The organism is Faunimonas sp. B44, from assembly GCF_052655945.1.
In genome coordinates this window covers 1-57376 of the sequence record NZ_JBQYEX010000006.1, presented here as the reverse complement: position 1 = coordinate 57376, position 57376 = coordinate 1, and the positions used below count along the sequence as shown (strand labels likewise).

Annotated in this window: 50 protein-coding genes; 16 read left to right on the top strand and 34 right to left on the bottom strand. The window is 69.7% G+C overall.

The genetic code is table 11. The features are described 5' to 3' along the window. Nucleotides 1-22: 22 nt before the first annotated feature. The gene (locus ACUN0C_RS12765) at nt 23-1012 is read right to left on the bottom strand and encodes a TRAP transporter substrate-binding protein (RefSeq protein WP_445466759.1); all 990 of its coding nucleotides are present in this window, start codon (nt 1010-1012) and stop codon (nt 23-25) included. Nucleotides 1013-1130: 118 nt separating this feature from the next. On the opposite strand from ACUN0C_RS12765, the gene ACUN0C_RS12760 reads away from it, so the two are divergent. After that, a complete protein-coding gene (locus tag ACUN0C_RS12760) occupies nt 1131-1850 on the top strand; it encodes a GntR family transcriptional regulator (protein WP_445466758.1) in 720 nt (239 codons plus the stop codon). Here ACUN0C_RS12760 and ACUN0C_RS12755 read toward each other — a convergent pair. Continuing rightward, nucleotides 1823-2578, bottom strand: coding sequence for an SDR family NAD(P)-dependent oxidoreductase (locus ACUN0C_RS12755; protein ID WP_445466757.1), 756 nt, complete (start codon nt 2576-2578; stop codon nt 1823-1825). The two genes, ACUN0C_RS12760 and ACUN0C_RS12755, sit on opposite strands and share 28 nt — an antisense overlap. Before the next feature lie 207 nt (nt 2579-2785). On the opposite strand from ACUN0C_RS12755, the gene cysG reads away from it, so the two are divergent. The 7 genes from cysG (at nt 2786) to ACUN0C_RS12720 (ending at nt 8153) form a co-directional block, all read left to right on the top strand. Next, nucleotides 2786-4204 carry a siroheme synthase CysG gene (gene cysG, locus ACUN0C_RS12750; protein ID WP_445466756.1) on the top strand — a complete coding sequence of 473 codons (1419 nt, stop codon included), beginning with the start codon at nt 2786-2788 and terminating at the stop codon, nt 4202-4204. 11 nt (nt 4205-4215) lie between these two features. Beyond that, nucleotides 4216-4524 (top strand): DUF2849 domain-containing protein, encoded by a 309-nt coding sequence (locus tag ACUN0C_RS12745; RefSeq protein WP_445466755.1) that lies wholly within the window; start codon nt 4216-4218, stop codon nt 4522-4524. A 14-nt stretch (nt 4525-4538) separates the two neighbouring features. Next, the gene (locus ACUN0C_RS12740; RefSeq protein WP_445466754.1) at nt 4539-6197 is read left to right on the top strand and encodes a nitrite/sulfite reductase; all 1659 of its coding nucleotides are present in this window, start codon (nt 4539-4541) and stop codon (nt 6195-6197) included. Beyond that, the gene (locus tag ACUN0C_RS12735) at nt 6184-6936 is read left to right on the top strand and encodes a phosphoadenylyl-sulfate reductase (protein WP_445466753.1); all 753 of its coding nucleotides are present in this window, start codon (nt 6184-6186) and stop codon (nt 6934-6936) included. Before ACUN0C_RS12740 ends, ACUN0C_RS12735 begins: the two co-directional genes overlap by 14 nt. Beyond that, nucleotides 6936-7481, top strand: coding sequence for a DUF934 domain-containing protein (locus ACUN0C_RS12730; RefSeq protein ID WP_445466752.1), 546 nt, complete (start codon nt 6936-6938; stop codon nt 7479-7481). Before ACUN0C_RS12735 ends, ACUN0C_RS12730 begins: the two co-directional genes overlap by 1 nt. Beyond that, nucleotides 7478-7846, top strand: coding sequence for a 2Fe-2S iron-sulfur cluster-binding protein (locus ACUN0C_RS12725; RefSeq protein ID WP_445466751.1), 369 nt, complete (start codon nt 7478-7480; stop codon nt 7844-7846). Before ACUN0C_RS12730 ends, ACUN0C_RS12725 begins: the two co-directional genes overlap by 4 nt. A gap of 85 nt (nt 7847-7931) precedes the next feature. After that, on the top strand, nt 7932-8153 hold the full coding sequence (locus ACUN0C_RS12720) for a dodecin (protein ID WP_445466750.1): 222 nt from the start codon (nt 7932-7934) through the stop codon (nt 8151-8153). A gap of 42 nt (nt 8154-8195) precedes the next feature. Here ACUN0C_RS12720 and ACUN0C_RS12715 read toward each other — a convergent pair whose 3' ends face one another. The 6 genes from ACUN0C_RS12715 to ACUN0C_RS12690 are packed head-to-tail and all read right to left on the bottom strand — an operon-like array spanning nt 8196 to nt 14975. After that, nucleotides 8196-9296 carry a CgeB family protein gene (locus ACUN0C_RS12715; protein ID WP_445466749.1) on the bottom strand — a complete coding sequence of 367 codons (1101 nt, stop codon included), beginning with the start codon at nt 9294-9296 and terminating at the stop codon, nt 8196-8198. Continuing rightward, nucleotides 9296-10381, bottom strand: a complete 1086-nt coding sequence (locus ACUN0C_RS12710; RefSeq protein ID WP_445466748.1) for a CgeB family protein — start codon at nt 10379-10381, stop codon at nt 9296-9298. The genes ACUN0C_RS12715 and ACUN0C_RS12710 overlap by 1 nt, the downstream gene beginning before the upstream one ends. Beyond that, nucleotides 10381-11496 (bottom strand): CgeB family protein, encoded by a 1116-nt coding sequence (locus tag ACUN0C_RS12705; RefSeq protein WP_445466747.1) that lies wholly within the window; start codon nt 11494-11496, stop codon nt 10381-10383. The genes ACUN0C_RS12710 and ACUN0C_RS12705 overlap by 1 nt, the downstream gene beginning before the upstream one ends. Continuing rightward, the gene (locus tag ACUN0C_RS12700) at nt 11493-12620 is read right to left on the bottom strand and encodes a glycosyltransferase family 4 protein (RefSeq protein WP_445466746.1); all 1128 of its coding nucleotides are present in this window, start codon (nt 12618-12620) and stop codon (nt 11493-11495) included. Before ACUN0C_RS12700 ends, ACUN0C_RS12705 begins: the two co-directional genes overlap by 4 nt. A 28-nt stretch (nt 12621-12648) precedes the next feature. Next, the gene (locus ACUN0C_RS12695; RefSeq protein WP_445466745.1) at nt 12649-13860 is read right to left on the bottom strand and encodes an SDR family NAD(P)-dependent oxidoreductase; all 1212 of its coding nucleotides are present in this window, start codon (nt 13858-13860) and stop codon (nt 12649-12651) included. A gap of 2 nt (nt 13861-13862) precedes the next feature. Further along, complete coding sequence (locus ACUN0C_RS12690) at nt 13863-14975, bottom strand: NAD-dependent epimerase/dehydratase family protein (RefSeq protein WP_445466744.1); 1113 nt, start codon at nt 14973-14975, stop codon at nt 13863-13865. A 189-nt stretch (nt 14976-15164) separates the two neighbouring features. On the opposite strand from ACUN0C_RS12690, the gene ACUN0C_RS12685 reads away from it, so the two are divergent. Next, nucleotides 15165-15479 (top strand): c-type cytochrome, encoded by a 315-nt coding sequence (locus ACUN0C_RS12685; protein ID WP_445466743.1) that lies wholly within the window; start codon nt 15165-15167, stop codon nt 15477-15479. Between the two features lie 2 nt (nt 15480-15481). Here ACUN0C_RS12685 and ACUN0C_RS12680 read toward each other — a convergent pair whose 3' ends face one another. The 9 genes from ACUN0C_RS12680 to ubiE form a co-directional block, all read right to left on the bottom strand. Next, complete coding sequence (locus ACUN0C_RS12680) at nt 15482-18943, bottom strand: error-prone DNA polymerase (RefSeq protein WP_445466742.1); 3462 nt, start codon at nt 18941-18943, stop codon at nt 15482-15484. Between the two features lie 223 nt (nt 18944-19166). Further along, a complete protein-coding gene (locus tag ACUN0C_RS12675) occupies nt 19167-21719 on the bottom strand; it encodes an arsenate reductase (azurin) large subunit (RefSeq protein WP_445466741.1) in 2553 nt (850 codons plus the stop codon). A gap of 11 nt (nt 21720-21730) precedes the next feature. Continuing rightward, nucleotides 21731-22246, bottom strand: coding sequence for an arsenate reductase (azurin) small subunit (locus tag ACUN0C_RS12670; protein WP_445466740.1), 516 nt, complete (start codon nt 22244-22246; stop codon nt 21731-21733). Between the two features lie 415 nt (nt 22247-22661). Beyond that, complete coding sequence (locus ACUN0C_RS12665) at nt 22662-22805, bottom strand: hypothetical protein (protein ID WP_445466739.1); 144 nt, start codon at nt 22803-22805, stop codon at nt 22662-22664. 91 nt (nt 22806-22896) lie between these two features. Continuing rightward, nucleotides 22897-23892: a cysteine synthase A gene (gene cysK, locus ACUN0C_RS12660; protein WP_445466738.1), complete on the bottom strand. Its 996-nt coding sequence runs from the start codon at nt 23890-23892 to the stop codon at nt 22897-22899. Between the two features lie 135 nt (nt 23893-24027). After that, nucleotides 24028-24480, bottom strand: coding sequence for a dUTP diphosphatase (gene dut, locus ACUN0C_RS12655; protein WP_445466858.1), 453 nt, complete (start codon nt 24478-24480; stop codon nt 24028-24030). Between the two features lie 2 nt (nt 24481-24482). Then, the gene (coaBC, locus tag ACUN0C_RS12650) at nt 24483-25715 is read right to left on the bottom strand and encodes a bifunctional phosphopantothenoylcysteine decarboxylase/phosphopantothenate--cysteine ligase CoaBC (protein WP_445466737.1); all 1233 of its coding nucleotides are present in this window, start codon (nt 25713-25715) and stop codon (nt 24483-24485) included. A 60-nt stretch (nt 25716-25775) separates the two neighbouring features. Beyond that, nucleotides 25776-27350 (bottom strand): 2-polyprenylphenol 6-hydroxylase, encoded by a 1575-nt coding sequence (gene ubiB / locus ACUN0C_RS12645; RefSeq protein WP_445466736.1) that lies wholly within the window; start codon nt 27348-27350, stop codon nt 25776-25778. An 11-nt stretch (nt 27351-27361) separates the two neighbouring features. Then, a complete protein-coding gene (gene ubiE, locus ACUN0C_RS12640) occupies nt 27362-28171 on the bottom strand; it encodes a bifunctional demethylmenaquinone methyltransferase/2-methoxy-6-polyprenyl-1,4-benzoquinol methylase UbiE (protein WP_445466735.1) in 810 nt (269 codons plus the stop codon). Between the two features lie 27 nt (nt 28172-28198). Here ubiE and mutM point away from each other — a divergent pair, with 27 nt between their 5' ends. Together mutM and ACUN0C_RS12630 are read left to right on the top strand one after the other, a co-directional pair. Beyond that, the gene (gene mutM / locus ACUN0C_RS12635; RefSeq protein ID WP_445466734.1) at nt 28199-29074 is read left to right on the top strand and encodes a bifunctional DNA-formamidopyrimidine glycosylase/DNA-(apurinic or apyrimidinic site) lyase; all 876 of its coding nucleotides are present in this window, start codon (nt 28199-28201) and stop codon (nt 29072-29074) included. Nucleotides 29075-29339: 265 nt separating this feature from the next. Next, the gene (locus ACUN0C_RS12630) at nt 29340-31172 is read left to right on the top strand and encodes a glycosyltransferase (protein ID WP_445466733.1); all 1833 of its coding nucleotides are present in this window, start codon (nt 29340-29342) and stop codon (nt 31170-31172) included. Between the two features lie 16 nt (nt 31173-31188). On the opposite strand, the gene ACUN0C_RS12625 is transcribed toward ACUN0C_RS12630, so the two are convergent. The 17 genes from ACUN0C_RS12625 to miaB all read right to left on the bottom strand — a co-directional run bounded on the left by ACUN0C_RS12625 (nt 31189) and on the right by miaB (nt 50265). Next, entirely contained in the window at nt 31189-32778 is a 1590-nt protein-coding gene (locus ACUN0C_RS12625; RefSeq protein WP_445466732.1) for a gamma-glutamyltransferase family protein, read from the bottom strand. Between the two features lie 109 nt (nt 32779-32887). Then, nucleotides 32888-35326 carry a DNA topoisomerase (ATP-hydrolyzing) subunit B gene (gyrB, locus tag ACUN0C_RS12620; RefSeq protein ID WP_445466731.1) on the bottom strand — a complete coding sequence of 813 codons (2439 nt, stop codon included), beginning with the start codon at nt 35324-35326 and terminating at the stop codon, nt 32888-32890. Nucleotides 35327-35411: 85 nt separating this feature from the next. Then, the gene (gene recF, locus ACUN0C_RS12615) at nt 35412-36599 is read right to left on the bottom strand and encodes a DNA replication/repair protein RecF (RefSeq protein ID WP_445466730.1); all 1188 of its coding nucleotides are present in this window, start codon (nt 36597-36599) and stop codon (nt 35412-35414) included. After that, nucleotides 36592-37707, bottom strand: coding sequence for a DNA polymerase III subunit beta (gene dnaN, locus ACUN0C_RS12610; RefSeq protein ID WP_445466729.1), 1116 nt, complete (start codon nt 37705-37707; stop codon nt 36592-36594). Before dnaN ends, recF begins: the two co-directional genes overlap by 8 nt. Before the next feature lie 179 nt (nt 37708-37886). Further along, a complete protein-coding gene (gene dnaA / locus ACUN0C_RS12605; protein ID WP_445466728.1) occupies nt 37887-39356 on the bottom strand; it encodes a chromosomal replication initiator protein DnaA in 1470 nt (489 codons plus the stop codon). A 47-nt stretch (nt 39357-39403) separates the two neighbouring features. Next, nucleotides 39404-39841 (bottom strand): rhodanese-like domain-containing protein, encoded by a 438-nt coding sequence (locus ACUN0C_RS12600; RefSeq protein WP_445466727.1) that lies wholly within the window; start codon nt 39839-39841, stop codon nt 39404-39406. A gap of 679 nt (nt 39842-40520) precedes the next feature. Further along, complete coding sequence (gene rpsT / locus ACUN0C_RS12595; protein WP_445466726.1) at nt 40521-40784, bottom strand: 30S ribosomal protein S20; 264 nt, start codon at nt 40782-40784, stop codon at nt 40521-40523. Nucleotides 40785-40936: 152 nt separating this feature from the next. After that, the gene (locus ACUN0C_RS12590; RefSeq protein ID WP_445466725.1) at nt 40937-41710 is read right to left on the bottom strand and encodes an enoyl-CoA hydratase; all 774 of its coding nucleotides are present in this window, start codon (nt 41708-41710) and stop codon (nt 40937-40939) included. 1 nt (nt 41711) lies between these two features. Further along, nucleotides 41712-42110 (bottom strand): nuclear transport factor 2 family protein, encoded by a 399-nt coding sequence (locus tag ACUN0C_RS12585; RefSeq protein WP_445466724.1) that lies wholly within the window; start codon nt 42108-42110, stop codon nt 41712-41714. 37 nt (nt 42111-42147) lie between these two features. Further along, nucleotides 42148-42681: a tRNA (guanine(46)-N(7))-methyltransferase TrmB gene (trmB, locus tag ACUN0C_RS12580; RefSeq protein WP_445466723.1), complete on the bottom strand. Its 534-nt coding sequence runs from the start codon at nt 42679-42681 to the stop codon at nt 42148-42150. 158 nt (nt 42682-42839) lie between these two features. Continuing rightward, a complete protein-coding gene (gene metK, locus ACUN0C_RS12575; protein WP_445466722.1) occupies nt 42840-44009 on the bottom strand; it encodes a methionine adenosyltransferase in 1170 nt (389 codons plus the stop codon). Between the two features lie 128 nt (nt 44010-44137). After that, nucleotides 44138-44560 (bottom strand): helix-turn-helix domain-containing protein, encoded by a 423-nt coding sequence (locus ACUN0C_RS12570; protein WP_445466721.1) that lies wholly within the window; start codon nt 44558-44560, stop codon nt 44138-44140. 120 nt (nt 44561-44680) lie between these two features. After that, nucleotides 44681-46261, bottom strand: coding sequence for an apolipoprotein N-acyltransferase (lnt, locus tag ACUN0C_RS12565; RefSeq protein WP_445466720.1), 1581 nt, complete (start codon nt 46259-46261; stop codon nt 44681-44683). A gap of 55 nt (nt 46262-46316) precedes the next feature. Continuing rightward, the gene (locus tag ACUN0C_RS12560; RefSeq protein WP_445466719.1) at nt 46317-47381 is read right to left on the bottom strand and encodes a hemolysin family protein; all 1065 of its coding nucleotides are present in this window, start codon (nt 47379-47381) and stop codon (nt 46317-46319) included. Next, nucleotides 47378-47863, bottom strand: coding sequence for an rRNA maturation RNase YbeY (ybeY, locus tag ACUN0C_RS12555; RefSeq protein WP_445466718.1), 486 nt, complete (start codon nt 47861-47863; stop codon nt 47378-47380). The genes ACUN0C_RS12560 and ybeY overlap by 4 nt, the downstream gene beginning before the upstream one ends. Then, on the bottom strand, nt 47864-48895 hold the full coding sequence (locus ACUN0C_RS12550; RefSeq protein WP_445466717.1) for a PhoH family protein: 1032 nt from the start codon (nt 48893-48895) through the stop codon (nt 47864-47866). Further along, nucleotides 48895-50265 (bottom strand): tRNA (N6-isopentenyl adenosine(37)-C2)-methylthiotransferase MiaB, encoded by a 1371-nt coding sequence (gene miaB / locus ACUN0C_RS12545; protein WP_445466716.1) that lies wholly within the window; start codon nt 50263-50265, stop codon nt 48895-48897. The genes ACUN0C_RS12550 and miaB overlap by 1 nt, the downstream gene beginning before the upstream one ends. A gap of 237 nt (nt 50266-50502) precedes the next feature. On the opposite strand from miaB, the gene ACUN0C_RS12540 reads away from it, so the two are divergent. The 5 genes from ACUN0C_RS12540 to ACUN0C_RS12520 all read left to right on the top strand — a co-directional run bounded on the left by ACUN0C_RS12540 (nt 50503) and on the right by ACUN0C_RS12520 (nt 57314). After that, complete coding sequence (locus ACUN0C_RS12540; protein WP_445466715.1) at nt 50503-51528, top strand: ABC transporter substrate-binding protein; 1026 nt, start codon at nt 50503-50505, stop codon at nt 51526-51528. Next, a complete protein-coding gene (locus tag ACUN0C_RS12535) occupies nt 51528-52343 on the top strand; it encodes an ABC transporter ATP-binding protein (protein ID WP_445466714.1) in 816 nt (271 codons plus the stop codon). Before ACUN0C_RS12540 ends, ACUN0C_RS12535 begins: the two co-directional genes overlap by 1 nt. Then, entirely contained in the window at nt 52340-53206 is an 867-nt protein-coding gene (locus tag ACUN0C_RS12530) for an ABC transporter permease (RefSeq protein ID WP_445466713.1), read from the top strand. Before ACUN0C_RS12535 ends, ACUN0C_RS12530 begins: the two co-directional genes overlap by 4 nt. A 139-nt stretch (nt 53207-53345) precedes the next feature. After that, nucleotides 53346-55754, top strand: coding sequence for a phosphoenolpyruvate synthase (ppsA, locus tag ACUN0C_RS12525; RefSeq protein ID WP_445466712.1), 2409 nt, complete (start codon nt 53346-53348; stop codon nt 55752-55754). A 114-nt stretch (nt 55755-55868) separates the two neighbouring features. After that, entirely contained in the window at nt 55869-57314 is a 1446-nt protein-coding gene (locus tag ACUN0C_RS12520; RefSeq protein WP_445466711.1) for a TrkH family potassium uptake protein, read from the top strand. The last annotated feature ends 62 nt before the right edge of the window (nt 57315-57376 follow it).

The following is a 57376-nucleotide window of genomic DNA, read 5'->3' as shown; positions in this document are numbered from 1 at the left end:
CAGCCGGGCGGCCCCCCTTCGCTCACTCGACGGCGAGCGCCTTCTCGATCAGCTCCTTGCCGCCGGGGACGTTCTCCGAGAAGTGCTTGTAGGAGCTTTCCTGAGCCACCTTCAGCCAGGCGTCGTAGTCCTCCTTCGACATCTCGACCACCTCGACGTTGTTCTGCTTGAACACGTCGATCATCTCCTGGTCGATCTTCTGGGCCTCCTCGACGAAGAAGTCCTCCGCCACCTGCCCGGCGTCCATGAGCGCCTTCTGCTGCTCGGGCGTCAGCTTGTCGAAGCTCGACTTGGCCATCAGGATCGGCTCGTACATGAACCAGATCGCGTTCTCGCCGGGCGCGGTCAGGCACTTCACCTGCTCGTAGAGGCGGTAGGAGACGAACGAGCCGGACGAGGTGTTGGTGGCGTCGAGCACGCCGGTCTGCATGCCGGTGTAGATTTCCGACGACGGCATCGAGGAAATCGACGCGCCGGCCGCTGCCAGCATCTGCTCGAAGGCCGGACCCGCCGCGCGCGTGACCTGGCCCTTGATCGTGTCCGGCGACGTGATGCAGCCCTTCTTGGAGGCGAAGGCGCCCGCGAGCCAGGCATCGGAGACGACGATGACGCCCTCGTCCTCGATCAGCTTCTTGATGTCCTGCATGAAATCGGAATCGTTCATGCGCTGCGCACGCTCGTGATTGCGCACGAGGCCCGGCATCAGGGTCGCCGAGAATTGCGGAATGCGGCCGGAGGCGTAGTCGAGCGGGAAGGCCGACATGTCGAGCTGGCCCCGGGTCAGCGCGCCCCATTGGTCGTTCGGCTTGAAGAGCGAGGCATTGCCGAAGACCTGGATCGCGAGGCCGACATTCGCCTTCTCGACCTCGCGGGCGATGATCTGCACCATCTCGTCGCGCACGTCGCCCTTGCCCGTCGGCCACTGGTGCGACGCCCTGAGCGTGGTCTGCGCCTCGGCCACCCCGACGAATGCGGTCGCGGCGATCAGGCCGTACAGAATTCCGCGTCTCATCATTGATCCTCCCGTGATCTTGTTTGCAGCTTCAGCGGCGGAGCTTGCACGGACAGCGCGGAGCGGTCAAGTTTGCATACAATCGCCGAGGCCCTGTATGCTTCCGGCGGGAGGAGCCATGGCCCGCAACCGCCGCACGATCGATCTCAGCGACGCCATCGAACAGGACATCGTGACGGGACGGTACCCGCCCGGGACCCATCTCGACGAGATCACGCTCGCCCGACGGTTCTCGGTCTCGCGGACGCCGATCCGCGAGGCGCTGCGCCGGCTCGGGGCAGCCGGATTCGTGACCATCCAGCCCAACCGCGGCGCCTTCGTCGCGGAGATCGGCCCGGCCGCGCTCCTCGAGATGCTCGAGGTGATGGCGGAGTTCGAGAGCCTGTGCGCCCGGCTTGCGGCGCGGCGCATCAACGACCAGCAGCGCGGGCTGTTGCTGGAGGCCCATCGCGCCTGCGAAAGCGCGCTGAAATCCGGCGACGCCGACGCGTATTATTACGAGAACGAGCGCTTTCACCGGGCGATCTACGCGGCGAGCGGCAACGCCTTCCTCGCCGACCAGGCGCGTGCGCTCCATACGCGGCTGAAGCCTTACCGGCGCCTGCAGCTTCGCGTCACGGGTCGGCTGCGCTCCTCCTTCGACGAGCATGAAGGCGTGGTGGAGGCGATTCTGGCCGGCGATGCGGCGACCGCTTCGGAGCGGCTCCGCGCGCATGTCCTCATCCAGGGCGAGCGGTTCAGCGATTTCCTGGCGGCGGTCGCGGCGGCGACGGAGGAAAGCCGCCGGAGCTCCTGGCGGACGGAGCCCGCTCAGACCCAGCCGCCGTCCACGACATAGCTCTGGCTGGTGATGCCGGCGGAATCGTCGGCGGCCAGGAAGAGGACGAGGCGGGCCACGTCGTCGGGCTGCAGCTTCCGCTGCAGGCACTGACGCGCGTAGATCTCCGCCTCGCCTTCGGGCGTCAGCCATTTCTCGATCTGCCGTCTGGTCATGATCCAGCCGGGGACCACCGAGTTCACGCGGATGTTCAGGGGGCCGAAGTCGCGGGCGAGCGAACGCGTCAGGCCTACGACCGCCGACTTCGCGGTGGTGTAGCACGGCATGCCGCCGCGGCCGATCATCCACGAGGCGGAGCCCATGTTCACGATGGCGCCGCCGCCCGCCTTTTCCATGTCGCCATGAACCGCCTGCGAGGCGAAGAACTGGTGCTTCAGGTTGGTGGCGAAGCGCTCGTCCCAATATTCGGGCGTGACCGCATCGATCGCGTGGCGGTCGTCCCGGGCGGCATTGTTGACGAGCACGGTGATGGGCCCGAGGCGGGTGCGGACGGCGTCGATCGCCTTGCGGAGCGCCGCGATGTCCCGCACGTCGCAGGGTTCGAAGCAGAGCGTCGCCTTCGGCAGCGCCGCATGCAGCACCTCGGCCGCGCCGGCATCGATGTCGAGGAACCCGATCTTCGCCTGCTGGTCGGCAAAGTGCCGGACGATGGAGGCGCCGATCCCGGTGGCGCCGCCCGTGACCAGCACGGTTCGGCCGGCGAGGCTCGGATATCTCGCGGTCTGCATCGTGCCCTCCACGGCTCAAGCTAGCATGGAGTGTTCGGCACAGGGCAAGCGCCGGTGCCGAGCGGCGCCGCGCTGCAGTTCCCGCCGGCGGCCGGCGGAAGGAACACAATTCTACTTAGCGCCGCCTAAATGGTCAACCGTTCTGCGACACGGGAGGACAGGCGGGCAAAATAGAACGGAATGCTCAAGCGAGGCTCGGCACTCTTCATGCAAGCAGACCGGCTCACCGTGTTTCCGGCCTTCCACAAGGTGACGGAGGGCGTCGTCCTCGTCGTCGGCGATGGTGCCGAGACGGCAGCCAAGGTCCGCCTGCTCTCCGAGACCACCGCTCGGATCAGGGTCGTCGCGCCTGCGCCCGAAGCCGACCTGGCGGTCCTGCTCGGGGCGGACCAGATCGAGCACCGCGCCCGCGGTTTCGACGCCGCCGACCTGGAGGGCGCCGTCCTCGCCTTTGCCGCGAGCGGCGATGCGGCGTGCGACCGCGCCGTCGTGGCGGCGGCGCGGGCGAGCCGGGTCCCGGTGAACGCCGTCGACCAGCCGGATCTCTGCGACTTTTTCACGCCGGCGCTCGTCAACCGCGCGCCCGTCGCCGTTGCGATCACCTCCACCGGCGCCGGCCCCGTGCTCGCCCAGAAGATCCGCGCCCGCATCGAGGCCATGCTGCCGCTTCGCCTTGGCGCCCTCGCCGCACTCGCCGAGAGCTTCAGGCCGGCGGCGGAGCGTGTGCTGCCGAAGGGACAGGTGCGGCGCCGGTTCTGGGCAGAATTCTTCGACGGAATCGTCTCAGAAGCGACGCTGGCCGGGCGGGCGGACGAGGCGCGGCGGTTCGCATCGAAGCTTCTCAACCAGCCGGATTCCGAGCCCGAGGGCTTCGTCTGGCTCGTCGGCGCCGGCCCGGGCGCAGCCGACCTCCTCACGCTGCGCGCCCAGCGCATCCTCGGCGAGGCCGACGTGATCGTGCACGACGCGCTCGTGCCGGACGCCGTCATCGCCATGGGCCGGCGCGACGCGCGCCGCATTCCCGTCGGCAAGCGCAAGGGCGCGCACAGCGCGTCCCACGCGGAGATCGAGGCGGTTCTGGTCCGGGAGGCGAAGGCCGGCCGCCGTGTCGTGCGCCTGAAGGGCGGCGACCCCCTCGTCTTCGGCCGCGCGGGGGAGGAGATCGCGGCGCTGCGCGAGGCCGGGGTGCCGTTCGCGATCATCCCCGGCGTGACGTCCGCTCTCGCGGCGGCGGCGGAAGCGGCGATCCCGCTGACGCTGCGCGGCACCGCCTCGGCGCTGGTCCTTGCCATCGGTCACGATTCCGGCGGCGCAACGCCGCCCGACTGGGCGGAAAGCGCGCGATCGGGCGCGACGCTCGCGATCTACATGGGCCGGAGCGTCGCCGGCGACGTCGCCGCGCGCCTCCTGGAAGCCGGCCTGTCCCGTGCGACCCCCGTCGCCGTGGTGGAGAACGCCAGCCTGCCCGCGCAGCGCCTCCTCGCCGGCACGCTCGCCGAGCTTCCCCGCCTCGCCGAGCGGGACGACCTCACCGGGCCGACCCTCATCTTCGTCGGGGACGCGGTGGCGGCTGCCGGCCTCGCCGGCGCGGAACCGCTGTCCGCACCCTCCGTCCTCGCCGCCTGAGGGAAGCCGCCATGCCCAAGCCCATCCTCCAGATCGTCACCGCCAACCGGCTGGCCGACGGCCGCGTCGTCTTCCTCGCGCCGTCCGGCTGGTCCCGGGCCATCCACGCTGTGCTGGTCCTGGAGAGCACGGCAGCCGTCGAGGCCGCGCTTGCCCGCGCCGAGCGCGACGCGGCGGCGAACCACGTCGTCGACGTCTACGCCGTCGACGTCCGGCGGGACGGACCCCGCATCGTGCCGGCCCGCCTGCGGGAGCGCATCCGCGTCACCGGGCCGACGGCCGGGAATTCGATAAGTGCGCCGCGCAACCAGGCCGCCTGAGGAGCTTCACCCCCGTGTACCGCTACGATGAATTCGACCATGCCTTCGTGCACGAGCGGGTCGCCCAGTTCCGCGACCAGGTCGGCCGGCGCCTCGCCGGCGACATTTCGGAGGAGCAGTTCAAGCCGCTCCGGCTGCAGAACGGTGTCTACCTGCAGCTCCATTCCTACATGCTGCGGATCGCGGTTCCCTACGGCACGCTGTCGACGCGGCAGATGCGGCGGCTCGCCGAGATCGGCCGGCGCTGGGACAAGGGCTACGGCCATTTCACCACGCGCCAGAACCTGCAGTACCATTGGCCGCGGCTCGAGGACGTGCCGGACATCCTCGCAGCCCTCGCCGAAGTGGAGATGCACTGCATCCAGACCTCCGGCAACTGCATCCGCAACGTCACCGCCGACCACTTCGCCGGCGTGGCGGCCGACGAGATCGCCGATCCGCGGCCCTATGCCGAGATCCTCCGGCAATGGTCGTCGATCCACCCGGAATTCCTGTTCCTGCCCCGCAAGTTCAAGGTCGCGGTGACGGGCGCGCCGGCCGACCGCGCCGCCATCCAGTTCCACGACATCGGATACGAGTTGAAGCGGGATGCGTCCGGCGCGCTGGGCTTCGCGGTGTGGGTCGGCGGCGGCATGGGGCGCACGCCGATGATCGCGCACGAGGTGCGCGACTTCCTGCCGGAGGCGGACCTCCTCGCCTATACGGAGGCGATCCTGCGCGTCTACAACCTGCACGGCCGGCGCGACAACAAGTTCAAGGCGCGGCTCAAGATCCTCGTTCACGAAGCCGGCGCGGAGACGATCCGCGAAGAGATCGAGCACGAGTTCGCCGCCATCCGCGGCGGCGTGCTCCGGCTGCCCGACGAGGAGGTCCGCCGCATCGCCGCCTATTTCGCGCCCCCCAGCTATGCGTCCCGTGCCCCCCGGTCGGCGGCGACGGAGCAGGCCCGCGCCGCAAATGCCGGGTTCGACCGCTGGGTCAGGAACAACGTCGCGGCGCACAAGGTGCCGGGCTACGCCATCGCGACCATCGCGCTGAAGGCGATCGGGGCCGTGCCGGGTGACGCCACGTCCGAGCAGATGGACGCGGTCGCCGATCTCGCCGACCGATATTCCTGCGGCGAGATCCGGGTCAGCCACGAGCAGAACCTCGTGCTCCCGCATGTCGCGCTCGACGACCTCAAGCCGCTCTACGATGGGCTCGCGGCGGCCGGGCTCGCGAGCGCCAATGCGGGCCTCGTCAGCGACATCATCGCCTGCCCCGGCCTCGACTATTGCGCGCTCGCCAACGCGCGGTCGATCCCGATAGCACAGCGCATCGCCGAACGGCTGGCGGACGAGAGGCGGCAGGAGGCGGTCGGGCCGCTGAAGATCAAGATCTCCGGCTGCATCAACGCCTGCGGCCATCACCATGCCGGCCACATCGGCATCCTCGGCGTCGACCGGAAGGGAGAGGAGTTCTACCAGATCACGCTCGGCGGCTCCGGCGCGGAGGACGCCTCGATCGGCGAGATCGTGGGCCGGGGCTTTTCGACCGAGGAGATCGTCGACGCTGTCGAGACGATCGTCGACACCTATGTCGCGCACCGGGCGGATGCTGCGGAGCCTTTCCTCGACGCCTACCGCCGCCTCGGGCCGGCGCCGTTCAAGGAGGCGCTCTATGGCAGCGCGTGATGCGGTCGCCCGCTTCGTCGACCCGACGGAAGCCGCGGCGGACGCGCTCGCGGAGCGCTACCTGCCCTGGCGCACCCGCGACGTTCTCGCCGACTTCCTGCAGGTCCGGCTTCCCGGCAACGCCGCCCTCGTCTCGAGCTTCGGCGCGGATTCCGCGGTTCTCCTGCACCTCGTGGCTTCCATCGACCATGCCGTCCCGGTGATCTTCATCGACACCGGCAAGCTGTTCGCGTCCACGAAGGAATACCGGGACGCGCTCGTCGCACGTCTCGGCCTCAGCGACGTGCGCGTGGCGCGGCCGAGCCCGATCGCGCTGGCCGAGGCGGACCGCTCGTCGGACCTCTGGCTGCGCGATCCCGACAGCTGCTGCGGGATCCGGAAGGTCGCGCCGCTCGCCCGCGCGCTCGCCCCGTTCGAGGGCTGGGTTTCGGGCCGGAAGCGCCATCAGGGCGGGCTCCGGCAGGCGCTCCCCCTCGTCGAAGCGGACGGCCGCAGGCTGAAGCTCAATCCGCTCGCGGCGTGGTCGGCCGACGACGTCGCGACCTACCGCCGCCTGCACGATCTGCCGGAGCACCCGCTCGTGGCTGACGGCTACCGGTCGATCGGCTGCATGCCTTGCACCGAGAGGGTCGCGTCCGGCGAAGGCGACCGCAACGGGCGCTGGCGCGGCACCGGCAAGACGGAGTGCGGCATCCATCTCGGGCTCGCCGCCTGGCAGAACGACGGGAGCGGAATCTGATGAGCGAAACGGCGGGGCCGGTCTGGAGGAGCGGGGCGTTTCACGATGACGAGTGGCTCGCCGTGGGGCCCGAGGAGGCGCTTCCCGGCGACGGCCGCGCGATCCTCGTTCCGCTCGCCCGATTCCTGGCCGAGCCCGGGCCGTGCCTGCAGCCCGAGGCGGCGGTGGGCGTCGTCGTCGCGCCCGGCGAGGACGTCCGGCCGCTCGCCCCCCATCTCGGCGGCCTCGCGCTCATCGCGCTCGCCTTCCCGAAGTTTTCCGACGGCCGCAACTATTCGGCCGCCCGGCTGCTGCGCGAGCGGTACGGCTATGCGGGCGAACTGCGCGCCGTCGGCGAGATCCTGCTCGACCAGATCCCGCTCATGCGGCGCTGCGGGATCGACAGCTACGCGGTCGCACACGGGCCGACCCGCCGTGCGCTCGCCGCCGGCCATTCCGCCGAGGTCCGCCGCTACTACCAGCCCGCCGGCGACGCGGAGGTGCCGGCCGGCACGCGCCCCTGGGCGAGGCTCCCCGCCGCCCGGCATCCGGAGACGACGCGATGAGCAGAGTCCGGACCGCGGCAATCGCCGACGATGCGTACGAGGACGCCCCCGTCCTCCTCGTGACGGGGCGCGACGGCATCGAGCACAGGCTTCCGGCGGTCGAGGGCTGGCGCGTCATGGAGGTGATCCGGGAGTGGGGCCTCGACATCAAGGCGGAATGCGGCGGGGCCTGCGCCTGCGCCACCTGTCACGTCCACGTCGATCCGCAATGGGCCGACCGGCTGCCGCCGCCGAGCGAGGAGGAGATCGACCGGCTCGACGAGGCCTTCGACGTGCGGGAGGAATCCCGGCTCGCCTGCCAGCTGCTCGTCACGGCCGAGATCGACGGGCTGCGGCTCCGCCTCGCCCCCGGCACCGAGCGCTAGCCGTCCGGCGGCGCGGGCGACCGATTCCTGAACCACCCGGCCCCTTTCGCGTTATCCTGATCCGGCTGAAGACATGGAGGGCGGCGTGACGGAACACATCTACAAGGTGGTGGAACTGGTCGGCTCGTCGGAGACGAGCATCGAGGATGCCATCCAGTCGGCGGTTGGCCGCGCTTCGGCCACCCTCCGGCACCTCCGCTGGTTCGAGGTCGTGGAGACGCGCGGCCACATCGAGGACGGGCGCGTCAGCCATTACCAGGTGCACCTGAAGGTCGGCTTCACGCTGGAGGAATCCGACCAAGTTTGACGCGGCGGGCCGGGTTTTTCCGCGGCCGCGCCTTCGGGCGGCTCAGGACGCCAGGGCTCTCCGGCTCGACCCGGCGCGGGCGTTGCCGCCCGCCAGCCGAAGCAGGTCTTCGAGCTCGCGCGCGCGGTGAAGCGCGGTGTGCGCGGCCATGACGCGGCTGCGCGCGGCGCGCGCGATCCGCATCCGGTCCGTCTCGGACGTCCTGGCGAGGATGCCGGCCATGTCCGCCGTTCCCTCGGCGACCAGGATCTCACTGCCGATCGCGAAGAAGGCGTCGAGGCCTTCCCACCAATCGCTGACGATCGGCACCCCGCAGGCGGCGGCCTCGAACAGGCGCACGCTCGGCGAATAGCCGGCCGCGCGCATGTCGGCACGGGTCACGTTCAGCGTGAAGTCCTGGCCGCAATAGAAGCGGGCGTGCTCGGTCGGCGGCAGATGCGGCACGTGCTCGACGTTTGCCGGCCAGCCGAGCCCATCCGGATATTGCGGCCCCGCGATCACGAAGGCGTCGCGCGGCATCAGGCGCGCAGGCTCCACGAGGAGAGCGTCGAGCGTCGGCTGGCGGTCGACGGAATAGGTGCCGAGATAGCCGAGGCGCCAGCGGCGCGGCACCGGCACCGGCGCGTGAACGTCCGGGTCGACCGCGCAATAGAGCGGCGCCGCCCGCGGGCTGCCCATCGCCTCCAGCCGCTCCAGCGTGGGGCCGCCCGTAAAGGACAGATAGAGGTCGTAGCGGCGGACGAGTTCGGGCGTCAGGTACTCCTCGTCGCCCCGGGCGAGCTTGGCGAGCGTCACCGGCGTGTCGATGTCGTAGAACGCAACCGGCCCCTCGGCGGTCGCGATCGCCCAGTCGCCGACCTGCACGCCGTCCGGGACGTATGAGCCCACGATCACGGCGTCCGCCTCTCGCACCGCGGCATGGCCGGCCTGCTGCAGGTCATCGAAATCGCGATAGAGGACGGTCCGGCAGTAGAGCGGGTCGGGCAGGTCGCGGTTGCCGGCGTACCAGGGCACGTCGCGCTCGAAGAACGTCACGCGGTGCCCGCGCCGGGCGAGGTTCTTGACGAGCCCGCGATAGGTGGTCGCGTGGCCGTTGCCCCAGGAGGAGGTGATCGAGAGCCCGAGGACGACGATGTCGGCCATCACACCGCCTCGCGCAGGAAGTCGCGGCCCTCGAGCGCCGCCTCGACCTCCGCCGCCCGGTGCGCGTAGGTGTGGCTGGCGAGCACGCGGCGGCGCGCGGCGTCGCCGATCGAGCGCGCCCGCTCCGGGTCGAGGGCGCGCAGATGGCCGGCCACCTCCGCCCCGTCGGAGGCGAGCAGGATCTCGGCACCCGGCTCCAGGAACGCCTCGATGCCGTCCCAACGGTCGGACAGGATGCAGGCGCCCGCGCCGGCCGCCTCGAAAATGCGGGTCGGCGGCGACGCGCCGTAGCGCGCCATGCTCTCGCGGTTGATGTTGAGGACCGCGAGCGCGGACGCGTTCAGCGCGTTGTGGTCGCGCGTGTAGACGTGGCCGACATAGTCGATGTTCGCGCTCATCGGCTTGTCCGCCCAGCCGCTGCCGCCTAGCAGGAACCGGCGGTCCGGCAGCGCCGCGGCGGGGGCGAGGAAGAATTCCTCAACGCGCGCCTCGCGATCGGGCAGGCGGTTTCCGAGGAAGGCGAGGTCGACGGCGAAGCGCTCCACCTTCTCCACGGGATGGTGCGTCTCGGGGTCGAGGGCGTTGTAGACCGGCATGCAGAGCCGCGCACCGAGCTTGCGGTAGGCGTTCACCACGGCGTCCCCGCCGCCATAGGTGAAGACGGCGTCATAGCCCGGCACCTGGCGGCGCAGCGGATCGGAGGGGTCGGCGGCGATCGAATCGAGGGTCGCCGGGGCGTCGACGTCCCAGAGGATGGCGATCCGGTCGGGCCGGCGCATCTGGAGGACGGCCTCCTCCAACTCGCGGTCCAGCACGCCGACGCCGGAGAACTTCACGATCACGTCGGCACCGGCCGCGCCCGCGAGCGCACCGGCCAGTCCCGCCTCGTCGGGCTGGAACACCGTCACCTTCGCCCAGTCGGGATCGTCCATGTCGCGGTGGGCCTGGCGCTCGAAGGCGTCGGGCTCGAAGAACGCGATCGCGTGCCCGCGCGCTGCGAGCGCCTTCAGGAGCCCGCGATAATAGGTGGCGGCGCCGTTCCAGTAGGCGGAGACGAGGCTGGAACCGAAGAAGGCGAAGCGCATCAGGCGGATTCCCGCATTGACGTTGTCTGGGATGTGAGGAGGCCGTGTATCGCGAGGAGGTCGCGGGCGCGGTGGTCGCAGGTATGGCGCGCCAGGACGGCGGCGAGGCCGGTCCGGCGGAGGCTCGCCGCCAAGTCGCGATCCTCCAGCACCGCGCGCATGTGCGCCGTCATCTCCGCGCCGTTCCGCGCCATCAGGAAGGCGCCCTCCGGGAAAAGCCCCTCGCTGTCCCGCCAAGGCGCGCTGACGAGCGGGATGCCGCAGGCGAGCGCCTCGAAGACGCGGATGGTGGGAATTCCGGGAAGCGCCTCGGCATAAGGCCGGCGCGGCACGTGGACGGTCAGCCGGTGGCGGGCGAACACCTCCGGCACGGCATGGTTGGCGAGCCAGCCGCGATAGGCGATACCGCGCGCCGCGAGCTCCGCTCTTGCCGTTTTCGGGTAGCGCACGCCGTAGACGTTCGTCTCAAGCCCGAGCGCCTCGACCGGATCGAGCAGGTAGGTTCGGATCTCGTCGCTGCGCTCCTCGTCGCCCCAATTGCCGACCCAGACGACGTCGCCGTCGCGGGAGCCGGCCGGCATCGGCCGGAAGAGCCGCGTATCGGCGGCCTCGTGCCAGGTCCAGACGCGGTCGGCCCAGCCGCGCTGCCTGTAGATCTCGCCGATCGCCTCGCCGAAGGCGAGCACGCCGTCATAGCCGGAGAGATCGAACCGGCTCATCTCATCCGGCTTGGTTACGGCGCGATGATGCGTGTCGTGGAAGAGCAGCACGAAGCCCGCCCCGCGGGCACGCAGGCGGCCGAGCCCGTTCACCAGGCCGGGATCGTTCCACTCGTGGACGATCACGAGGTCCGCGCCATCGACGAGCGCGCCCAGGTCCGCCTCCGCCGGGTCGTAGAGCACCGGGCGAAGCCGCGGGAACGCCGCCTCGAAGCCGCGGAGCGCTTCGGGGCCGTGATCGGCCAGGAGGTTCGCCCGGCTCCAACCGTCGGCCGGCTCAAGGACCGTCACCCGATGCCCCAGCCCCTGCAGCGCCGTCACGACCCCGCGCAGGAAATGGGCGTTGCCGTTGTTCCAGCACGAGGCGAGCGCGTTGACGAAGAAGACGACCTTCATGCGATCGCCTGCACGGGCACGGCCTGCACCGCCGGGCCGGTCCGCGCATCCAGGAGCTCGCGATAGACAGCAAAATAGGCCCGCCCCATGCGATCGGCCGTATAGCGCTCGGCGCGCAGGCGGGCTGCGCGCCCCAGCGCGGCCGCCGTAGTGGGATCCTCGAAGAGCGCCTCGAGTTCACGGCGGAGGCGCACCGGATCGTCCGGCGGGACGAAACGCGCGGCGCCGTCCCAAAGCTCGCGGAAGGTGGAAATTCCGGACAGGACGAGCGCGCAGCCGGACAAGGCGGCTTCGAGGACGGCGAGGCCGAACGGCTCGTAGCGCGCGGGCGAGACGAAGATCGCCGCCTCCGACATGCGTGCGGCGAGGTCGCCGGGCGCGAGCCGCCCGAGATCGATCAGCGGTGCGCATTCGATGGCGCCGCCCTCCGGGCCGGCCGCCGCGCCGGCGACTGCCACGGGATAGGGAAGGTCGCGGGCGGCATCGCGCAGGAGCGCGATGTTCTTCGCCTCGTCCCAGAGGCGGCCGGCGGCGAGCGCGATCGAGCGCTTCTCCGCGGCCCGGTAGAGGGCCGGGTCGCGCCCGTTCCAGATGACGCGGCTGCGCCGCGGCGCGCCATGCCGCGCCTCGACGTCGGCGAGGAAGCGGGCGGTCGGCGCCACGAGGACGTCGGCCGCCGCGATGCCGTCCGAAACCCGGCGTTCGTATGCCCGCCAGACCGGCGGGAGGTCGTCGCCGCGGCAGGCCTGCCACCAGGACGAGACGCAGGAATGCGCGACGCAAACGACCGGGGCGGAGAACGGCAGGGCGGCCTGCGCGAAGCCGTTGACGTGGACGAGGTCAGGATGCTGCTCCGACTCGATGTCCAGGAGGAGTTCGCCGGCGAGCTTCAGGTCCTCCTCGCAATCGTCCATCCATTCGAGGCGGAGATCCGTCCCGATCAGCGAAAGGTTCGGGATGAGCGACGCCTCGTGGGCCTGGTCGAGAGACGGCTTGCCGCCCATCACCACGAGCGTCACCTCGACGTTCCGGACGGCGAGCTGGCGCGTCAGCTCAAGCGCATAGGCCCAGACGCCGCCGACGCAATCGGCGGTCATGAGCACGCGCTTCGGGCGCGCCCTCACGGGGAGACGCCCGGCATCGGAGGCGGGCTCACGCGGAGAGCTCCCGCGCCACCTCGCGGGGGCGCGGCTCGGCCGCCCGCGCGGGGAAGGCGGCGGCAAGCCATCTCGCGAGCCTCCCGAGCCCCTCCCGCACGTCGATCTCCGCCCGCCAGCCGCAGGCCTTCGTCAGGGCGGAGGTGTCGGAGACGTACCAGGGCTGGTCCCCGGGACGCCACGCGTCGAAGCCCACTTCGGGCTCGAACCCGGTTTCCGCGGCGATGAGGGCGAGGAGCTCGCGCAGGCTCACCGTGTTGTCCGGGCCGCCGCCGAGGTTGAAGACCTGGCCCGCCACGGCATGGATGTCGGAGAGTGCGGCGAGGTAGGCGTTCACCGCATCGTCGACATAGAGGATGTCGCGCACCTGGTAGCCGTCGCCGAAGATGGTGATCGGGTGACCGCCCAACGCGGAAATGAGGAAGTGCGCGACCCAGCCCTGGTCCTCGGTCCCGAACTGGCGCGGGCCGTAGAGGCAGCTCATCCGGAACACCACGGTCTTCAGGCCGAAGACGCGCGCATAGTCGAGGACGTACTGGTCGGCGACCCCCTTGGAACAGCCATAGGGGCTGTGGAAGGAGAGCGGCGTGGCCTCGTCGAGCCCGGCGGGAAAGGACGGATCGGCCGGCACGTAGCGGTCGCCCCGCCGCACCATAGCGTCGAGGTCTATGAGCTTGCCGTAGACCTTGTTCGTGGAGGCGAAGAGGACCGGGGCCTCAGGAGCGCGCCGGCGGACCGCCTCCAGCACGTTCAGCGTGCCCCTCGCATTGGCTTCGAAATCGCCGACCGGATCGGCCACGCTGGTCGTGACGGCGACCTGGGCGGCGAGGTGGACCACCGCCTTCGCGCCGGCCACCGCTTCGTCGACGGCATCGGCGTCGCGCACGTCGGCCCGGATCGCGGCGACGTTCTTCGGGTGGCGCTGCCGCAGCCAGTCGAGGTTCTCGGCGACGCGGCCCCGGGACAGATTGTCGAAGACGACGACCTGTTCGCCGCGCCCGGCGAGACGGTCGACGAGGTTGCTGCCGAGGAACCCGGCTCCGCCCGTCACCAGGACCGGGGACGGCCCGACACGGATCGCAGGCTTCCCGAGCCGACCGAGATCGTCCGCGTGCCCGTTGCTGTTCGTCCTGCCATTGCGCGCCGGAGCCGAGCCCGGTTGTTCGGGACTTTGCATCGCTTCCTCGGTCGATCCGTTGGTCTTCATGCCTACGCCACGAGCCCGCGGCGGGAGAGCTCCTCCGTTGCCTGATCGATGCGGTCGACCGCCACCTGGCCGGCCAGCCATTCGGCGAGCTCGGCGATCCCCTGTTCGAACGCGATGCTTGGCTCGTAGCCGAGCAGGTCCCGCGCGAGCGATATGTCGGCGAAGCAATGGCGGATGTCGCCGGCCCGGTACTTGCCGACCACGTGCGGGCTGAGATGCATCTTGCCGGTGGCGCGCGCCAGTTCCTGCGCCACGTCGAGAACGGTGCGGCTCCGGCCGGAGCCGACGTTGATCGCCATGCCGTTCGCCTTCGGCGATTCGATCGCCAGGCGGCAGGCGCGTGCGACGTCGCGAACGTGGACGAAGTCCCGCTTTTGCCCCCCGTCCTCGAAGATCATCGGGGGCCGGTCGTTGAGGAAGCGGGAGCCGAAGATGGCGAGCACGCCCGTATAGGGGTTCGAAAGCGCCTGGTTCGGCCCGTAGACGTTGAAGAAGCGGAGCGCGACCGCCTCGCGATCGTAGGCGCGGCCGAAGATGAGTGTCATCCGCTCCTGGTCGAACTTGTTGAGGGCGTAGATCGAGCTGAGCGAGGGATGCTTGGTTTCCGGCGTCGGGACGGGCTCCAGGATCTCCCCCGCCTCGGTCCGCAGCTCCCACTGGCCGGCCCGGAGCTGCTCGAGCGGGCGCTCCTCGGGCTCCACCAGGCGATCGCCGGCGCGGGCGAGGCCCTCGCCGTAGATGCTCATGGACGAGGCGACCATCACCCTGCCGACTTCGCTTTCCGCCAGTGCTTCCAGGAGCACCGCGGTGCCGATGTCGTTGATGGCGGTGTAGCGTTCGATTTCGTACATGCTCTGCCCGACGCCGACGGCGGCGGCGAGGTGGCAGACCGTATCGACCCCCTTCAGGGCGCGGCTCACGCAGTCGCGGTCGCGGACATCGCCGACGATGAGCTCGGCATCGGCGGAGAGATAGGCGGGCGGGCGGCCGTCGGGATGGACCTGGGGCGTGAGGTTGTCGAGGATGCGGACCGTATAGCCGGTCTCGAGCAGTTCCTGGGCAAGATGCGCGCCTATGAACCCGGCGCCGCCGGTGACCAGTACCGTCTTCTTCACGTACACCCCCACTGACGTTCCGAAACGCTGCAGTGCAACGTAAGTTCCCGCTGATGTAGCATTTTCCAAGTTCCCGAACATTTCCCCGGCGAATTGGTTCCCCGGATCGCCGGGAGCGGGGCTGCCGGATCGCGTCTTCCATGACCGGCCCCGGACGGTCTATGGTCGCTCAGGAGAAGAGGAAGCCGCATGTTTCGCAAGTCCGTAGAGGTTGCCGCCATCGCTCTTCTCCTGTCCGCGACCGGCGGCGCGGAGGCCGCGGGGGATGCCGCCAGCGGCAAGGCGATCGCGGAACGCTGGTGTGCGAGCTGTCACGTCGTCGGCCCCGAGCAGGCGACCGCGATGGCCGACGTTCCGAGCTTCGGCGCGATCGTCGAACGCTCGAAGGGGGAACTCGGCTGGCTCGAGGGCTTCCTGGCCGATCCGCATCCGATGATGCCGGACATGAGCCTGACGCGGCAGGAGATCCGGGATCTCGCCGCCTATATCGGAAGCCTCGACTGACCTCACTGGAAGTTGCGGCCTTTCGGCATGCCGGAGGCCGCGGTGCGGGCGAGGTGCTCGGCGTCGGAGAGAAGCTCCGGAGCGTCGCGCAGCATGCGGGCGAGCCGGGAATGCGGCTTCGCCTTGTGCGCCATGTCGGCGATCGGGCGGCGCACCTCGTCGGCGTGCGCCATCCCGCCGGCCCCGATCGGGACGTCGGAAAGATGGGCGAGGAGCGGGGTCAGGTCCTCGACCTGCTCGGCGACGACGTGGATCACGCCCTGATCCGACTGCAGCCGGCCAGAGACCGCGAGAAAGCGGGCGCCGAGAACGAGCGCACGGTAGCGCTCGAACACTTTCGGCCAGACGATGACGTTGGCGACGCCGGTCTCGTCCTCGAGCGTGGCGAAGATCACGCCCTTGGCGGAGCCCGGGCGCTGCCGGACGAGGACGAGGCCGGCGACCGTCACGCGCCGCCCGCTCCGGAGGCTCGGTAGGCTCGCCGACGGCAGGATGCCCCCGGCCTGGAGGCGCTCCCGCAGGAAGCCGACCGGATGGGCCTTCAGGGACATACCGATCGCCCGGTAATCGTTCACGACATGCTCGCCAGCCGGCATCGCCGGCAAGGTCATTTCGGGCTCGGCGCCCGCCGCATCCGCCTCGCGCGCGAAGAGCGGCAGGTGCCCGGGCGCCGCGGCATCGAGCGCCTTCACCTGCCAGAGCGCGGCGCGGCGATCGAGGCCGATCGAGCGGAAGGCGTCCGCCTCCGCCAGCCGTTCGAGCGCCGCCCGGCCGATGCCGGCCCGCAGCCAGAGATCGCGGACGCTCAGGTAGCCCGCACCCCGCCCGGCAACGATCCGCGCGACGTCCGCCTCCCGGATGCCCTTGATCTGCCGGAACCCGAGCCGCACCGCGCAACGCGTCCGGATCGCGGCGGCCTGTTCGGCGTAGCGGGAATGGATGCGGCCGGAGCCCGGCGCGAGGGGGCCGGACGGCGGGGCCTCCTCACGCGCCGCCTCCAGCGTCGCGTCCCAGTGCGAGCGGTTCACGTCGACCTCCCGGACCGCCACGCCGTGCTCGCGTGCGTCGCGGACGATCTGGGCGGGGGCATAGAAGCCCATCGGCTGCGCGTTGAGGAGGGCGGCGCAGAAGACGTCCGGATAATGGCATTTCAGCCAGGCGGAGGTGTAGACGAGGAGCGCGAAGCTCGCCGCGTGGCTCTCCGGGAAGCCGTACTCGCCGAAGCCCTCGATCTGGTGGAAGCAGTGCTCGGCGAAGGCGCGGTCGTAGCCGCGCACGACCATGCCCTCCACCATCTTCTGCTGAAAGGTGTGGATCGTGCCGACGCGGCGGAAGGTCGCCATGGCGCGGCGGAGCTTGTCGGCCTCGCCCGGCGTGAACTTCGCGGCCTCGATGGCGATCCGCATCGCCTGCTCCTGAAAGAGCGGCACGCCGAGCGTCTTGCCGAGCACCTTCTCCAGCTCGTCCGGCGGACCGTGCTCCGGCGCGGGGCGCGGATAGGAGACCGCCTCCTGCCCCTGCCTGCGGCGGAGATAGGGATGCACCATGTCGCCCTGGATCGGGCCGGGCCGGACGATCGCCACCTCGATGACGAGATCGTAGAAGGTCCGCGGACGGAGCCGCGGCAGCATGGTCATCTGCGCCCGGCTCTCGATCTGGAAGACGCCGATCGTGTCGGCGCGGCAGATCATATCGTAGACGGCCGGGTCCTCGGAGGGAATCGCAGAAAGGCCCAGGCGCTCGCCGTAATGGTCCGCCAGGAGATCGAGGCCCTTGCGCATGCAGGTCAGCATGCCGAGCGCGAGCACGTCGACCTTGAGGATGCCGAGCGCGTCGAGATCGTCCTTGTCCCATTCGATGATCGTCCGCCCGTCCATCGCCGAGTTGAGCACCGGCACGACCTCGTCGACGCGGCCGCGCGTCATCACGAAGCCGCCGACATGCTGGGAGAGGTGGCGCGGGAAGCCGATGATCTGGCGGGACAAATCGAGGACCTGGGCGATGCGGCGGTCGGCCGGGTCGAGCCCGGCGCGCCTGGCGTCCTCGCCGTCGACGCCGGAAGCCGACCAGCCCCAGAGATTGCCCGCGAGCGCGCCGACGGCGTCGGCGGAGAGGCCGAAGGCCTTCCCGACCTCGCGCGCGGCGGACCGGCCGCGATAGGTGATGACGGTGGCGGCGATCGCGGCGCGGTCGCGGCCGTATTTCTCGTAGATGTACCGGATCACCTCCTCGCGCCGCTCGTGCTCGAAATCGACGTCGATGTCGGGCGGCTCGCGGCGCTCCGGCGAGATGAAGCGCTCGAACAGGAGGTCGCCGCGCTCGGGGTCGACCTCGGTGATGCCGAGCGCGAAGCAGACCGCGGAGTTGGCGGCCGAGCCGCGGCCCTGGCAGAGGATGCCTTGCGAGCGGGCGAAGCGGACGATGTCCCAGACCGTCAGGAAATAGGGCGCATATTCGAGGTCCCTGATGAGCGCGAATTCGTGCTCCATCGCGGCCTTCACCTTGTCCGGCACGCCGGCCGGATAGCGCTCGGCGGCGCCGAGCCAGGCGAGCCGGACGAGCTCGTCGAAGGGCGTCGCGCTCTCGCCCGCCGATTCCAGCGGGTATTCGTAGCGCAGCTCGTCGAGCGAGAAGGCGAGGCGTTCCAGGAGGCGGACGGATTCCGCGACCGCATCGGGAGCGTCGGCGAAGAGGCGGGCCATCGTCGCGCCGCCCTTCAGGTGCCGCTCGGCATTGGCCTCAAGCCGCCGGCCGGCATTCTCCAGCGTCACGTGCTCGCGGATGCAGGTCAGCACGTCCTGGAGCCGGCGCCGCTCCGGCGCATGGTAGAGCACGTCGCCGAGCGCCAGGAGCGGCACGCCGTAACGTCCGGCGAGCGCCGCCGCCTGCGCGATCCGCCGTCTGTCGTCGCCGCGATAGCGGCAGCTCGCCCCGAGCCGCACATGGCCGGGAAACGCCTCCGCGAGCGCGGCGAGCGTGGCTTCGAGCGGGCCGGCAAGGCCGCTCCTTCCTTCGGCCGCGCCGATCCGGCGCCCCGGCAGGACTGCCATCTCCAGGCCTTCGCCCCATTCCAGGAGATCGGGCAGATCGATGAGGCATTCGCCCTTCCTGCCCCTCAGATTGCCGGCGGAGAGAAGGCGGCAGAGGCGGCCGTAGGCGGCGCGGCCGGCCGGCCAGACAGCGATGTCGGGCGTGCCGTCGCGGAAGACGAGCCGGCAGCCGACGGCGAAGCGGATACCGGCGTCCCTGGCGGCGAGATGGCCGCGCACCACGCCGGCGAGCGTGTTGCGGTCGGCGATGGCGAAGCCCGCGAGACCGAGCGCCGCCGCGCCGGCGGCGATCTCCTCGGGATGGGAGGCGCCTTCCAGGAAGGAGAAGCTCGAAGCGGAAAGCAGCTCCGCATAGGCGGGCGCACCCCCCGGCCGCCGCCGGAATCCCGCCGCCTTCCCACCCGGGGAAGGCATGGGAAGGACGGGGCGATTGGACGGCGGCTTCTCGGGCATGGCACGATCCGGGAGAGGATCGTTCTCATTATGTTCCGACCGCCCGGCGAGTCAATCGGGGGCCGGCGGCTTCAGTCCCGCGCCTCATCGATGCCGCGCCCACCGGATCTGCGTCTGCGCGCGCATCGGCCATGGGCTCAGGAGCGGTCACGTGACCGCTCCTCCCGTCGCGCGCAGGGCTATTCTAGCTCGCGGTATATTCCTTCGACTTGAAAGACAGGTGCGCCACGGCGGCGGGCCTGTCGGCGAGCTTGCGAATGTTGCCCCAGGTATTCTTGTAGTTCGGGATGATCAGCTCGTTGACACCCGCGTTCACGACGTTTCCCTGCACGCCGGTCGGATAACCGAAGACCATGAAGGTTTCCCCCCGGCGAGCGGTCGGGGTCGGGTAAGCCATCGCCTGGGTCGAACCCGTGTCGTTCCAGACCTCCACAAGATCGCCTTCGGCCACTCGGATTTCGGCCATGTCGTCGGGGTGCATCTCGATGAACGGGTAGGGCCAGCGATCCATGACGAGATCGTTGTCCTTGTCGAGATAGGCCGACTGCCAGACCATGTTCGCCCGGCCGTTGTTGATGAGGTAGGGGTAGCTCGCCTGTTGCTCCTCCTTCCCCTCGGCCTGAAACCCCGTCCACTCCGCGATGCAGAAGAGCGCGCGCCCGTCCTCCGTGCCGAACCGCCCATCCTCGTAGAGGCGCTTCGTCCCGACGATCTGCCCGTCCTTGTAGTCGGTCGCCGGTTCCTGGAAGCCGTTGGTACCCATCGCGCGCAGGCGGTCGTAGGTGACGTGCTCGCCCCCCGCCGCGTGTTGATGGTAGCCGTCCATGAAGACGTCTTCCTCGGTTTGCCAGTCGAAGCCCTTGAACCGGTCGCCATAGGCGTCGTCGCCCATATCGCGCAGCACCCGCTCCATATTGTTGGCGATGCGGGCGGCGATGATGGCGTCGCCCATCGCCTGGCCGGGCGGATCCATGTACTTCTCGGTCAGCCGCATCCGCCGCTCGCCGTTCATCGACGTCAGGTCGATCTCGCCCGAGGTGGCCGCCGGCAGGATCACGTGCGCCGCCGCGGCGATCGAGGTTGGCACGATATCCACGTCCACGACGAACAGGCCGCCATCGTCGATGGCTGCGACGATGGCATCGACCAGCGCTTCGCGATCACCCCAAGGGACCGCGTTCATCGCATTCTTCACGCGGTCGCTGCGCTCCTTGTAGATGCGCTTGAACTCCATGGCATTGAGCGTCGTCTTGTAATTGTCGCAGCCCCAGATGTGGTGGACCGCCCCCTCGCCGTTGATGAGGAGCCGGTCGACATAGGGCGCGGGCCGGCCGATATGGCCGTCGCTGGGGCGGACATAGCCCTCCTGATGCCCGCCGAGGCGCACGACGCCGCCGCCTGGCCGCCCAACATTGCCGGTGGCCAGCGCGAGATTCACCAGCGCGCCGTTCGTGCGGTAGTTGTCGTTGCCCCAGATCAGGCCCTTCTCATAGGAGAACATGGTCCTCCGGCGGGAGCCGTCGCTCTTGGGCTCGGCGATCCAGCGCGCCGCCTTTTCGATGTCCTCGGCCGAGAGGCCGGTGATCTCGGCCGCCTCCTCGAGGCTCGTGCGGTTGCGAGAGACCGCATCGGCAAAGGTCGAGAGCGGCGCAGGCTGGCCGCGGGTCGACGGCTTGCGCGGCAGCATCTGCGACTGGTCCGCAGCCTCGCCCGCCGAAGGCGTCAGCGCCGTGTGCTCGTCGATGAACGCCTGGTCGACCCAGCCTTTCTCGACGATGTGGGTGAAGAGCGCGTTCAGCAGCACCATGTCGGTGCCGGGCTTCACCGCCAGGTGCAGGACGTTCTCCGCTCCGGCCTCGACCTCGCAGGCATTGACGCTGACGGTCCGGCGCGGGTCGACGAACACGATGCGGCCCGCCGCATGCTCCTCGCCGGGGAGTTCCCTTCGCTTGAGTGCCAGCGACGTCCCGCGCAGGTTCGGTATCCAGTGGTTGAGGAAGTAGTTGGTCTGGGCCTCGAGCGGGTTGGCGCCCACGACGAAGATCGTGTCGGCGAGCTGCGCGTCCTCGTAGCAATTGTTGAGCTCGCCAACGCCCATGTCGCGGCTCGCATGGACCTCGGAATTGTAGGCGGGGCGGTTGTGAATGCGGATATTCCGCACCTTCATCGCCTCGAAATAGAGCTTGCCGGTGCCCCAGGTGAACTCGTAGCCGCCGCCAGCGCCGCCGTGGTCGGCGCAGGAGACGACCAGCGCGTCCTCGCCGCGATCCTTGACGATCCGCGCCGTCACCCGCGCCACGAGGTCGAGCGCATCGTCCCAGCTCGTCGGCTGCAACTGGCCGTAGCGCCAGACGAGCGGGTCCGTGAGGCGCTGCTGCTGCGTCTGTCGCGCAGTCGAGTAGCTCATCTCCGCCATCCGTCCGCCGCGCGGCGAGGCGAGCCCGGAGTTCACGACGCAGTCGTAGTCCGGCTTGATGACAAGGTGGACGTCCTGCCCATCCTGCTTGACCAGATTGTACATGGACGGCGTGTACCACGCCTTGCTCTCGCCCGGCTGCTGCCGGGAAAGGTCGACCCCGAAGGCGTTCTCGCCGGGGGCGGTGCCACCCTGCCGGTTCGCCGGCCAGCTGTAGGCGTGATAGCCGCAGCCGACGATACAGTAGTGGCAGACCACGTTGTGGCGTGTCGCATCCGCAGGCGGGATCGGCAGGCGGTCAATCTGTCGCTTGTATGCCATTGTCCCCTCCCTCAGACCACGTTCGAGACGCGGCCGTAGAGCAACTCGTCGACACCTTCTCCGTAGATGTCGCCCTTGTCGTCGACGCGAAGCGCGAATTGCGGGAGGTTCTGCGTCGCCTGTCCCCAGACCTGCTGGCCGCCCTTCTCGACGTCGAAGCGCGAGTAATGGCCAGGGCAGTTCAGGGTCCGATCGCCGGCGTTGTACATCAAGCCGAAGCCCTTGTGCGGGCAGACGGTCGAGAACGCGACGATGTCGCCGTCGGGCCCGGCGCCACCCTCGACCCGCTGGCCGAGCTTGAGGAGAACACCGGGGCTGTCGGCGTCGGGATAGGAGATGTCGAAAGGCTCGTTCTCGCTGAGGTCGGCGACATTGGCGAGCCGGTTCGACGGGTATTCCACCCGAGCCAGCGAGGGCTGCGCCCGGGCGGGCGCAGCTGCGAAGGGTGCCGCCGCGGCGGCTCCGGCGACGAGACTCCCGCGCAGGAACTGGCGCCGGCCGACATCGACCAGTTTTCGACAATGCATCTTTCCCTCCCCGAGCCGGATCGCAGCCTTGCAGCGTTGGCAGACCGCCGCCTGACAGGCATTCCGCGACCCAGCACGAGAAGAGTACGCCCACAATGCAGCATGTCAACGAAGGCGATTCGATCCCAGCAGGGGCAGTGCCAAGTATCGACTGATCGCAAGAAGCTATCTTTTATAAGACATCTCTTATGTCTTGTGGTTCGCGAGATGCGAGAATGGGCGTCCAGTGCCATTGCGACGCCTGGAAGTTCTTCTTCCGTCGACCGCGACCGGACTTTCAGCCTTGCCTCGGCAGCCGCGTGCACAGGACGGTCGGCCGAGCCTCGCGCGCATCCGTCGCACCCGTAACGAAGGCCCTCCGAGCCAGGCACCGGGGTCGAGAACCGAGCGGGGCTCGACCGGGGCGGCCCCGGCTTCAGTCGCCGGCACCGCGGCGCTTCGTGGCGAGCCCCAGCGCGATCCCGAGCGCGATGCCGATGCCGATGCCGATCCCGATGCTGTCGAGCAGCAGCCCGATCGCCACGCCGATCGCGACGCCGATGCCCAGATTGAGCGGCATGCTTCCCCTCATCTGCCGAACGCGGCGCCGACCGGCCCTGCCGCCCCTTCCGAAAGACGCGGCGCAGCGACAGCCGGAAAGCGCCGCTCCATCAGCCCTCCAGCCCCTCGAAGAGCGCCGTGGAGAGATAGCGCTCGGCGAAGGAGGGGATGATGACGACGATGTTCTTGCCGGCGAATTCCGGCCGGCTCCCGACCTTCACGGCGGCCGCGATCGCCGCGCCGGAGGAGATGCCGACCGGAATGCCTTCCAGGCGCGCCGCAAGGCGGGCGAACTCGAAGGCCTCGTCGTTCGAGACCGTGACGACCTCGTCGTACACCGAGGTGTCGAGCACCTTCGGCGCGAAGCCGGCGCCGATACCCTGGATCTTGTGCGGCCCCGGATTGCCGCCGGAGAGCACCGGGCTGTCCGTCGGTTCGACAGCGACGACGTGCAGGCCGGGCCTGCGCGGCTTCAGCACCTGGCCGACGCCCGTGATCGTGCCGCCCGTTCCGATGCCGGAGACGAACACGTCGATCTCGCCGTCGGTGTCGTTCCAGATTTCCTCGGCGGTCGTCCGCCGATGGATCTCGGGGTTCGCAGGATTCTCGAACTGCTGCGGGATGACGGAATTCGGGATCTCGGCCTTGAGCTCCTCGGCCTTCGCGATCGCCCCCTTCATGCCCTTCGCGCCCTCGGTCAGGACGAGGTCGGCGCCGAACAGGCGCAGCATCTTGCGGCGCTCCACCGACATCGTCTCCGGCATGACGAGGATCAGCCGGTAGCCCTTGGCGGCGGCCGCGAAGGCGAGCGCGATGCCGGTATTGCCCGATGTCGGCTCGATCAGCGTCGTCTCGCCGGGTCGGATGCGGCCGTCGCGCTCGAGCGCCTCGATCATGGCGACGCCGATGCGGTCCTTGACGCTCGCGATCGGGTTGAAGAACTCGAGCTTGGCGAGGAGGTGCGCCTTCACCCCCTTGTCGCGCGCGATCTTGTCGAGACGGACGATGGGCGTGTCGCCGATCGTCTCGGTGATGGAATCGTAGATCCGGCCGCGCCCGGGCCGGTGCTCGGGCTGCGTCTCGATCCGACGGGCAGCTTCGCTCATGGGAGCCTCCTTGGGCCTGCGTTCGGGGAACATTAGGTCGGGACCCCGCCCGGGGCGAGCGCAGCCGTCACGGCGGGGGCGCGCAGAAGAGCATCCGATTTCCAATCGGCCCGTCCGAGTGGAACAGAATTGCGCCTAGCCGCCAAGACCCGTCGAGCCGAAGCCGCCGGCGCCGCGTTCCGTCGCATCGAGATCGAGAACCTCGACCAGCTCCGCGCGGGTGACCGGGGCGAAGACGAGCTGCGCGATCCGCATGCCGCGGGCGATCTCCACGGGCTCTTCGCCGAGATTGACGAGACCGACCATGACCTCGCCCCGATAGTCGCTGTCGATCGTACCTGGCGCGTTCACCACGGTGACGCCGTGGCGCACGGCGAGCCCCGAGCGGGGGCGCACCTGGCCTTCGTAGCCGTCCGGAATCGCCATCGCCAGCCCGGTCGGGACGAGGTGACGGGCACCCGGGGCAAGGCTGACCGGCGCCTCGGCGGGAACGGCGGCGCAGAGATCGAGCCCGGCCGCCCCGGCGCTCTGGTAGCGCGGGAGCCCGATCCCCTGCCCGTGCGGCAGGACGGCGATCGCGACCTTCAGGCTCAAGCCGCGCCTCCCGGCCCGCCGGCCTGCATGAAATGCGCGGCGATCCGCTCCACGAGCGCCCGGGCGACCCCGTCCTTCGGCATCTCGGGCCAGTCCTCGACGCCCGCTTTCGTCACGAGGTGCACCCGGTTCCGCTCGCCGCCCATGATCCCGGTCTCCGGCGACACGTCGTTCGCCACGATCCAGTCGCAGCCCTTGCGCTCGAGCTTGGACTGCGCGTTCGCCAGAAGGTCTTGCGTCTCCGCCGCGAAGCCGACCACGAGCGCGGGCCGGCGGGGGCCGCGGGAAATCGTGGCGAGGATGTCCGGGTTCTCCACCAGGTGGAGTGCGGGCGGCCCCTCGCCCGCCTTCTTGATCTTTTCGGCGCTCTCCCCGGCGGCGCGCCAGTCGGCGACCGCGGCCGCCATCACCGCGACATCGGCAGGCAGGGCCGCCTCGACGGCCGCCAGCATCTCGCGTGCGGTTTCCACGCCCACCACCGCGACCCCGGCCGGCGGAGCGATGCCGACCGGCCCGCTGACGAGCGTGACGTCCGCGCCTGCCTCTGCGAGCGCGGCGGCGATCGCGTGGCCCTGCCGCCCGGACGAGCGGTTTGCGATGTAGCGGACCGGGTCGATCGGCTCGTGCGTCGGCCCGGACGTGACGATCGCGCGGCGCCCGGAGAGCGGCCCCCTGCCTTCGGCGAAGAACGCCTCGGCGGCGGCGACGATCGCCAGCGGCTCGGCCATGCGCCCGAGCCCCGCTTCGTTGCGCTCCGCCATCTCGCCCGCCTCCGGCCCGACGAAGCGCACGCCGTCGGCCCGGAGCTGGCGCACGTTGCGGGCAGTCGCCGGATGACCCCACATGGCCGGGTTCATGGCGGGGGCGACCAGCACCGGACGCGTCGCCGCGAGGAGGACGGCGGAGGCGAGATCGTCGGCGAGGCCATGCGCCATCTTCGCCATCAGGTCGGCGGTCGCGGGGGCGACGACGATGAGGTCGGCCTCGCGCGACAGGCGGATGTGGCCGATGTCGTGCTCCGCCTCGCGGTCCCAGAGGTCGGTGAGCACCCGATCGTGGGCGAGCGCCTGCGCCGCCATCGGCGTGACGAAGCGCGTAGCCGCCTCGGTCATCACCACGCGCACCGTTGCGCCGCGCTCCTTCAGCCGGCGGATGAGGTCGAGTGCCTTGTAGGCGGCGATGCCGCCAGAGATCACGAGGAGGATTCGCTTTGACCGAAGGACGCTCAAGGCCCGCTCCCGAACTGCCGCGCCGGCACTATAGACATGCTGCAACCGCGCGCGAGGCCGTCAGCCGCGGATGAGGGCGGAAAGGCTCGCCACCAGCGCGATCACGGCGATCAGCCACAAGGCCATCCGGTTCCAGCGCGTGTTGCGGGCGACCTCCTTGCCGATGCCGCGGATCGTCTCGTCGTCGAGCTTCAGGCCGTTGCCGGTGGACGCCTCGAGGTTCTCGCTGATGCGGTCGAAGCGGCGCGCGAGCGCCGGCATCTGCCGCGCGATCCGCCCGACCGCCGAGAGCCCGTCCGCGAACTCCGTCACGACGCCGTGGGGGCCGACGAAGCGCTGCACCCATTCCGACACGACCGGCTCGGCCGCCGACCACATGTCGAATTCGGGATCGAGCCGGCGCGCCACGCCTTCCACGACGACCATCGTCTTCTGCAGCAGGATGAGCTCCGGCCGCGTCTGCATGTCGAAGATCTCGGTGATCTCGAAGAGGAGCGTGAGGAGCTTCGCCATCGAGATGTCGCTCGCCCGATGGCCGTGGATCGGCTCGCCGATGGCACGGAGCGCCTGCGCGAAGTCCTCGACCGAATGGATCGCCGGCACGTAGCCGGCCTCGAAATGGACCTCGGCGATCCGCAGGTAGTCGCGCCTGATGAAGCCGTAGAGGATTTCGGCGAGGAACTTCCGTTCCTTGTAGCCGATCCGCCCCATGATCCCGAGATCGACCGCGACGATCCGGCCGTCCGGGTCGACGAACAGGTTCCCCTCGTGCATGTCGGCGTGGAAGAAGCCGTCGCGGAGCGCGTGGCGCAGGAAGGACTGGATGACCGTGACGGCGAGCCGGCGCCGGTCGTGCCCCGCCGCCTCGATCCGCGCGACGTCGCGGAGCTTGATGCCGTCGATCCATTCGGTGACGAGGACGTCGCGGCCGGTCAGGTCCCAGGCGAGGGCCGGCAGGCGGAAATCCGTCTCCTCGCGCACGTTCTCCGCCATCTCGGAGATCGCGGCGGCCTCGAGGCGCAGGTCCATCTCCAGCACGACGCTTCGGTGCAGCGTCTCGACGACGGCCAGCGGCTTCAGCCGCCGGGTCTCCGGCGCATGCCGCTCGATGGCGCGCGCGGCCGAATAGAAGGCCGAGAGGTCGCGCGCGAAACGGCCCCGGACGTCGGGCCGCAGGACCTTGACGGCGACCGTCTCCTCGCCCTCCGGCCGCACCACCACCGCCTTGTGCACCTGCGCGATGGAGGCGGCGGCGACCGGCTCGGAGAAGGACAGGAAGACGGCGTCCACGGGCCGACCGAGATTGGCGGCGACGATCGCCCGCGCCTGCGCTGTCGGGAAGGGCGGCATCTCGTCCTTCAGGCCGGAGAGCGTGTCGGCGAGCTCGGCCCCGACGATGTCCGGCCGAGTGGCGAGGAACTGGCCGAGCTTCACATAGGACGGGCCCAACCGGTTGAGCGCTTCGGAGAGCTGCCGGCCGCGCGCGGCATCGTCGAGGCCGCGGCGCTCCAGCAACCGTGCAAGCCTCACCCCGCGCACGGCCGGGGGCGGCAGGTCCTCCTCGGCCATGAACGAGAACAGGCCCGCCCGGGCGAGGACGAAGCCGGCGCGGGCGAGCCGCAGGGCGTTCAGCACGCGCCGGGGCCTCAGAGCTTCCAGCCGGAATGCATCGCCGCGATGCCGCCGGAGAGGTTCCGGTACTGCACGCGCTCGAAACCGGCCCGCCTGAGCCTGTCGGCGAACTGCTCCTGGTTCGGGAAGGTCCGGATCGATTCCACCAGGTACTGGTAAGCCTCGCGGTCGCCGGTCACGACCTGCCCGATTGCCGGGATCACGTTGAAGGAATATGCGTCGTAGAGGCGGTCGAGCATGGGCACCGCCGCTGCCGAGAATTCCAGGCAGACGAAGCGGCCGCCATGCTTCAGCACCCTGAAGATTTCGCGGAGCGCGACGTCGATGCGCGGCACGTTGCGGATCCCGAAGGCGATGGTGCAGGCGTCGAAGCTGCCGTCGGCGAACGGAAGCGATTCCGCGTTCGCCTCCACGAACCGGATCTTCAGCTCGCGCTTCTCCGCGCGCTCCCGGCCGACGGCGAGCATGGAGCCGTTGATGTCGGCGACGGTCACGTCGGCGAGCCCGTGCGAGCGTTCGACGATACGGGTCGCGATGTCGCCGGTGCCGCCGGCAAGGTCGAGCACGGCCCACGGGCGCCCCCGGCGCGGCACGCCGAGCCAGGCGACCGCCGCGTCCTTCCAGACCCGGTGCATGCCGCCCGACATCAGGTCGTTCATCAGGTCGTAGCGGCGGGCGACGGTGTGGAAGACCTCGTCGACGAGGCCCTGCTTGTCGGTGAGCGGAACGCCCCGGAAGCCGAAATTCGTCGTGTCGGACATGCTCTCGTCGGTTTGCTGTAGGCGCGCGGCGGGACCATATCGGAACGGGCCGCGTTCCGCCACCGAAGGGCCCGCTGGAGATCGTCCCGGATGCCGGAACTGCCGGAAGTGGAAACCGTCCGCCGCGGGCTTGCGCCGGCCGTCGAGGGATCGACGATTGGGCGGGTCGAGCTTCGGCGCCCGGACCTGCGGTTCCCCTTCCCGCAGGGGTTCCGCGAAGGGCTGGAGGGGCGCACCGTGAGGGCCCTCGGGCGCCGGGCGAAATACCTTCTCGGGCATCTCGACGACGGGGCCACGCTCGTCATGCATCTCGGCATGTCGGGCTCGTTCCGCGTCGCGGACGGAACGACCGCGGCCGATGCGTTCCACTTTCCGAGGCGCAAGGACGAGCGCCACGACCACGTCCTCTTCCGTCTCTCGAGCGGCGACGCGATCATCTACAACGACCCGCGGCGCTTCGGCTTCATGACGCTGGTCGAACCGGGCGCCCTGGACCGGCACCCCCTTTTCGCGAGGCTCGGGCTCGAGCCGATGCCGGGCGTCCTCACGGGCGAGGCGCTCGCCGCGCGCTTCGCCGGCCGCACGACGTCCCTGAAGGCGGCGCTCCTCGACCAGAGCGTCGTCGCCGGGCTCGGCAACATCTACGTCTCGGAGGCGCTCTGGCGGGCGCGCCTTTCGCCGCGACGGAGCGCGGGGTCGCTCGTCCGCCGGGACGGCAGCCCTTCGGAACGGCTCGTCCGCCTGACGGAGGCGATCTGCGACGTGATCGCCGACGCGGTCGCCGCTGGCGGCTCGTCGCTGCGCGACTACGTCCGCGCCGACGGCTCGCTCGGCATGTTCCAGCACGCCTTCCGCGTCTACGACCGCGAGCACGAGGCCTGCCCGCGTCCGGGCTGCCGGGGCACCGTCAAGCGGCTCGTCCAGACCGGGCGATCCACCTTCTTCTGCCCCGTCTGCCAGGGCTGAGGCGCCTCCGCGCTGCGGGCCAGCTTTGGTTGAAATTCCGTGACGATTCGATTCGCAATTCGCATTGAAATCGGGGAACACTGCAGCTCTGGCGCGAACGGGTCCGCGAGCGGCCCGGCGCGATGGGGGGTGCATGCCGCACGAGCCGCACGGGCCGGCGCATGGCGGGCGCATGGCGCCGGCGGCCTTCGGGCCGGAGCGGCCCCCCATGCGCGCGCCTACTCCCGCGCTTGCCATTCCATCCGCGAACCGTGCCGTCGCGGCGATGCCGCGACGGTTCGCGCCGCCGCCCCTGCTCCGGATCTCGCCGCGCGCCGTCATACTCGCCGAACGGCTGGCATCGCTGCGGGGAACCTCCGCGGCAGACGAGTTGCTCTCCGCCCGCAGCTTCCGGCGCGACGCCTACTGGCGGGCGCTGGCCGGGCAGCTCGGCGTCGGCTTCATGGACAGCCTCGAGGGCGCGGCGCCCGATCCGGCGGCGGCGCCTCCGCCGTCGGAAGCCCTGCGCCGGGCGGAAGCGGCGATGATCCTCGCCGAGGGGATGCCGACGATGGTGCTCGCACCCGGCGGGGAGAGCCTGGCCGCGCTCGCCGGGCACCTCAACCTCCGCCCCGAGCTCCGCGCCCGCGTGCGGGTCGCCCCGCCCGAGGCGATCCGCGCCTTCCTGCTGCGGACGCACGCGCATCGGCTCCTGCACCTGGCGACCTACCGCCTGGCGCGCGCCATGCCGCTTTGCTCGGCAAGCCGCGTCCCGTCCGCCCAAGGCAGGCGCGACTGGCTCTGGGCCATCTTCGCCGGCGGGATGGCTGGCCTCGGCGCCTTTCCCGCAGAGACGGGCCTGGTCTTCTCGCTCCTCCTCTCGCTGGCCTTCCTGAACTCGGTGACATGGAAGCTCGCGGCCGCCTGCTGCCCGCCCGCCCCCGAAGGGCGCTCGCCGGTGCCGCTGAAGGATGCGGATCTGCCGTCCTATTCCGTCATGGTGCCTCTCTACCGGGAAAGCGCCGTCCTGCCCGCGCTGGTGCGGAACCTCGAGGCCCTCCGCTATCCGCGCTCCAAGCTGCAGGTCGTGCTGATCGTCGAGGCCGACGACATGGAGACAGCCGATGCCCTCGCCGCGCTCGTGCTGCCGCCGCACTTCGAGGTGGTGAAGGTGCCGCCGGCCGAGCCGCGCACCAAGCCGAAGGCGCTCGTCTTCGCCCTCCCGCTCGCCCGCGGCAATTGCGTTGCCGTATTCGACGCCGAGGACCGGCCGGAGCGCGACCAGCTCAGGACGGCGGCGGCGGCGCTGGCGGCTGATCCGCGCCTCGGCTGCGTTCAGGCGAGCCTCGTGCCCGAGAACCGGGACAGCTGGTTCGCCCGGATGTTCGCAATGGAGTATGCGGCGAACTTCGAGGTCCTGCTGCCCGCGCTCGCGCACTGGCGCGTGCCGCTTCCGCTCGGGGGCACGTCGAACCACTTCCCGCGCCACATTCTGCAGCGGGTCGGCGCGTGGGATCCGTTCAACGTGACGGAGGACGCCGATCTCGGGATCCGGCTCGCCCGGTTCGGCTATCGCACCGGCGTGATCCGCTCGCGCACCTTCGAGGAAGCGCCGGTCCGGTTCTCCCAATGGCTGCCGCAGCGGCGGCGCCGGATCAAGGGCTGGATCCAGACGGCGGTCGTCGCCATGGCGGAAGGCACGCCGAAGGCGCGGCGGCTGTCCTTCCGAGACGCGCTCGCGGTCCATGCCGTCGTGACCGGGGCCATTCTCGGGCTGCTGTTCTTCCCGCTGTCGTTCCTCGCCGCGGCCAACGCATCGTACTGGCTCCTGGTCATGGAGGACTCCCTCGGCCCGGTTGCCTGGATGCTGCTCGGGATCTCACTCTGGAACGGCTTCGCCCTGGCGGCGGGAAGCGCGGTGGGCGCAGCGCGCGGGCTGAAGCGGGCGGGCGCCTCCGGCCTCGTCCGACTCATCCCGACTCTGCCCGCCTATTGGATGCTGATGTCCTTCGCCGCCTGGCAGGCGCTCTGGCAGTACCTCACCAAGCCGTTCACCTGGGAGAAGACGCAGCACGGGGTCTCCACGTCCCGCAACGCGGGTTCACCGGGTGTCGCGTGACGGCCCAAGCGGCGCTTCAGAACGCGACCGCCTGGCCGTCCTTGCGCGGGTCCGAGCCGGCGACGTAGCCGCCCTCGATGCGCGCGACGAGCTGGGCGCCGCCGAAGCCGAAGGCGAGATCCGGCGTCTGCATCGCCACCCGATGCCCGCGCCGGCCGAGTTCCTCGAGCGTCCGCGGCTGGAGCCCCGGCTCCACAGCGACTTCGAGGCCGGCCATGTAGCGCCAGCGCGGGGCGTCCACCGCCGTTTGAGGGTCCTGGCCCCAGATCTGCGTCCTGAGCACCATCTGCAGATGGCCCTGCGCCTGCATCGCGCCGCCCATCACGCCGAAGCTCATCAGCGGCACGCTCTCCCGCATCAGGAAGCCCGGGATGATCGTGTGGAACGGCCGCTTGCGCGGGCCGACCTCGTTCGGGTGGCCGGGCTGGAGCGTGAAGCCGGAGCCGCGGTTCTGCAGGCTGATGCCGGTTCCCGGCACGACCACGCCTGAGCCGAAGCCGGCATAGTTCGACTGGATGTAGGAGACCATCATGCCCGCCTCGTCGGCGGCGGAGAGATAGACCGTACCGCCCCGCTTCGGGGCGCCGGGGCCGAAGACCTGCGCCCGCGCCGGGTCGATCAGCCGCGCGCGCTCGGCGAGATAGGCCGGGTCGAGGAGATGGCCCACCGTCACCTCGCGCATGAAGGCCAGGTCGGCCACGTGCGCGTGCACGTCGGCAAAGGCGAGCTTCATCGCCTCGATCTCGAGATGAAGCGCGTCTGCGGCGTCCGGATCGGGCCCGAGATCGAGACGGCCCAGGATGCCGAGCGCGATCAGCGCCGCGATGCCCTGGCCGTTCGGCGGGATCTCGTGGAGCGCTGGCCCGCGGAAATCCTGCGCGATCGTCCCGCACCAGTCCGCTTCGTGCGCGGCGAGGTCCTCGGCGGAGAGCGCGGCGCCGTGCGCGGCAGCGAACGCCGCGACCGCCTCGCCGAGAGGTCCGCGATAGAACGCCTCGCCCTCGCTCTCCGCGATGAGGCGCAGCGACCGCGCCAGCGCATCGCAGCGGAAGAGCTCGCCGGCGGCCGGGGCGCGGCCCTCCGGCATGAAGGCCTCGGCGAAGCCCGGCTGCCGCCCGAGCAGGGCCGCGCCGCGCCGCCAGACCTCGGCGAGGATGGGGGTGACGTGGAAGCCGCGCTCGGCATAGGCGACGGCCGGCTCGAAGAGCGCCGCGAAGGGCAGCCGCCCGAAGCGGCGGGAGAGCGCGACCCAAGCCGACACAGCGCCGGGCACGGTCACGGTCTCCCAGCCCGCCTCCGGCATCGCCTGCCGCCCGGTGAAACGCTCGGGCGTCCAGCCGGCGGGCGAACGGCCCGAGGCGTTCAGGCCGTGCAGGTCCTGCCCGTCCCACAGGATGCAGAAGGCGTCCGATCCGAGCCCGTTGCCGGTCGGCTCGACGACGACGAGCGCGATCGCCGCCGCGAGCGCGGCATCGACCGCATTGCCGCCGCGCTCCAGCATGCGAAGCCCCGCCTGCGCCGCGAGCGGATGCGAGGTGGCGACGACGTTCCGGCCGAAGACCGGGGAGCGCCGCGAGGGGTAGAGCGGTTCGTGGCGGAAGTTCACGGGACGCGGCCCTTCCCTGAAGCTTGCAAGAAACGCGGCAGAAGCGCTGCCAACGGAACGGCGCGCGTGCCCGGGGCAGAGAAATCAGGGCGGGGGTGGCCGCGCGCCCTCACACGTCGAGGTTCGCCACCGACAGGGCGTTCGCCTGGATGAACTCGCGGCGCGGCTCGACCTCGTCGCCCATCAGCTTGGTGAAGATGTCGTCGGCCTCGTCGACCTCGCGGATCCGGACCTGCAGGAGCGATCGGACGTTCGGGTCGAGCGTCGTCTCCCAGAGCTGCTCCGGGTTCATTTCGCCCAGGCCCTTGTAGCGCTGCATGGAGATGCCCTTGCGGCCGTAGGCGAGGATCGTTTCCAGCAGGTCGCGCGGCCCGTAGATCGGCGTCTCCTCGCCCTTGCGGCGCAGCATGGCAGGCTCGCGGTAGAGGCTGCGGAGCGAGTCCTCGTGGGCGTCGAGGCGGCGCGCGTCGGCGGAGGCCATCAAGGCCGGGTCGATGGCGGCGACCTCGGTCACGCCGCGCACGACGCGCTCGAAGGTCAGGCCGCTCTCGTCGCTGAAGGCGCCGGTCCAGCCGCGTTCCGTCTCGTCGGCCAGCACGTCGAGCCGCCGGGCGATGTACTCGGCCGCGGCGGTGCCCTGCTCCGGATTGTCCAGCAGCGCCGGGTCGAGCGCGCCGGCGATCGCCGCCTGCTCGATGACGCTCCGGTTGTAGCGGGAATGCATGCCCTCGATGATGCCGCGGATCTGCCGCGCCTCGTCGACGATGGCGCGCAGATCCTGCCCGCCCCGCTCCTCGCCGGTGGAGAGCGTCAGCACGGCATCCTCGATGCCGCCCGCCGCGAGGTAGTCCTCCAGCGCGCGCTCGTCCTTCAGGTACTGCTCCGACTTGCCGCGCGTGACTTTGTAGAGCGGCGGCTGGGCGATGTAGAGGTGGCCGCGCTCGAACAGTTCCGGCATCTGGCGGAAGAAGAAGGTCAGGAGCAGCGTGCGGATGTGGGCGCCGTCGACGTCGGCGTCCGTCATGATGATGACCTTGTGGTAGCGCAGCTTGTCGGGATTGAACTCCTCCTTGCCGATGCCCGTGCCGAGCGCGGTGATGAGGGTCCCGATCTCCTGGCTGGAGAGCATCTTGTCGAAGCGGGCACGCTCGACGTTGAGGATCTTGCCGCGCAGCGGCAGCACCGCCTGGAAGGCGCGGTTGCGTCCCTGCTTGGCCGATCCGCCTGCCGAATCGCCCTCCACCAGGAAGAGCTCGGAGGCGGCGGGATCGCGCTCCTGGCAGTCCGCGAGCTTGCCCGGCAGCGAGGCCATGTCGAGCGCGCCCTTGCGGCGCGTCAGGTCGCGCGCCCGGCGGGCGGCCTCGCGCGCGGCGGCGGCTTCGGCGACCTTGCCGGCGATGATGCGGCCCTCAGCCGGATGCTCCTCCAGCCACGTCCCGAGCGCCTCGTTGATCGCGTTCTCGACGACGGGGCGGACTTCCGAGGAGACGAGCTTGTCCTTGGTCTGGGAGGAGAATTTCGGGTCCGGCACCTTGACGGAGAGGACGCAGGTTAGGCCCTCGCGGCAGTCCTCGCCGGTCAGCGAGACCTTCTCGCGCTTGGTCACGCCCGAGGCCTCCGCATAGCCGGTGACCTGACGCGTCAGCGCGCCGCGGAAGCCGGCGAGATGCGTGCCGCCGTCGCGCTGCGGAATGTTGTTCGTGAAGCAGAGCACGTTCTCGTGGTAGGTGTCGTTCCACCACAGCGCCGCCTCGACGGTGATGCCGTCGCGCTCGGCCTTCAGCGCGATCGGCTGCGCGATGAGCGGCTTCTTGGCGCGGTCGAGGAACCGGACGAAGGCCTGCAGTCCGCCGTCGTAGCGCATCTCCTCGCGCTTCTCGTCGGGTCCCCGCCGGTCCGTCAGCACGATCGCCACGCCGGAATTCAGGAAGGCGAGCTCACGCAGGCGATGCTCCAGCGTCGCATAGTCGAAATCGACCATGGTGAAGGTCTTGGGCGAGGGCATGAAGGTCACCTGCGTGCCCTTCCGCCCGTCCGCCGGACCCGTGACCCTCAGCGGCGCGACCGCCACGCCGTCCTCGAAGCGCATCTCGTGGCGCCGGCCGGCGCGCCAGACGACGAGATCCAGCCAGGTCGAGAGCGCGTTCACGACCGAGACGCCGACGCCATGCAGGCCGCCCGAGACCTTGTAGGAATTCTGGTCGAACTTCCCGCCGGCATGGAGCTGGGTCATGATGACCTCGGCGGCCGAGACGCCCTCCTCGGGATGGATGTCGGTCGGGATGCCGCGGCCGTCGTCGCTCACCGTGACGGAGCCCTCGGCGTTCAGGATCACCTCGACATGGCTCGCATGGCCGGCGAGCGCCTCGTCGATGGCATTGTCGACGACCTCGTACACCATGTGGTGCAGCCCGGAGCCGTCGTCCGTGTCGCCGATATACATGCCCGGCCGCTTGCGCACGGCGTCGAGGCCCTTCAGGACCTTGATGGAGCCGGCCCCGTACTCGTCGGGTGCGCCGGAATCGATGGCGTTCGTATCGTCGGACATGAGACTCGGGATGCGGTTGCCGGGTCACTTATAGATGGTGTCGACGTGAACGCAATTGAAGGCGAGAACGGGCCGGAAGTGCGCCCTATCCGGCCCGATCCACGCCATTTTCGCGCATGACGGCGCCGTTCGCGACACGGTAGACGGCGCCGGTGCCGGGCAGGTCCCGGAAGAGCAGCGGGTCGGTGCCGGTCATCAGCGCCTGGCCGCCGAGCGCATGGAGCCTCTCGAACAGCGCAGCGCGGCGGTTCTCGTCGAGGTGGGCTGCGATCTCGTCGAGGAGCAGGACCGGAACGAGGCCGCTCGTCGCCGCCACGAGTTCCGCATGGGCGAGGATCAGGCCGATCAGCAGGGCCTTCTGCTCGCCGGTGGAGGACAGCGCCGCCGCGACACCCTTCTCGGCGAAGAGCACGTCGAGATCGGTGCGGTGCGGCCCGAAGAGGGTTCGCCTGGCGGCGCGGTCGCGGCCGCGGCCGTCGCGAAGCGCCTGCCGGTAGGCGAGTTCGGCCTGGGCGGCGGAGCGGCCTTCGAGGAGCGGCTCGAACTCGCCCTGCAGCGAGAGGCCCGCGGCCGGAAAGGCGGACTCCGCCGCCCGGCCCGCGATGCGGGCAGAAAGGAGCGCGACGGTTTCGGCGCGCGCAAGGGCGATGGCGACGCCGCGCGCGGCGAGTTCCGCCTCCACGGCGTCGAGCCAGGACGGCGCGGCGGCGTCCTCGATGAGGCGGTTCCGACTGGTCAGCAGCCGCTCGAACTCGCGCGAACGCCGACCGTGATCCGGATCCACGCTGAGGACGAGACGGTCGAGAAAGCGCCGGCGATCCCCCGCCGGACCGGTGAAGAGGCCGTCCATCGCCGGCGTGATCCACAGGATGCGAAGATATTCGAGGAGAGCCTCGGCGGACGGCGCCGGCTCGCCCTCGATCCGGACGATCCGGCCCTGATCTGCGGAGCCCGGGGCCGGCCGCTCCCAGCCGGTGCCGAGCCGGACGTCGCGCGCCCCGCTGCGCAGGGTCGCAGCGACCGCCCAGCGGTCGCCACCGCCCAGCCGGATCAGTTCCTCGTAGGCGGCCCGCCGCAGTCCCCGGCCCGGCGTGAGCAGCGAGACCGCTTCCAGCAGGTTCGTCTTGCCGGCGCCGTTCGGCCCGACGAACGCCATCAGCCGGCTCCCGACGGCGAGGGACAGCGTCTCGTAATTGCGGAAATCGGTGAGCCTGAGCGAGCCGAGCGTGACGGGTTCCGGCCCGGAAGGACCCTCGTCGGCCGGATCAGACACGCATCGGCATCAGGACGTAGAGCGCGTCGGCGTTGCCCTTGTCCTGGATCAGGGTGGGCGATCCGGGGTCGGCCAGGCGGAACTCCGCCTCGTCGCTCGTCAGCTGCGCCGCGATGTCGAGCAGGTAGCGCGAGTTGAAGCCGATTTCGAGCGGCTCCGAATCGTAGCCGACCGGCAGCTCGTCCGTGGCGCTGCCGGAATCCGGATTGTTGACCGCGAGCACCATGCGGTCCTCGGAGAGGCTGAGCTTCACGGCTCGCCCCCGGTCGGCCGAGATGGTCGAGACCCGGTCGACGGCGCGCTCGAAATCCGCCTTCTCCAGCGTCAGGATCTTGTCGTTCCCCTTCGGGATCACGCGCTCGTAATCCGGGAAGGTCCCGTCGATCAGCTTCGAGGTCAGAACGATGTCGCCGACGGCGAGCCGGATCTTGCCGTCGGAGAGCGAGACCGACACCTCCGCATCGGGGTCCTCGAGGAGCTTCTGGATCTCGCCGACGGTCTTGCGCGGGACGATGATGCCGGGCATGCCCTCGCTCCCCGCCGGCGCCGGGGCCTCCGCCTTGGCGAGGCGGTGGCCGTCGGTCGCCACCGCCCGCAGGCGCGCCTCCCCGCCGCTGCCAACCACGTGGAAGTAGATCCCGTTCAGGTAATAGCGGGTCTCCTCGGTGGAGATCGCGAACTGCGTGCGGTCGATCAGGCGCTTCAGGAGCTGCGCCGGGACGGTGAAGGCGACCGGGAGCTCGCCGGCGTTGAGATCGGGGAAATCGGCGTCCGGCAGCATCTGGAGCGAGAAGCGCGTGCGGCCTGCCTTGAGCGACATCGTGGCGCCTTCGCTGGTGTCGAGCACGACCTCGGCGCCGTCCGGCAGCTTGCGGACGATGTCGTAGAGCATGTGGGCGGGCACCGTGGTGGAGCCCGCCTGGTCGACGCGGGCCGGAGCCCGGTCGACGATCTCCATGTCGAGGTCGGTGGCCTTCAGCGCCAGCGCCTCCCCCTCCGCCCGCAGCAGCACGTTGGCGAGGATCGGAATGGTGTTGCGCCGCTCGACCACGCGGTGGACGTGGTTCAGCGCCCTCAGGAGGTTTGCGCGTTCGATCGTAACCTTCATGACGAACCAATTCCGATGGAGGAGACTGCGCCAGCCCGGCGCAAGGACCGCGAAACTTGACGCGGCGAGGCCGAAAACACAAGAGCCGGAAGGCGCCGCCGTGACCCCCGGGAGGTGGGGAGGCGCGCCTTCCGGCCTTGGAGGCACCGCCCCGGAGGCGGCGCCGTCCGTCCCGCGGCTCAATCCTGGATGAGGCGCTTCAGGAGCTCGATCTCCTGGGCAAGCGTCTCGTCCGCGGAGGCCAGTTCCTCGACCTTGCGAACGGCGTGGAGCACGGTCGTGTGGTCCCTGCCGCCGAAGCGCTTGCCGATCTCGGGGAAGGAGCGCGGCGTCATCGTCTTGGCGAGGTACATGGCGATCTGGCGCGGCCGCACGATGGCCCGCGTGCGCCGGGCGGAGAGGAGATCGTGTTTCGAGACGTTGAAATGGCTCGAGACCACCTTCTGGATGTCCTCGATCTTGATCCGCTTCGGCTCGCGCATGTTCACGAGATCGGCGATCGCGATCTCCGCCAGCGGCACCGTGACCGGCACGTCCGAGAACTCGGCCCTGCAGATCAGCCGGTTGAGCGCGCCGTCGAGGTCGCGGCCATTGGTGGTGACGGTCTGCGCCACGTAGTCGAGGACGGCGTCCGGAATGCGCAGCGCGGGATTGCGTTCGCGCGCGGCCTCAAAGCGCGCGGCGAGGATGCGGCGCCTGAGGTCGAAATCAGGGGCCGCGATGCCGACGGCGACGCCGCCCTTCAGCCGCGAGCGCACGCGCTCGTCGATGTCGAGCTCCGCCGGCGGCCGGTCCGCCGCCACGACCACCTGCTTTGCGCTGTCGAGCAGGGCATTGAGCATGTGGCAGAATTCCTGCTGGACCGATTTTCCGGTCAGGAACTGCATGTCGTCGATCAGCAGGATGTCGATCGCCCGCAGTCGCTCCTTGAAGTCGATGGTGTTGCGGTCCTTGAGCGAGGCGACGAACTGGGTCGTGAACCGCTCCACGGTGAGATAGAGGGTGCGCCGGCGGGCGTCCGTCGAGCGCGCTCCGTTGGCGATCGCCTGCAGCAGGTGCGACTTTCCGAGCCCGACCGAGGCATGGATGTAGAGCGGGTTGTAGGCCGGGGAACTGCCCTCCGGCGACAGCGCGACGGCGCGCGCCGCACGATAGGCGACGTCGTTGGAGCGCCCCTCGCAGAAGCTGGCGAAGCTCAGGCGCCCGTCGAGCGGCGAACCGGCGAAGCGATCCGCGGCTGCGGGCTGCGGCGCCTGCCCGCGATCGTCCTCCTCCCGCGCCGAAGGTGGCGGCGCAATTGTTGCCTCGTCGCCATTGACCACGCGCAGCGCGCTTCGCTGGACGACGTCCACCCGCAGGACGCCCGCATCCTCCTCGCGCCAGAGCTGCAGGATCCGCTCGCCGTAATGCGACTTGATCCAGCCCTTCAGGAAGACGGTCGGAACCGAAAGGCGAACCACCCCTGCCGAGGTCGCCTGATAATCGACCCGCGCGAACCATGAAGTGAAGACGTCCTCACCGAGTTCGGCCCTCAGCCGGCTTCGGACCCGGTCCCAGCTTCGGTCCCCGGCGACCGATCCCGAACCTATGCCATTGCCCCTCTGGACGTCCGTGAGCGACTTCTCTTCAAGCGCCGCACCAGTCAACATTCCGCATGCCTCCGCAATTCGATCCGCATCGACGCATTTACTGAAACTCAAGACTGCACCCAGGGCAGTCCGGACGCCTTCCAGCCTTCCACCGTCCCGCGGTGTCCGCTGCCGTCGCGGCCGCCCTCGAACCCGCCCGCGACGTTGAAGCACCTGGCGTAACCCGCGCGCGTCATCGCAACCGCGGCCGAGGCGCTCCGGCCTCCCGACCGGCAGAGGAAATAGATCGGCGTGTCGCGGTTCGCCGCGAGCGCGGAGAGCGCGCTCTCGAGCTGTCCCACGAACTGCGCGTTCGGCGTTCCGCCCGGGAAAGACTGCCACTCGACGCGCAACGGCTCCCGCCCGACCGCGGAGAGATCCGGAACGCCGACGAAGGCCCACTCCGCCGTGGTCCGGACATCCACCAGGACCGCCTTGCGGTCCTGTTCGAATGCCCTCCACGTCTCTTCCGGACTGACGTCCCCCGCATAGGTTGCAACAGCCATCACGCAATAATCTCCCGTTGCTGCCGAATAAAATTCGGCAACAGACTACTCAACCGACAGTTTGAGCAAAGCGACAGCCACAAAGGGCAAGTCGCCGGTGTCAGCCCCCCGCGGAGATCCTGGAGAGAAACTCCAACCTGCCTGAGTGACAAGACGCCCGGACTTCGCCGCGCCGGAAACCGATCTTCATGTCGACTTCCAGACCCCCGTTTCGTGTTTGTTTTGGCAGGTCGCCTCCGACCCCCGCAACATAGCAAAGCGCGCGGCAGGGGCAACTCCTTGACAGCCCCGATCGGGACGCACGGAGGCATCACCGCGGAGCGAGGAGTTCAGACAATTGGACCGTTTCGGTGCAAACCATTGTGAGTCCGCGACTCGGGACCGGGCCGGGGGCCGCGAGCATGACCGAAGCGCCACGCGCTAATTTTTTGTCGGCCCGGGGATTGACTCGCCACCATTGCCACAAAGTTGCGACCCCTCCCTTCGCGGGGTTGGTAAGACATTGACGCAGCGGGGAAAACTCTGTCGTGAAACTGCAAACAGACTCGGCCGTTAGGAATCGCTTAACGGGGCCGTGGCCGCCTCGCCGAGTACCGTGGAGAACAGATGCGCGGTGCTTGCAAAAACGAAAAACCCCGGCCGCGAGGACCGGGGTTCATGATTCAGACCGGGTGCCGGTTCAGGCGAGCGCGTTCACCCGATGCGCCAGGCGCGACACCTTGCGGGACGCCGTGTTGCGATGGACGACACCCTTCGTCGCGGCCTTCATGATCTGGGGCTGCGCGGCCTCGAGGGCGCTGCGCGCGGCGTCCTTGTCGCCGGAGGCGATCGCCTCCTCGACCTTGCGCACGAAGGTGCGCATCCGCGTGCGCGGAACCTTGTTGGTTGCCGTGCGGCGCGCGATCTTGCGCGCGGCCTTCTTGGCCGAGGGTGTATTCGCCATTCCTGTTCCGCCGTTCAGCTGTCTCGTCGAGGGTGCGGGCACCAAGGCGCCCGGCGTCGGGCGTTCCGATCGCCAACGGCGATCGCGGCCGCCGCGACCGCACATTCGCCCGTTCTATAGGTATCCGTTCGGACCGCGTCAAGAACAGAGGCTCAGCGGTTCCGGAAATGGGGCTCCCGCTTCTCGAGGAACGCGGCCATGCCTTCCTTCTGGTCGGCCGTGGCGAACAGTGCGTGGAAGATGCGCCGTTCGAAGCGCGCGCCTTCAGAGAGGGTCGTCTCGTAGGCGCGGTTGACCGCCTCCTTGGCTGCCGTCACGGCGGGCATGGAGAACGAGGCGATCCGTTGCGCGGCGCGGAGCGCCTCCTCGACGAGAACGCCGCTTTCCACGACGCGCGAGACGAGCCCGCACCGTTCCGCCTCGGCCGCATCCATCATGCGGCCCGTCAGGACCATCTCCATGGCCTTCGACTTGCCGATCGAGCGCGCCAGCCGCTGCGTTCCGCCGGCCCCGGGGATCACGCCCAGGGTGATCTCCGGCAGCCCGAACTTCGCGTTCTCGGCCGCCAGGATGAAGTCGCACATCATGGCGAGTTCGCAGCCGCCACCGAGCGCGTAGCCGGCGACCGCCGCAATCATCGGCTTCCGGCGCTGCCCCACTCTGTCCCAGCTGCCGAGGAAATCGGTGCGATAGGCTGTCACGGAATCGAGCGTCGACATCTCCTTGATGTCGGCACCCGCGGCGAAGGCGCGCTCCGACCCGGTGACGACGATCGCCCCGATCTGCTCGTCGGCATCGAGCTCGTCGAGCGCGTCGTTGAGTTCGGCGACGAGCTCGCTCGACAGCGCGTTGAGCGCCTTCGGCCGATTGAGGGTGACCAGCCCGACACGGCCGCGCCGCTCCAGCCTTATCGTTTCGTACGCCATCTCACGTTCCCTCGGTATCCTCGTTCACCACCGTCGCGATCCGCCACGTCCCGTCCTGCAGGATCAGCAGGTAATGGCAGCGGAACGCGTGGACGACTTCCCCGTCCTGCGCCTCCTGGCGCCAGTCGACCGTCACGAACGCCGAGTTGCCGCTCGTGTTCAGGGCCCGGACCTGCGGGATCATCACCACGATGCCGGCTTCGTCGAAGACGTCGATCAGCGCGTCGGCGTTCTCCTCGATCTCGTCGGCGTCCTCGAAGACGTGGCCGTCGCCGAGCTGCCAGATCACCGCCGGATAGGCGAAGAAGCCGGCCACCGCCTCGGCATCGGCGTCGTCGAAAGCCGCCGCATAACCCCGGAGGAGTTCATTGATCGCCTGCTCGGCCGATCCTTCGGACACGCTCACACCCCCGCCCGCTGCACCGGTTCCGATCACGTCACTCCGGCATGCGAAACGTCAAGTATGCCGGCGCACGGCCGGCGCGCAACGCCTTCGCCTCGTAGCGCGTGCCGGGCCATCCCGCCCACGGGCAGCGCCAATCGTCGGCGGTTTCGGCCGTCCAGCGCAGCCCTCCGTGCGCCTGAACCGCGGCCAGGGTCCAGTCGACGTAGGCGGCCGCGTCGCTGGCGAAGCGGAAGCGCCCGCCGGGGACGAGCAAACGGCAGATGCGGTCGAGATTGCGCGCGTTCACGAAGCGTCGCTTCGCGTGGCGGCGTTTCGGCCAGGGATCAGGGTAGAGCAAGTCGACCTCGCCGAGCGTGTGCGGCGGCAGCCAGTCGAGGAGCGGGACGGCATCGTCGTCGTAGAGCCTGACGTTCCGCAGCCCATCCTCGCCGACCGCCTGCACCCCCTTCGCGAAGGCTGCGACGAACGGCTCGATGCCGACGAAGCCGACCGTCGGGTTGGCGCGGGCCTGGGCGATCAGGTGCTCGCCGCCGCCGATGCCGATCTCCAGCCGCACCTCGTCCACAGGGTGGGGAAAGAGATCCGCCGCCCGCGCGGGCGGCGGCGCGTTCGGGTCCAGCCTCAGCGCCGGAAGATAGGCGGAAAGCGCGGCCTGCTGGGCAGGCTTGAGGGGCTTTCCCCTGCGGCGGCCGAAGAAGGCACCGCCGCGCCCAATCTCATCGATCAGAGCGCATCCTCGATCGCGTCGACCAGGTCGACCCGCTCCCAGGAGAAGCCGCCGTCCTCGTCCGGCTCGCGCCCGAAATGGCCGTAGGCGGAGGTGCGCGCATAGATCGGCCGGTTCAGCTTGAGATGCTGCCGGATCCCGCGCGGCGACAGGTCCATCACCTTCGCCAGCGCCCGCTCCAGCGCGGCCTCGTCGACCTTGGCGGTGTCCTGCGTGTCGACATAGATCGACAGCGGCTGGGCGACGCCGATCGCATAGGAGAGCTGGATGGTGCAGCGATCGGCGAAGCCGCCGGCGACGACGTTCTTCGCGAGGTAGCGCGCGGCATAGGCGGCCGAACGGTCGACCTTGGTCGGGTCCTTGCCGGAAAACGCGCCGCCGCCATGCGGGGCCGAGCCGCCATAGGTGTCGACGATGATCTTGCGCCCGGTCAGGCCGCAATCCCCGTCGGGCCCGCCGATCACGAACTTGCCCGTCGGATTCACGTGCCAGACGGTGTCGTTGCTGATCCAGCTCTCGGGCAGCACCTCGCGGATGTAGGGCTCCACCATCCGGCGGACGTCCGAGGACTCCAACGTGTCGTCGAGATGCTGCGTGGAGAGCACGATCGACGAGACCGCCACCGGCTGCCCGTCGCGGTACTCCACCGTCACCTGCGACTTCGAATCCGGGCCGAGGCCCTTCTCCTCGCCGCTGTGGCGAGCCTCCGCCAGCCGGCGCAGGATCTTGTGCGCGTAGAGGATCGGCGCGGGCATGAGCTCCGGCGTCTCCCGGCAGGCATAGCCGAACATGATGCCCTGGTCGCCGGCGCCCTCGTCCTTGTTCTCGCGGCTGTCGACGCCCTGGGCGATGTCCGCCGACTGCTCGTGCAGGAGCACGTCGATCTGGCAGTTCTCCCAGTGGAATCCTTCCTGCTCGTAGCCGATGTCCCGGATCGCGGCGCGTGCGAGGCTCTCGACGCGGGCAGCGTCGACCTCGTCCGACCCCCGCACCTCGCCCGCGATCACGACGCGGTTGGTGGTGGCCAGGGTTTCGCAGCCGACGCGCGCCTCCGAGAAGGCGCCGAGATGGGCATCGACGACCATGTCGGAGATCCGGTCGCAGACCTTGTCCGGGTGTCCCTCGGACACGGACTCGCTGGTGAAGTGGTAGTTCCGACGCGCCATAAGGTGAGGTCCCGGATCAGTGATGGCAGGAACCGATGCAGCCACGGGAGAAGGTGCATGCAATCGGGCGCGGGACTGTTGCCCCGCAGTTCTCCCAGCGTCAAGAGTTTCGCGTTCCGACGCGACGATCAGCCCGATTCGTCGTGAGCGAGCGACCGGACGAGGTCGATCACCTTGCGGCGGACCTTGGCGTCGCGGATGCGGGCGAAGGCCCTGTTCAGTTCGAGCCCCTCCGACGTCGTCAGGAATTCCATCACGAAGTCCTGCGCCCCGTCCTCGCGCATGCCGTCGGGCTCCCCCGCCTGCGGGGCATCCGGGAAGAAGTAGGAGACCGGCACGTCGAGGACGGTCGAAAGCTGCTGGAGGCGGCTGGCGCCGATCCGGTTCGTGCCCTTCTCGTACTTCTGGATCTGCTGGAAGGTGATGCCGAGCCGTTCGCCGAGCTTCTCCTGACTGAGGCCGAGCATTTTCCGCCGCATGCGCACGCGGCTGCCGACATACACGTCGGTCGGGTTCGGGCGCTTGCCCGAACGTTCTGCGACATCACTCACAAGAAGCCCCTCGGAAGCGATCGACCCAGCTCCAGCGGCCTCCGACGGGAGGAGCGCCGACGAGAAATCTGTCCGGCCGAGCAGTCCGGTCACGATGATATGCCGGCTAGATTAAGTCAATCAACGTACGGAAGAGCGGCGCCGTCGGCCGAACCCTGCAAAGATGACAAAAAACGAAAGGATTGTCAGCAGGATCCATCCGCCCCACGCCGAGTAGGCGGTCGGCGAACCCGCCCGTGGAAGCGGGGCGTCCACAACCGCAGGCTCGCCGAGCGTCGAGCGCCGGACCACGCGCCCGAACGGGTCGACGACGGCCGAAACTCCCGTATTCGCGGCCCTTATGAGCGGCAGCCCTTCCTCGACCGCCCGCACGCGCGCCTGGTGGAAATGCTGCCACGGCCCGACGGTGCGGCCGAACCAGGCGTCGTTCGTGACGTTCAGCAGGAAGCCGGGGCGAGGACCGTCAGGCAGGACGGCGCCGGGGAAGATGATCTCGTAGCAGATCAGCGGAGCAAACGGCGGGGCGGACGGAAGCAGCATGGAGCGGCGGAAGCGGCCGGCCTCGAAGCCGCCGGGAAGCCTGGTCAGCTGCTCGATCCCAAGGCCCTCGAGCAGGCGCTGCATCGGCAGGTACTCCCCGAAAGGGACGAGGTGGACCTTGTCGTAGGCATCCGCGATGACGCCCCGGTCGTCGATCACGTAGATGCTGTTGAAGACCCGCCTTGCCTCTCCCGTATCGTCCACCCGAGCGGCACCGGTCACGAGGGTCGCGCCTGCCGGCAGGAGGTCGCCGATCTGCGCGAGCACAGACGGCTCCCGGGTCAGCACGAAGGGGAACGCGGATTCCGGCCAGACCAGCAGCGTGTCCTGCGACAGAGCGTCCCCGCTCCGGGACAGCTCGAGATAGGCGTCCATGACCGAGAGCCGGTTCTCGGGCCGCCACTTCTGTGCCTGGTCGATGGCCGGCTGCACGATCCGGACCTGCACGTCCGGGACGGCGCCGGGCTCGCCATTCGCCAGCCGCACCAGCCCGAACAGCGCGAGACCGCCGACCGCGAGGACGCCGAAAGCGGGCAGGACGAGATGCCGGCGCGCTCCCGCGGCGGGCGCCATCGCGGCGGGCGCCGCGAAGATGGCGACGGCGAGGACGTTCAGGGCCGGAACGCCGAAAAGCGCGGCCGATTGCATCATCGGCTCGCCCGCGGTGAGCGCGTAGCCGATCGCGTTCCATGGAAAGCCGGTGAAGAGCGTCGCCCTCAGCCACTCCGAGACACCGAGACCCGCGGCAAGCGCGAAGATGCGCGCGGGCGAGTCCGACCAGGCCAGCCGCGCGAGCACGGCGCCGACGCCCCAGAACAGCGCGAGCCCCGCCGGCAGCGCCACCACCGCGAACGGCATCATCCAGCCGAACACGTCGGCCTCCACCAGGAACGCGGCGCCGATCCACCACAGGCCTGCGAGGAAATAGCCGAACCCGAACCACCATCCCGCCGCGAACGCCGGCAAATAGCGGCGCGTGAAGCCCACCCTGGCCGGCACGGCGCCGTCCAGAAGCCAGACCAGAATGGGCAGGGTGAGCCATAGGACGGGAAAGATGAAGAAGGGCGGCTGGGCGAGCGCAGAAGCCGCGCCGGCGCCGAAAGCCGCCAGGCGCCTGCGCCAGCCCCAAGACAGCACGACCCAGTCCGCCAGCCGATCCATCAGCGCCGTCGATTCGCTGCCGCCCAGCCCTTGCTGACGGACTCGATGGGCAAGATCAAGCGGCGTCGGCGTCACTTCGGCGGCCGGTGACGACGGTTTCCCTCACCTCACCCGCCTCGCGTGCGACCTTCTGCCGTGCCCGCGGCACGATCTTGCGGCGTTCCCGGATCCGGATCCGCTTGATGCGCCGGGGATCGGCGTCGAGGATCTCGAACTCGTAGCCCTCGACCGCGTGAACGATCTCGCCGCGCACAGGAATGCGACCCGTTGCGGCGAAGACGAGCCCGCCCACGGTCTCGACGTCCTCGTGGTCGGGGCCGGGACGGAAGCCGGCGCCGATCACCGCCCGGGCGTCCTCGATCGAGGTGCGGGCGTCGGCCACGAAAACCCCTTCCGCGACCTTCACGACCGTCGGCTCTTCGTCGAGGTCGTACTCGTCCTCGATCTCGCCGACGATGATCTCGACGATGTCCTCGATCGAGACCAGGCCATCGGTGCCGCCGTACTCGTCGATGACGAGCGCGATCTGCGTCCGGCTCGCCTGCATCCGCTCCAGCAGCAACCGCGCCGGCATGGAGGGCGGCACGAAGAGGAGCGGCCGGACGAGGCCGGCGCCGGTGAGGCTCGCGTTGAGGTCGACGGCCGTGAGGTCGCCGACGTCCGGAGGCTCGCCGTCGCTCCCCTTGCCGGAGCCGAAGGCGGTGTCGGTGATCCAGGCCATCACATCCTTGATGTGGACCATGCCGACCGGATCGTCGAGCGTCTCCCGGTAGACGGGCATGCGGCTGTGGCCGGCGCCGCGGAATGCGCGCAGCGCGCGCCAGACCGACCACTCGGCGTCCAGCGCCTCGATGTCGGCGCGCGGGACCATGACGTCGTCGACGCGCATGTCGCCGAGCCGCAGGATCGCGCGCAGCATCGCGCGCTCCTCGGGCGAGAAGCTCGCGCCGCTCGCCTCGTCCTCCGCAATCACGTCCTCGATCTCGCTGCGCGCGGAACCGTTGCCGCGCCGGAACAGCCCGCGGAGGGCCGACCTCAGCCGGTCGGGCAAAGGATCATGGGCGCCGGCGTCGGAAACGGCGCCGGCCGCGTCGGGACTTCGATAGGGGTCGTCGGTCATCTCTCAGAGGAGGCCATGTAGGGATCGGGTATTCCCAGCCGGGCTAGCGCGATCCGCTCGAGCGCTTCCATCCGCTCCGCTTCGTCGTCGTCCTCGTGATCGTGGCCGAGGAGGTGGAGAATACCGTGCACGATCAGGTGCGAAATATGGTGCTCGAGCGGCTTTCGTGCAAGCGCCGCTTCGCGCCTGACCGTCTCTGCGGCCAGGACGACGTCGCCGAGGAGCGGACCGCCACCCTGCGGGAACGAGAGCACGTTGGTCGGCGTGGGCTTGCCGCGCCAGCGCCCGTTCAGCACCTGGATGGCGGCATCGTCGGTGAAGAGAAGGCTCAGCTCGGCGCCTTCCGGCACCGGTTCACCGGCTGCGGCGAGGGCGGCGCCGGCGGCCTTCGCGGCGAGCGTTTCGAGGGCACCGGCCTCCGGCCAGTCGCCCGCTTCGACGGCGACGTCCAGCGCGACGCCCGGTTGCCCGTCGGGATCCATCTAGTCGGTCCGCCGCCCCGACGCGGGCGGCTGGCGCTCGTAGGCGGCCACGATGCGCTGCACGAGGGCATGACGGACGACATCCTCGCCCTTGAAGCGCGTCACGGCGATCCCCTCGACACCCTCCAGGAGCGCGGTCGCCTCGACGAGGCCGGAGACCTCGCCCGGCCTGAGGTCGATCTGCGTCGGGTCACCGGTGACGATCATCTTGGAGCCTTCGCCGAGGCGGGTGAGGAACATCTTCATCTGCATGGAGGTCGCATTCTGCGCCTCGTCGAGGATGATCGCGGCATGGGCGAGCGTGCGGCCGCGCATGAAGGCGAGCGGCGCGATCTCGATCGCCCCCGACTGGAGGCCGCGCTCCACGCGCTCCGACGCCATCATGTCGTAGAGCGCGTCGTAGAGCGGCCGCAGATAGGGATCGACCTTCTCCTTCATGTCGCCGGGCAGGAACCCCAGCCGCTCGCCGGCCTCGACCGCCGGCCGCGACAGGATGATCCGGTCGACCTCCCCGCGCTCAAGCATCGCGGCGGCGAAGGCGACGGCGAGATAGGTCTTGCCGGTGCCGGCCGGCCCCGTGCCGAAGACGAGCTCGCAGCGATCCATCGCCCGGATGTAGGCATCCTGGGTGAAGGTGCGCGCGGAGACCGACTTCTTCCGGGTCGAGATGCGGGCGAGGCGCATCCTGCTCGATTCGTCGAGGGTCGGGAGCGAGAGCTGGGCCTCCGCGATCTCCGCCATGCGGAGTGCGCCCTCGACGTCGCCCTTGGCGAGTTCGTGCCCTTCCAGCAGCCGGTCGTAGAGCGACTCCAGGACGCGGCGGGCCTGGCCGACGGCGCCGGCGCTGCCGGAAAGCGTGACCATGTTGCCGCGCGCCCGCGCATCCACGCCGAGCCGCTTCTCCACCAGCGCGAGGTTCTGGTCGAATTCGCCGTACAGGGCGCTGGCGAGGCGGTTGTTCTCGAAGACGAGGTCGATCCGCTGGTTCGCAGGTCCGGCGGCGGTTGCGCCGGTGCTGCCGCGCGGTGGCATCAGGCGGTGGCCCTCATCGGTTCCCGATTCTCCTCGAACGCCCCGAACAGGCTGTTCGATCCGATCTCCACGATCCGGACGGGGACGATCGTACCGATCATCTCCGCCGGTGCATCCACCTGCACGGCCTGCAGCCAGGGCGAGCGCCCGATGATCTGACCGGGGCGGCGGCCGGGCTTCTCCAGAAGGACGTCCACGACGCGGCCGCGCATGGTGCCGTTGAATGCCTTCTGCTGGCGCTCGAGCAGGGCCTGCAGCCGGGTCAGCCGCTCGCTCTTCACCGCCTCGGGCACATGGGCCGCGGCCTCCGCGGCGGGCGTTCCCGGGCGCGGGCTGTACTTGAAGGAATAGGCCTGGGCGTAACCGACCGCCTCGACCAGTCTCAGCGTGTCCTCGAAGTCGTCGTCCGTCTCACCCGGAAAGCCGACGATGAAGTCGCCCGACAGAGCGAGGTCGGGCCGCGCCGCCCGCAGCCGGTCGATGATCCGGAAGTAGTCGTCGCGCCGGTGACGCCGGTTCATGGCCTTCAGGATCCGGTCGGACCCCGACTGGACCGGCAGGTGCAGGTAGGGCATCAGTGCCGGCAGGTCCCGGTGCGCCGCGATCAGGTCGTCGCCCATGTCGCGGGGATGGCTCGTCGTGTAGCGCAGCCGCTCCAAACCCGGAACGTCCGAAAGACGCTCCAGCAGGCGGGCGAGCGACCACCTGCCCCCCGGCGCCTCGCCGGAATAGGCGTTGACGTTCTGGCCGAGCAGCGTGATCTCGCGGACGCCCTGGGCGGCGAGGCGCTCCGCCTCCTCCACGATGCGCCCGGCGGGCCGGGAGACCTCCGCCCCGCGCGTGTAGGGCACCACGCAGAAGGTGCAGAACTTGTCGCAGCCCTCCTGGACGGTGAGGAAGGCGGTCACGCTCCGGCTCGTGCGGGCGGAGCCGACCGGGGGCATGTGGTCGAACTTGTTCTCGGCCGGGAACTCGGTCTCCACCGCGTGGCCGTCGCGCGCGGCGCGCTGCAGGATCGCCGGCAGGCGGTGATAGCTCTGCGGCCCGACGACGACGTCCACGGCCGGCGCGCGCGCGACGATCTCCTCGCCCTCGGCCTGCGCCACGCAGCCAGCGACGGCGATCTTCATCTCGCGGCCGGCGGCGCGTGCCGCATTCTTCATCTGGCGGATGCGGCCGAGCTCGGAATAGACCTTCTCGGCGGCCTTCTCGCGGATGTGGCAGGTGTTCAGCAGCACGAGGTCGGCGCCCTCCGCCGTCTCGGTGACCTCATAGCCGTCGCGCGCCAGGACGTCCGCCATACGACCGGAATCGTACACGTTCATCTGGCAGCCATAGGTCTTGATGAAGACTGTCTTTGCCTCGGCCATCGAGGACGGCGCCGCATTCCCTGGGAGAACCTCTTCCCCGGTCTAAAGGAATCGTGCGTCGGCCGCTAGAGGCGCTTTTCGTCGCCGTCTTCCGCCGCCGGTCGAGATCACCGCGCTCGACCGAAATCGCGGGCTTTCCAGCGGATGGCGCTTTGACACGTCCACAATTGAATGCAGAATTCCGGAACCGGCCATTCAAGGTTGCCGGACAGCAAGACCATCAAGGGAGGAGATCGCATGTCCATCAGCAGGCGTTTCGGACTGGTGCTCGGAGCCGCGGCGGCTCTGGCGCTCGCGCCGATCGTGATGTCGCCGGCCTCGGCGCAGACGAAGGACATCACGGTCGTCCTCCCTAACCCCTCGGCCCTCAACGTATGGCCGATGCACGTCGCCATCGGCGAGGGCTACATGGAGGAAGAAGGCCTCAACCTCACCGTTCAGGCCGTAGACGGATCGTCCCAGGTGCTGCAGGCCATGGCTGCCGGCCAGGCGCAGATCGGCCTGCCCGGGCCTGCCCCGCTGCTCGCAGCACGCGCCCGCGGCGAGGACGTCGTCTTCATCTACAACCTCAATCCGAAGAGCATCTTCGGCATCGTGGTCCGCGAGGAATCCGAATACCAGCAGCCGGCGGATCTCAAGGGCAAGACGATCGGCGTCGGCACGGCCGACGGCGCCGAGGTCGGGTTCGCGCGCGCCATCCTCACCGACGCCGGGCTGAAGGAAGGCGACGACTACACCTTCCTGCCGGTCGGCGACGGCGGCACCGCGGCGGCGGCCTTCGAGCGCGGCGACGTCGACGCCTATGCCGCGGCGACGAGCGACGCGGCGATCATGACCACCCGCGGCCTGAAGCTGCGCGAGATCACGCCGGACGCGTTCAAGGGCTTCTTCGGCAACGGCTACGCCGTTCTCCGCTCCTACATGGAGGAGAACCGGGACGTGGTGGAGGGCTTCGGCCGCGCCCTGGTGCGCGGGACGAAGTTCGGCATGGACCCCGCCAACCGCGAGAAGGTGCTGGAGCATGCCAAGACCGGCAATCCGCAGGAAGGCGAGGACACCGCGCTCGCCAACGCACTCTTCGACCAGCTGCTCGTGAAGATGGACATCGGCGACCAGGCCGAAGGCTACGGCTACCAGCCGCAGGAGAACTGGGAGAACTGGCAGGAGACGCTGATCGCCTCCGGCGACCTGAAGGAGCAGCAGGACCTCGGCCAGGCCTTCACGAACGAATTCGTCGAGACCTGGAACAAGGACGGCCAGTGATGGCGACCGCTGCAGCGCGTCCTGCAGCACAGCCGGCCGGCCCTGGAGGTCGGCCGGTCTACGAGTTGCGGGGCGTGAGCAAGTCGTTCCCGCGCCGCAACGTCCGCGCGCTCGACCGGGTCGACCTCGTCCTGCGCGAAGGCAGCTTCTCGTCCATCATCGGACCGAGTGGCTGCGGAAAGTCGACGTTGCTGAAGATCATGGCGGGCGTGCAGCCGCCGTCGGAAGGCAGCGTGATCCTGGAGGGCGCCCCGGTGACCGGCCCTCGCCGGGACATCGGCATGATGTTCCAGCAGGCGACCCTCTTCCCTTGGCGGACCACGATCGAGAACGTCGTCCTGCCCATCGAGATCCGGGACGGCAGGTCCGCGGCGCGGGCCAAGCACGGCGCCGCGCGCGAGCTGCTGGAGCTGGTCGGGCTGAAGGGCTTCGAGCAGGTCTACCCGAACGAGCTCTCCGGCGGCATGGCACAACGCGCGGCGATCTGCCGGATGCTCGTCACCGAGCCCGCCGTCCTTCTCCTCGACGAGCCGTTCAGCGCACTCGACGAGCTGTCGCGCGACTTCATGAACATGGAGCTGCAGCGCATCTGCCTGGAGCGGAACGCGACGGCCTTCCTCGTCACCCATTCCATCCCGGAGGCGGTCATCCTTTCCGACCTCGTCTACGTGATGTCGCCGCGGCCCGGCCGCTTCATCGATGCCGTGGAGGTCGACCTGCCCCGCCCGCGCACGCTCCACATGATGACGGAGCCGAAATTCGGCGAGCTCGTCGACCGCATCCGCGAGCAGCTCGGCCAGGGAGGCGTGCTGTGACGGACGCCGCCGCCGCGCACGAGGAGCAGATCTACGAGGACACCGTCTGGGCCGACGAGGAATCCTGGGTCGACCGGATCCCGCGCTCCGTCGCGATGGCCGCCATATTCATCGCGTTCGTCGGCATCTGGCAGGCCGTCTACTCGTTCGGCCTCGTCTCCCGCATCATCCTGCCCTCGCCCTGGGAGACCGCGGTCGAGATCTATGCCGTCGGCGCCAACATGCTGAGCGGCGGCTATCTCCTCTCCGCCTTCTGGGTGACGACGCAGGAGGTGCTGATCGGATTCCTCATCGCCGTCGCGATCGGCTTCAGCCTCGGCGTGCTGGTCGGCGAAACCAGGCTCGGGGAGCGCGCGGTTCTGCCCTACCTCGTCGCGATCGACACGATGCCTAAGGTGGCGTTCGCGCCGATCTTCATCTCCTGGCTCGGCTTCGGCATCTCGTCGAAGGTTGCGCTCGCCGCCTTCATCGCCACCTTCCCCGTCGTCGTCGGCACGGCGGCCGGGCTCCATGCGGCGGACGAGAACGCGCGCATGCTGTTCAAGACGATGGGCGCGAGCCGGCTGCAGACGCTCATCAAGCTCAAGATCCCGACCGGACTGCCGCACCTCTTCACGGGCTTGAAGATCGCGGCGATCGGCGTCGTCGCCGGCGCGATCACCGCGGAATTCGTGGGCGGCGGCCAGGGCTTCGGCCACCTCATCCGCACCGCGTCCTCGCAGCTCAGCACACCGCGCGTCTTCGCCCTGATCATCTACCTGTCGCTGCTCGGGCTCGCGACCTTCTGGAGCGTGGTCTGGATCCAGCGCCGCTTCGTGTTCTGGCACAAGGATGGGACCAGGGCGGGCATGCCCGGCGAGTAGCCGGGCCCGCGGCCCTGCCATCGACGCCCTTGCCCGTGCGGCTTTGCCATGCGCGGCCCGCGGGGATTGACCTGCCTCAAGGAGGGCCGCGCCGGAGCCTGCGACAAGGCCTTCACACACGGCTGCGAGGAACCGACCGATGACACCCGAATTCGTTCTGCCCCTGAAGGAAGCGAGCTCCGCCGACGTCGGCCGCGTGGGCGGCAAGAACGCCTCGCTCGGCGAGATGATCGGGACGCTTTCCGCCGGCGGCATCCGCGTGCCGGACGGATTCGCGACGACGGCCGACGCCTACCGTACCTATGTCGCGGAGAACGGCATCGAGGGGCGCATGCGCGCCGCCCTCGACGACTTCCGCAGCGGGAGCCGGACGCTCCAGGAGACGGGCGCCGCGATCCGGCGGCTCTTCCTCGACGGCGCCTTTCCGGAGCCGATCGCCGCCGCCATCAGGCAGGCATATGCCGAGCTCTGCCGCGACAGCGGCCGCGACGCCGTCGCGGTGGCGGTGCGGTCGAGCGCGACGGCCGAGGACCTGCCGGAAGCGAGCTTCGCCGGCCAGCAGGAGACGTTCCTGAACGTCCACGGCGAGGGCGAGGTGCTCGACGCCTGCCGCCGCTGCTACGCCTCCCTCTTCACGGACCGCGCGATCAGCTATCGCGAGACGCGCGGCTTCGACCACATGCAGGTCGCGCTGTCGGTCGGCGTCCAGGTCATGGTGCGCTCCGACCTCGCCGGCTCGGGCGTCATGTTCTCGATCGACACGGAGACCGGCTTTCCCGGCGCAGTCGTGATCAGCGCGGCCTGGGGCCTCGGCGAGACCGTCGTCCAGGGAACCGTCAATCCCGACAAGTACGTCGTCTTCAAGCCGCTCCTGGAGCGGCCCGGGCTCACGCCCATCATCGAGAAGGCGCTCGGCGACAAGGCCAACAAGATGGTCTACGCGCAGGGCGGCGGCGGGCGCACCAAGCTCGTCCGCACCCCCGGCGCCGAGCGGCGCGCCTTCGTGCTCTCCGACGCGGAGATACTCCAGCTCGCCCGCTGGGCGGTGACGATCGAGCGCCATTACGGCCGCCCGATGGACATGGAATGGGCGAAGGACGGCGAGACGGGCGAGCTCGCTATCGTGCAGGCGCGCCCCGAGACGGTCCAGGCGCTGAAGCATGCCGACGCGATCAAGGCCTACCGCCTCAAGGACAAGGGCAAGGTGCTCGTCACGGGGGCGGCGGTTGGCGAGGCGATCGCGGCCGGCGACGTCTGCGTCATCCGCGACGTGGCGGAGATCCAGCGGTTCCGGCCGGGCGCGATCCTGGTGACCGAGGCGACGGATCCCGACTGGGTCCCGATCATGAAGTCGGCGTCGGGAATCATCACCGACCAGGGCGGCACGACGAGCCATGCCGCCATCGTCTCGCGCGAGCTTGGCGTGCCGGCGATCGTCGGCACGCGCACGGGCACTTCGGTGCTCGCCGACGGGCAGGCGATCACGCTCTCCTGCGCGGAGGGCGACGAGGGCTACGTCTACGAGGGCGCGCTCGCCTTCGAGGAGATCGAGATCGATCTGAAGGACCTGCCGCCGACGCGCACGCAGATGATGCTGAACATCGCGAGCCCGGCGGCAGCCTTCCGCTGGTGGCGGCTCCCGGCCGCCGGCATCGGCCTCGCGCGCATGGAATTCATCATCAACAACGTCATCAAGATCCACCCGATGGCGCTCGTCCATTTCGACGCGGTCACGGACGAGGCCGCGCGCCGGCAGATCGCGGATGTCACGCGGGGCTACGCGGACAAGACCGCCTATTTCGTCGACACGCTCGCCCGGGGCATCGCGAAGATCGCGGCGCCGTCCTATCCGCACCCGGTGATCGTGCGGATGAGCGACTTCAAGAGCAACGAATACGCCCATCTCGTCGGCGGGGCGGGTTTCGAGCCGCAGGAGGAGAACCCGATGATCGGGCTCCGCGGCGCGTCGCGCTACTACAGCCCGCGCTACCGCGAGGGCTTCGCGCTGGAATGCCGGGCGATCCGCAAGGTGCGCGAGGAGATCGGCCTCGACAACCTGATCGTGATGGTGCCGTTCTGCCGGACCCCGAAGGAGGCCGACCAGGTGCTCGCCGTCATGGCCGAGAACGGGCTGAGGCGCGGCGAGAACGGCCTGGAGGTCTACGTCATGTGCGAGATCCCGTCGAACGTGGTGCTCGCGGAGGAATTCGCCGCCCGCTTCGACGGCTTCTCGATCGGCTCGAACGACCTCACGCAGCTCCTCCTCGGCGTCGACCGCGATTCCGCCGAGCTCGCCGCCCTCTTCGACGAGCGCGACGAGGCCGTGAAGCGGACGATCGCCGACGTCATCCGCCGCGCGCGGGCCGCCGGCACCAAGATCGGCATCTGCGGACAGGCACCGAGCGACCACCCCGACTTCGCCGCCTTCCTGGTCGAGCAGGGCATCGACTCCATCTCGCTCAACCCCGACAGCTTCGTCGGCACGGTCCGCACCGTCGCCGACATGGAGGAACGGCTGTCGGCGCCGAAGCAGAGCGCGCGGGCGTAAGCCCGCGGCTTGCCGGCAGGAATTGCGCACGCGCCCCGGCTGCCTTCCGATCGGCGCCTGCCGGCTTCCGGCATCCGCGCCGATCCGCTAGGTTCCCGCCCGAGCGGGGGACGCGTGAAGCAGTACCAGACGATCATCCAGGTCATCGGAGCGCTGCTCGCCGTCCTCGGGGCGACGATGCTCCTGCCCGCGCTCATCGACTTCCAGGACGCCAATCCCGAATGGCGCGTCTTCGCGCTCTCCGCGGCGGTGACGGCGGGGACGGGCCTCCTCCTCTTCCTCAGCACGCGGACGGTGGAGCGCTCCACGCTGCGCCTGAAGCAGGCGTTCCTGCTCACCGCGGCGGTCTGGACCGTGATCCCGGTCTTCGGCGCGATCCCGTTCCTCGGGCTCGGCATCGGCTATGCCGACGCCTTCTTCGAATCGGCCTCCGGCTTCACCACGACGGGCGGCACGGTGCTGGTGGGGCTCGACGAGCTTCCCCGCGGCGTCCTCCTCTGGCGGGCGGTCCTGCAATGGATCGGCGGCGTCGGCATCATCGTCTTCGCGATGGTGCTCCTGCCCTTCCTCGGCGTCGGCGGGATGCAGCTCTTCCGCGCCGAGAGCTCGGACCGTTCGGAGAAGGTGCTCGCGCGCTCTTCCGACATCGTGGCGTGGATCATCGCGATCTACTGCATCCTGACCGGCCTGTGCACCTTCGCCTATGCCGGGACCGCGATGACCTTCTTCGACGCGCTCGCCCATGCCATGACGACGGTGGCGACCGGCGGCTTCTCGACCCACGACGCCTCGTTCGGGCACTTCCGGAGCGCCGCGGTGGAGTGGATCGCGATCGGGTTCATGATCATCGGCGCGCTCCCGATGGTGGTCCTGATCGCCGCCGCCCGCGGCGAGGTGAGGCGCTTCGTCCGGGAACCGCAGGTCCTGTGGTTCCTGACCTTCCTGCTGGCGACCTCCTTCCTCACCGGCGTCTGGCTCTCGCTCATGCGGGGGATCGAGTTCGCGGAGGCGTTCCGTCTGGTCGCCTTCAACGTCGTCTCGGTCGTGACGACGACCGGCTACGCCACCGTCGACTACACGCTGTGGGGGCCGTTCGCGGTCATCCTCTTCTTCGTCCTGACCTTCATCGGCGGCTGCACGGGCTCGACCTCCGGCGGGATCAAGGTCTACCGCTTCATCATCCTCGTCCAGGTGATCAAGCGGCAGTTCCGCATGCTCGCCAATCCCTCCCGCCTGGAGACCCTCAAATACGGCGGCACCCGCATTCCCGACGACGTCCCGCCCTCGGTGCTCGCCTTCCTGACGCTTTACGTCGCCTCCATTGCGGTGGTGGCGCTGATCCTCGCTCTGCTCGGGCTGGACTTCCTGACGGCGCTCTCCTCGGCCGCAACGGCGATCTCGAATGTCGGCCCGGGCCTCGGGGAAATCGTGGGACCGGCCGGCAACTTCTCGACCCTGCCCGATACGGCGAAGGTCGTGATGGGCCTCGCCATGATCCTGGGTCGCCTGGAACTCTTCACCATCCTGATCCTGCTCGATCCCGGCTTCTGGCGCTGGTGAGGGGACGGGCGGGCGCGAGAGTGACCAGTTCGCATCGTAGAACGAGTCCGTTGCCCTAGGTT

Excerpts from the sequence above, each read along its gene's own strand:
- dnaN (WP_445466729.1), bottom strand. The coding sequence starts at position 37,707 with ATGAAGGTTACGATCGAACGCGCAAACCTCCTGAGGGCGCTGAACCAC.
- ppsA (WP_445466712.1), top strand. The coding sequence starts at position 53,346 with ATGACACCCGAATTCGTTCTGCCCCTGAAGGAAGCGAGCTCCGCCGAC.
- ACUN0C_RS12600 (WP_445466727.1), bottom strand. The coding sequence starts at position 39,841 with ATGGCTGTTGCAACCTATGCGGGGGACGTCAGTCCGGAAGAGACGTGG.
- ACUN0C_RS12590 (WP_445466725.1), bottom strand. The coding sequence starts at position 41,710 with ATGGCGTACGAAACGATAAGGCTGGAGCGGCGCGGCCGTGTCGGGCTG.
- rpsT (WP_445466726.1), bottom strand. The coding sequence starts at position 40,784 with ATGGCGAATACACCCTCGGCCAAGAAGGCCGCGCGCAAGATCGCGCGC.
- ACUN0C_RS12745 (WP_445466755.1), top strand. The coding sequence starts at position 4,216 with ATGCCCAAGCCCATCCTCCAGATCGTCACCGCCAACCGGCTGGCCGAC.
- ACUN0C_RS12685 (WP_445466743.1), top strand. The coding sequence starts at position 15,165 with ATGTTTCGCAAGTCCGTAGAGGTTGCCGCCATCGCTCTTCTCCTGTCC.
- metK (WP_445466722.1), bottom strand. The coding sequence starts at position 44,009 with ATGGCGCGTCGGAACTACCACTTCACCAGCGAGTCCGTGTCCGAGGGA.
- ACUN0C_RS12540 (WP_445466715.1), top strand. The coding sequence starts at position 50,503 with ATGTCCATCAGCAGGCGTTTCGGACTGGTGCTCGGAGCCGCGGCGGCT.
- ACUN0C_RS12675 (WP_445466741.1), bottom strand. The coding sequence starts at position 21,719 with ATGGCATACAAGCGACAGATTGACCGCCTGCCGATCCCGCCTGCGGAT.
- ACUN0C_RS12715 (WP_445466749.1), bottom strand. The coding sequence starts at position 9,296 with ATGGCCGACATCGTCGTCCTCGGGCTCTCGATCACCTCCTCCTGGGGC.
- ACUN0C_RS12710 (WP_445466748.1), bottom strand. The coding sequence starts at position 10,381 with ATGCGCTTCGCCTTCTTCGGTTCCAGCCTCGTCTCCGCCTACTGGAAC.
- ACUN0C_RS12695 (WP_445466745.1), bottom strand. The coding sequence starts at position 13,860 with ATGAAGACCAACGGATCGACCGAGGAAGCGATGCAAAGTCCCGAACAA.
- ACUN0C_RS12550 (WP_445466717.1), bottom strand. The coding sequence starts at position 48,895 with ATGCCACCGCGCGGCAGCACCGGCGCAACCGCCGCCGGACCTGCGAAC.
- ACUN0C_RS12535 (WP_445466714.1), top strand. The coding sequence starts at position 51,528 with ATGGCGACCGCTGCAGCGCGTCCTGCAGCACAGCCGGCCGGCCCTGGA.
- cysK (WP_445466738.1), bottom strand. The coding sequence starts at position 23,892 with ATGAGCGAAGCTGCCCGTCGGATCGAGACGCAGCCCGAGCACCGGCCC.
- ACUN0C_RS12705 (WP_445466747.1), bottom strand. The coding sequence starts at position 11,496 with ATGAAGGTCGTCTTCTTCGTCAACGCGCTCGCCTCGTGCTGGAACAAC.
- ACUN0C_RS12670 (WP_445466740.1), bottom strand. The coding sequence starts at position 22,246 with ATGCATTGTCGAAAACTGGTCGATGTCGGCCGGCGCCAGTTCCTGCGC.
- cysG (WP_445466756.1), top strand. The coding sequence starts at position 2,786 with ATGCAAGCAGACCGGCTCACCGTGTTTCCGGCCTTCCACAAGGTGACG.
- ACUN0C_RS12665 (WP_445466739.1), bottom strand. The coding sequence starts at position 22,805 with ATGCCGCTCAATCTGGGCATCGGCGTCGCGATCGGCGTGGCGATCGGG.
- ACUN0C_RS12630 (WP_445466733.1), top strand. The coding sequence starts at position 29,340 with ATGCCGCGACGGTTCGCGCCGCCGCCCCTGCTCCGGATCTCGCCGCGC.
- ACUN0C_RS12735 (WP_445466753.1), top strand. The coding sequence starts at position 6,184 with ATGGCAGCGCGTGATGCGGTCGCCCGCTTCGTCGACCCGACGGAAGCC.
- ACUN0C_RS12680 (WP_445466742.1), bottom strand. The coding sequence starts at position 18,943 with ATGCCTTCCCCGGGTGGGAAGGCGGCGGGATTCCGGCGGCGGCCGGGG.
- ACUN0C_RS12755 (WP_445466757.1), bottom strand. The coding sequence starts at position 2,578 with ATGCAGACCGCGAGATATCCGAGCCTCGCCGGCCGAACCGTGCTGGTC.
- ACUN0C_RS12760 (WP_445466758.1), top strand. The coding sequence starts at position 1,131 with ATGGCCCGCAACCGCCGCACGATCGATCTCAGCGACGCCATCGAACAG.
- ACUN0C_RS12560 (WP_445466719.1), bottom strand. The coding sequence starts at position 47,381 with ATGACCGACGACCCCTATCGAAGTCCCGACGCGGCCGGCGCCGTTTCC.
- mutM (WP_445466734.1), top strand. The coding sequence starts at position 28,199 with ATGCCGGAACTGCCGGAAGTGGAAACCGTCCGCCGCGGGCTTGCGCCG.
- miaB (WP_445466716.1), bottom strand. The coding sequence starts at position 50,265 with ATGGCCGAGGCAAAGACAGTCTTCATCAAGACCTATGGCTGCCAGATG.
- ACUN0C_RS12730 (WP_445466752.1), top strand. The coding sequence starts at position 6,936 with ATGAGCGAAACGGCGGGGCCGGTCTGGAGGAGCGGGGCGTTTCACGAT.
- dnaA (WP_445466728.1), bottom strand. The coding sequence starts at position 39,356 with ATGTTGACTGGTGCGGCGCTTGAAGAGAAGTCGCTCACGGACGTCCAG.
- ACUN0C_RS12725 (WP_445466751.1), top strand. The coding sequence starts at position 7,478 with ATGAGCAGAGTCCGGACCGCGGCAATCGCCGACGATGCGTACGAGGAC.
- gyrB (WP_445466731.1), bottom strand. The coding sequence starts at position 35,326 with ATGTCCGACGATACGAACGCCATCGATTCCGGCGCACCCGACGAGTAC.
- lnt (WP_445466720.1), bottom strand. The coding sequence starts at position 46,261 with ATGGATCGGCTGGCGGACTGGGTCGTGCTGTCTTGGGGCTGGCGCAGG.
- ACUN0C_RS12765 (WP_445466759.1), bottom strand. The coding sequence starts at position 1,012 with ATGAGACGCGGAATTCTGTACGGCCTGATCGCCGCGACCGCATTCGTC.
- ybeY (WP_445466718.1), bottom strand. The coding sequence starts at position 47,863 with ATGGATCCCGACGGGCAACCGGGCGTCGCGCTGGACGTCGCCGTCGAA.